We start from the raw sequence: 57,671 nt of genomic DNA, 5'->3' as shown, positions 1-57,671 counted from the left end.
TGGGCAACGACATCCGCTTCGGCATGGGCGCCATCCGCAACGTCGGCGCCAACGCCGTCGACGCCATGGTCGCCGCCCGCGAACGCGAGGGCGCCTTCACCTCCTTCAAGGACTTCCTGATGAAGGTCCCGGCGGTGGTGTGCAACAAGCGCACCATCGAATCCCTCATCAAGGCCGGCGCCTTCGACTCGCTGGGACACCACCGGCGCGCCCTCGCCATGGTCCACGAAGAGGCGATCGACTCCGTCATCACGCTCAAGCGCAACGAGGCCATCGGCCAGTTCGACCTGTTCGCCGGGATCGAGGACACCGAATCGGAGTCCTCGCTCAGCATCGACATCCCGGACCTGCCCGAATGGGAGAAGAAGGACAAGCTCTCCTTCGAGCGGGACATGCTGGGCCTCTACGTCTCGGACCACCCGCTGCAGGGCCTGGAGGGCGTCCTGACCCAGCACGCGGACCAGTCCATCACCTCGATCATCGCCGAGGACGGCCCGCACGACGGCGCCATCATCACCATCGCGGGCATGATCACCTCGCTGAGCCGGCGGATCGCCAAGGCCAGCGGCAACGCCTACGCCCGCGCCGAGATCGAGGACCTCGGCGGCTCGGTGGAGGTGATGTTCTTCGGCCAGGTCTACGGCCCCATCGCGTCCGTCCTGGCCGAGGACCTGATCGTCGTCGTCAAGGGCCGCCTGCAGCGCCGGGACGACGGGGCCATCGCGGTGAACTGCATGGAACTCTCCGTGCCGGACCTCAGCGAGGGCCTGGACGGGCCGCTCGTCATCACCATGCCCACGCATAAGGCCACCGAGGCCGTCGTGAACGAGCTCGGCGAGGTCCTGAAGACCCACCGGGGCAAGTCCGAGGTGCGGCTGCACCTGCACGGCGACTCACGCGTTGAGGTGATGGGCCTGCCGGTGCACCTGCGGGTCAACCCGAGCCCGTCGCTCTACGGCGACCTGAAGGTCCTCCTCGGGCCGACGTGCCTGGACGGGTAGGCGCTCAGATCTCGTAGTCGAGCGGCACCGGCTGGGAGTAGGCGCCGCCGTGGTAGAGCAGCGGCACCGAGGCCCCGCCGACCGCGCCGTCGACCACTTCGACGACCACGACGGCGTTGTTCTCGAACGAGAGGCGCATCTGGATCTTTCCGATCAGCCAGCCGGAGACGTCCTTGAGGACCGGGACCCCGTGGGGTCCCTCCTCCCAGTGGTCGCCCTCGAAGCGGTCCCGGCCGCGGGCGAAGCGGTCGGCCAGGGTCTGGTTCTCCAGGCCCAGCATGTGCACGCCGATGTAGCTGGAATTGGCGACGGCGGGCCAGGAACTGGATGTCCGGGCCATGTTGAAGGTGAAACGGGGCGGCTTGGCCGACAGCGACGCCACCGAGGTGGCCGTGAACCCGTAGGGAGCCCCGTTGTAGCTCGCGGTGATGATGGCGACGCCCGCGGCGTGCCGGCGGAACATTTCCTTGAACGTTCCCTCGAAGGGCTCTTCGGCTGACGACACGGCGGTCCATCTCCCTGCTGTGGTGCGGCTGTTGCTGGTGCCAGCGTATTCCCGCAACGGCCGACGGCGGTATTCGACCGGTCCCCGGGGTGCCGCGCGGCGTCATCCTGGGCCGGCCGGCATGCCGGAGGGGACGGAATCCTGGGTTAAGGTTTGTTGCATGACACAACCCGCGGTGCACCCGCCCGTCGACCCCTCCGGCCACGGCTCCGGCGCCGCGCCTACCGGCGGCACGCCGGGGGATACCGCCGGCGGGACGGGATGGGGCGACGGCGCCGACACCCCCACGCCCCGGCGCCGGCGGGTGCCGTGGCGCGGACTGCTGGTCATCGCCCTGGCCGGCATCCCGGTCGGTCTGCTCTGGTGGGCCCTGGCGCCCACCGGCTTGAACCTGATCAGCCGCGACCCGGCCCTGGCCAGCGGCAGCAACCCCTCCACCTGGCTGCCCCGGGACCTGGTCCTGGCCGGACTGTACCTGGCGGCCGGCTGCGTCGGCGGGATCCTGGCCGCCGGCAGCAAGCCGGCAAGCCTGCCCCCGCTGACCGTCATCGGCGCCGTCGCCGCGGGCGCCGTCGGGGCACTCCTGGCGTGGGGGACCGGCGTCCTGGCCGGCGCGGTCTTCACCCCTGCCCGGGACACCTCGGCCAGCGCCAGCATCGCCTTCTCGCTGCGGGCCTACGCCGTACTGCTGGTCTGGCCCGCGGCCACCGCGCTGTCCATCTTCGTCGCCTCCCTGTTCGGCCACCCGGACCAGGAGCCGTAAAATAGGCGGGTGACTTCCTCTGCCGACCGCCCCGCGTCCCTGGTACCCGCCTCCACCGGCCTCGATTTCCGGACCGTGGACGTCCGCGGCCGGCAGCTGACCCTCGCCGGCCTCCGCGCCGCCGTCCCGCGGGCCCAGCACGGCACCGTGGCCGACGCCGAGGGCAAGGTCCAGGAGATCATCGCCGACGTCCGCGGCCGCGGGCTCGCCGCACTGAGCGACCTCGCGAGTAAGTTCGACGGCGTCGAGCAGACCCACCCGCGGGTGCCTGCCGAGGCCCTGCAGGCCGCGCTGGACGGCCTGGACCCGGAGGTGCGCGCGGCGCTGGAGGAATCCATCCGCCGCGCCCGGCTCTTCGCCGACGCCCAGCGCCCCGCCAACACCGACGTCGCCCTCGGCGACGGCGCGGTGGTCAGCCAGAACTGGGTGCCGGTCTCCCGCGTGGGCCTCTACGTTCCCGGCGGCCTGGCCGTCTACCCCTCCTCGGTGATCATGAACGTGGTCCCGGCGCTGGCCGCCGGCGTGCCCTCGATCGCGCTGGCGTCGCCGCCGCAGAAGGACTTCGGCGGACTTCCGCACCCCACCATCCTCGCCGCCGCCGCGCTGCTGGGCATCGATGAGGTCTACGGGATCGGCGGGGCGCAAGCCATCGCCGCCTTCGCCTTCGGCGTCCCCGCGGACGCCTCCCCGGCAGACGCAGCCGGCACCGCCCTGCCCGGCATCGACCCGGTGGATGTCGTCACCGGCCCGGGAAACATCTTCGTGGCCACCGCCAAGCGCCTGGTCAAGGGCGCGGTCGGGATCGACTCGGAAGCCGGCACCACCGAGATCGCGATCCTGGCCGACGCCACCGCCCGCCCCGAGCTCGTGGCCGCGGACCTGATCAGCCAGGCCGAGCACGACCCCAAGGCCGCCTCGGTCCTGATCACCGACTCCGAGGACCTGGCCGCGGCCGTGCGCCGGGAGCTCGATACCCAGGCCGCCGCCACCGAGCACAGCGCCCGCGTCCGGGAAGCCCTCTCCGGCCCGCAGTCCGGCGTCGTCCTGGTCGAGGACCTGGAGCAGGGGATCGCCGCCTGCGACGCCTACGCCGCCGAGCACCTGGAAATCATGACCGCGGATGCCGCCGCCGTCGCCGCCCGGATCCGCAACGCCGGCGCCATCTTCGTGGGCGACTACAGCCCGGTCAGCCTGGGCGACTACTGCGCCGGGTCCAACCACGTGCTGCCCACCAGCGGCACCGCCGCCTTCTCCTCGGGCCTGAACGTCACCACCTTCCTGCGCGCCATCCAGGTCATCAACTACGACCGGGCCGCGCTGGAGGACGTCAGCCGGCACATCGTCAGCCTCTCGGTGGCCGAGGACCTGCCGGCGCACGGCGAGGCCGTGACCGCGCGGTTCGCCAACCACAACATGTAGTAATTACAGGCTTGTTATTCACCCAGATCTAGTCGTAGACTGAATCCGGAAGCCCCGCCAGCGGTGCTTCCTTCCGGAGTTGCGGCAGGAAAGGAAGAGACGTGTATTGCCCGTTCTGCCGTAATCCTGACTCCCGCGTGGTGGACAGCCGCATCGCCGACGACGGCTCGGCCATCCGCCGCCGCCGCCAGTGCCCCGAGTGCGGCCGCCGCTTCACCACCGTGGAAACCACCAGCCTCACCGTGATCAAGCGGTCCGGCGTGGGCGAGCCGTTCAGCCGGAGCAAGGTCATCAACGGTGTCCGCAAGGCCTGCCAGGGCCGGCCGGTGACCGAGGATGACCTCGCCATGCTGGCGCAGGAGGTCGAGGAGACCATACGCGCCGCCGGCGCCGCCGAGATCGAGGCCCACGAGGTGGGCCTGGCTATCCTGAACCCGCTGCAGCGCCTCGACGAGGTCGCCTACCTGCGGTTCGCCAGCGTCTACCAGGCGTTCGAATCCCTGGAGGACTTCGAGTCCGCGATCGCCCTGCTCCGGCACGAGGCGGAGACCAAGGGCCTCGACGGAAAACCGGCCCAGAAGAGCCCGCTCTAGGCACCCACAGACTCCGGTGGTGGCAGCGGAGGGGAAGCCGCAGCCACCACCGGCTCCACATAGAGAACCGGCCCGCAGTTGGACAACTGCGGGCCGTTCTCTGTTTCCGTGCGGGTCTTATTGCCTGCCCAGGTGAGCCGGTTACTTGGCCAGCTTGTGCGTCAGCGCCACCTCGATGGCCGCGCCCACGATGCCGGCGTCGTTCTTCAGCTCGGCGGGAACGATCGGGGTCCGCAGCGACATGTGCGGCAGGTACTCGTCCGCGCGCTTGGAGATGCCGCCGCCCACGATGAACAGCTCGGGGGAGAAGAGGAACTCCACGTGCGAGAAGTAGCGCTGCAGCAGCACGCTGTATTCGGTCCAGCTCAGGCCGTCGCGTTCGCGGGCGACGGCGGAGGCCTTGCTCTCGGCGTCGAAGCCGTCGATCTCCAGGTGGCCGAGCTCGGCGTTGGGGACCAGCTTGCCGTTGAAGATGAACGCGGACCCGATGCCGGTGCCCAGGGTGATCACCAGGACGGTGCCGTCCACGCCCTTGCCGGCGCCGTAGCGGGCCTCGGCGAGACCGGCGGCGTCGGCGTCGTTGATGACCTCCACCGGGCGGCCCAGCTTGGCGGTGAGCAGTGCATCGATGTCCAGGTTCAGCCACGCGTGGTCGACGTTGGCGGCGGAGTGGACGACGCCGTGCTGGATGATGCCCGGGAAGGTCACGCCGACGGGGCTGTCGGCGTCCGGGGCGTCGGGACGCTTGGACAGCTCGGCCACCACCTGGGCGACGACGTCGGCCACGGCCTCCGGCGTCGAGGGCTGCGGGGTGGGGACCCGGAGCCGGTCGCCCACCAGCTTGCCCTTCTTCAAGTCGACGATGCCGCCCTTGATACCGGTGCCGCCGATATCAATGCCGATCAGCGGGGCGTTCTTCTTCGACTTGTCGTCCTTCTTGGCCAATGTGTGTCCGTTCGTGGCTGGGGGCAGGGGCTGGGGACGCGCGCTGCGCGGCTCGTGCTGAAAGGTGGTGCGGGGGACTGCGGGTCAGGGGAGGGTGAGGACCTCGGCGCCGGAGTCGGTCACCAGCAGCGTGTGTTCGAACTGCGCGGTGCGTTTCCGGTCGCGGGTCACCACGGTCCAGTCGTCGGCCCACATGTCCCACTCGATGGTGCCGAGGGTGAGCATGGGTTCGATGGTAAAGACCATACCCGGCTCGATCACGGTGTTGTAGGCGGGCGCGGCGTCGTAGTGCGGGATGATCAGGCCGGTGTGGAACGCCTCGCCCACGCCGTGGCCGGTGAAGTCGCGCACCACGCCGTAGCCGAAGCGCTTGGCGTAGGAGGCGATGGTCCGGCCGATCACGTTGATCTCCCGGCCCGGTGCCACCGCGCGGATGGCCCGGCGCAGCGACTCCTCGGTCCGTTCCACCAGCAGCCGGGACTCCTCGTCGACGTCGCCCACCAGGAACGTGTAGTTGGTGTCGCCGTGGACTCCGCCGATGAACGCGGTGATGTCGATGTTCAGGATGTCGCCGTCCTGGACCACGGTGCTGTCCGGGATGCCGTGGCAGATGACCTCGTTCAGCGAGGAACACAGCGACTTCGGGAAGCCCCGGTAGCCGAGCGTGGAGGGGTAGGCCTTGTGGTCGAGGAGGAACTCGTGGCCCACCCGGTCCAGTTCGTCCGTGGTGACGCCCGGTTCGATGTGCTTGCCCACCTCGACGATCGCCTGGGCGGCTATTTTCGAGGCGACGCGGATCTTCTCGATGGTCTCCGCAGACTTCACCTCGGACCCGGTGAATTTGGCCGGGGCGGGCTTCCCCACGTACTCCGGACGCGGAATCGACGCGGGCACGGCACGCTGCGGGCTGATCGTGCCCGGGACAAGGGTGCCAATGGGTGCAGTCGAGGTGAGGGAAGGCATAGATTGATTCTATAAGCAGTGGCCCAAGCCGAAAAAAATGCAGCCTCCCGGCACGTGCAGAAGGAGACCCCATGGCCGAGTATTGGTACAACGTCAACACCCACGAGATCGAGGAGGACGCGATGTCGGACTGGAGCCAGCTCATCGGCCCGTACAAGACCCGCGAGGAAGCCGAACACGCCCTCGAGAAGGTCAAGGCACGCAACGAGGCGTGGGACAAGGGCGACGACGACTAAGCAGCCACGACGGGCGCCCTCCGGCGCCCGTCGGCGGCACCGGCCAGGGCCGGGACACCGTTCGCATTACCATCCATCCATATCCGGGTGCCGGCACGACCGGTGCCGCTAGGAGGTTCATCATGGCCGAACTCTCGCCGGAATACGCGGGACAGTGGCGGTTCGACCCAACCCACACGCGGATCGGATTCTCCACCCGGCACGCGATGGTCACCAAGGTCCGCGGGGCCTTCAACGACTTCGACGGCATCATCACCGTCGATGCTGTCAACCCGGAACGCTCCACGGTGGAACTGACCGTCAAGGTGGCGAGCATCGACACCCGCAACGCGGACCGGGACCAGCACCTGCGCACCAACGACTTCTTCGACGCCCCTACCCACCCGGAGATCAGCTTCAAGAGCAGCCGGGTGGACCAGGTGGACGAGGGCCACTTCATCGTCATCGGCGACGTGACCATCCGCGGCGTGACCAAGGAGATCTCCATCCCGCTGGACTTCATCGGCGTCGAGCGGGACCCGATGGGCAACCTCCGCGCAGGCTTCGAGGGATCGCGGCGGATCGACCGCCAGGACTTCGGACTGAAGTGGAACACAGCCCTGGACTCCGGCGGCGTCCTGGTCTCGGACAAAATCACCCTCGAGTTCGAGGTCTCCGCCATCAAGGTTGAGGACGCCTCCTAAGACGGAGCCCGCCTAGAAGGAGTGCTCGGGGCCCGGGAACTGCCCGGAACGGACGTCGTCGCCGTAAGCGCGGGCGGCGTCCGTCAGGGTTGTCCTGAGGTCCGCGTACTGCTTGACGAACTTGGCCATCTTCCCGCCGCGCAGCCCCGCCATGTCCTGCCACACCAGCACCTGCCCCGTGGTGGCGTTGCCGGCGCCGATGCCGATGGTGGGGACGTCGACGGCGGCGTCGACGGCGGCCGCCGTCGCGGCCGGGACCATCTCCATCAGCACGCAGAACGCCCCGGCGTCGGCCAGGGCCACCGCGTCCTCGATCAGGCGCGCGGCGTCGTCGCCCCGTCCCTGCACCCGGTACCCGCCCAGGGCGTGCTCGCTCTGCGGCGTGAAGCCGATGTGGGCCATGACCGGGATGCCGGCCTGGACCATGGCGCGGACGGTGTCCGCGTAGAACGCCCCGCCCTCCATCTTGACCGCGTGCGCCAGCCCCTCCTTGAGGAAGCGCACGCCGGTCGCGACGGCCTGCTCGGCGGAGACCTCGTAGCTGCCGAACGGCAGGTCCGCCACCACCAGGGCGCGGCGGGCGGAGCGGGTCACGGCCCGGCACAGCGGCAGCAGCTCATCGACGGTCACCGGCAGGCTGGTCTCGTTGCCGAAGACGTTATTCGAGGCCGAGTCACCGACCAGCAGCACCTCGATGCCGGCGTCGTCGAAGATCTCCGCGGAGTACTGGTCGTAGGCGGTGAGCATGGCGAAGCGTTCGCCCTTCTCCTTCGCCTGGCGCAGGTGGTGCGTGCGGATCCGGCCGGCGGGCTTCGCGGCGGGCGGCGCAGCCTGCGCGGGGCCGGCGCCGTAGGGGCGGGAAGTTCTGCGGACATGCCGGAATCGGGGCTGGTGCTGGGGGCCATGGAATGAGCGTAGTGCGATACCGGTGGTCCTAGCTACCGGAGGGACCGGCGTGACCTGCTCCGGCGGGCAGTCCGGGACGCCGTCGGGACACTCACGGGTGACCGGACCGGGGTGTTGTGTTAACGCTAGGTTACGCGCCCGGGCCGGGCCAGCATTCGGCGGTAATGATTAGTAGAGTGAACCGTGAGCAGCTGCGGGCGCCGCCGCCGGCCATGGGCCGGGGCGCGTCGAGGCACGGACGAAGACCCGGAAAGAGGCACTATGGACCGCCAGCAAGAGTTTGTCCTGCGGACGATCGAGGAGCGCGACGTGCGTTTCGTGCGTTTGTGGTTCACCGACGTCGTCGGCTCACTCAAGTCCGTGGCGCTGGCGCCCGCCGAAGTCGAGGGCGCCTTCGAGGAGGGCCTGGGCTTCGACGGCTCCTCGATCGAGGGCCTGGCCCGGGTGTTCGAATCCGACATGCTGGCCCAGCCGGACCCCTCCACCTTCCAGATCCTGCCCTGGCGCGGCGAGACCGAGGCGACCTCGCGGATGTTCTGCGACATCCTCACCCCCGACGGCGAGCCGTCCGCCGCGGACCCGCGCAACGTCCTCAAGCGCAACCTGGCCAAGGCCGCGGACATGGGTTTCACCTGCTACACCCACCCGGAGATCGAGTTCTACCTGCTCAAGTCGCAGCAGCCCGGCCCGGACGGCGCCCCGGTTCCCGTGGACGAGGGCGGCTACTTCGACCACGTCCCCGGCGGCGTGGCCCAGGACTTCCGCCGCACCGCGGTGACCATGCTCGAATCCGTGGGCATCTCGGTGGAGTTCAGCCACCACGAGGCCGGCCCCGGCCAGAACGAGATCGACCTGCGCTACGCCGATGCGCTGCAGACCGCGGACAACATCATGACCTTCCGCACCGTAATCAAGGAGGTCGCGCTGCAGCAGGGCACGTACGCCACCTTCATGCCCAAGCCGTTCACCGCGCACCCGGGCTCCGGCATGCACACCCACTTCTCGCTCTTCGAGGGCGACACCAACGCGTTCTATGAGGCCGGGGCGGAATTCCAGCTCTCCGAGACCGCGCGCCAGTTCATCGCCGGCATCCTCAAGCACGCCCCTGAGTTCACCGCCGTCACCAACCAGTTCGTGAACTCGTACAAGCGGCTCTGGGGCGGGGGAGAGGCGCCCAGCTACCTCAGCTGGGGCCACAACAACCGCTCCGCCCTGGTCCGGGTGCCGCTGTACAAGCCGGGCAAGGGCCAGTCCGCGCGGATCGAATACCGCGGCATCGACTCCGCCGCGAACCCGTACCTCGCCTACGCCGTGCTGCTGGGCGCCGGACTGAAGGGCATCGAGGAGAACTACCAGCTGCCGGCCGCCGCCGAGGACGACATCTGGTCGCTGAGCTCGGCCGAGCGCCGCGCCATGGGCCACGACCCGCTGCCGGCCAGCCTGCACGACGCGATCCGGACCATGGAGGACTCGGAGCTGATGCCGCAGATCCTTGGCGAGCAGGTCTTCGAGCACTTCCTGCGCAACAAGCGCGCCGAGTGGCAGGACTACCGGCTCCAGGTCACGCCCTACGAGCTGCAGCGCAACCTGGCGATCCTCTAGGGGCGTGCGGTGAGCCTGGCACGGCGCCTGATCGCCGCGGGGTTTGACGACCTCGACCGCGGCGAACGCTTCCTGGCCGCCCCCGAACTCGAGGGGCTGGACCGGGAGGCGCTGTTCGCCGGGCTCCGGCTCGCCGCCAACCCGGACACCGCCCTGCTGTCCCTGGTCCGGCTGATCGAGAAGAACCCCGACCTGCGCCGGCTCGCGGCGGACCCGGAGCGCAGCGAGCCGCTCTACCGGGTGCTGGGCGCGTCCGAGGCGCTGGGGGAGTTCCTGCTCCGGCACCCTGGGCACCTGGCCGCCTTCGACGCGGCCGTCAGCCCCGAACCGGTCCCGGCGGATCCGGCCGCGCTGCGCACGCGGCTCCTGCAGTCCGTCCGCGCCGACCCAAAGGCCGCGCGCCCCGTCGCGGCCCTGACCGGCCAGGACGGCTACGCCGCGCTCCGGACCGCGTACCGCCGCGGCGTCGTGGACCTGGCCATCAAAGACCTTTGCGCGGCGGACCCGCTGGACTACCTGCCCGCCGTCGGCGCCGAACTCGCGGACCTCGCTGCCGCCGCCATCGAGGCGGCCCTGGCCGTCTCCCGGGCCGAGGCGGCGGAGCAGTTCGGGGCGGAGGACGTCGCCGCCGTCGGACTCGCCGTGATCGGCATGGGCAAGTGCGGCGCCCGCGAACTGAACTACATCTCCGACGTCGACGTCATCTACGTGATCGACGGCGGCCCGCTGGAGGACGCCCGCGCCGCCACGATCGGCACCGCCCTGGCCTCCGGCCTCTCCCGCGCCATCATGTCCACCGGCAAGGAACCCGGCCTCTGGGAGGTCGACGCGAACCTGCGGCCCGAGGGGAAGTCCGGGCCGCTGGTGCGCACCCTGCCCTCGCACGAGAGCTACTATGCCCGCTGGGCCGAGAGCTGGGAGTTCCAGGCGCTGCTGAAGGCCCGGGCCATCGCCGGCGACGCCGACCTCGGCGCCCGCTACGAGGCGGCCGTCGCGCCGCTGATCTGGTCCTCCGCCGGCCGCGAGGGCTTCGTCGAATCCGTCCGGTCGATGCGCCGGCGTGTCACCGAGCACATCCCGGCCGACGAGGAGCAGCGGCAGCTCAAGCTGGGCCGCGGCGGCCTGCGCGACGTGGAGTTCACCGTCCAGCTCCTGCAGCTGGTGCACGGCAAGTCCGACGAGTCGCTGCGTTGCCGGGACACCACCGCCGCGATCGCCGCGCTGTCCGCCGGCGGCTACATCGGCCGTACCGACGCCGCGGAATTCGACCGCGACTACCGCTACCTGCGGCTGCTGGAGCACCGGATCCAGCTCTTCCAGCTGCGCCGCACCCACCTCATGCCGGTCAAGGAGGCCTCGCTGCGGTCCCTGGCCAAGGCGGTCCTGGGCTCCCTCTCCGACGACCGGCCGCACCCGGACGCGCTCCTGGCCGACTGGCGCAAGACCAAACGCTCGGTCCGGGAGCTCCACGAACGGATCTTCTACCGGCCGCTGCTGAACACGGCCGCCGCCCTCAGCACCGAGGAGGCCCGGCTGACCCCGGAGGCCGCGCAGGGCCGGCTCGCGGCGCTGGGCTACCTCGACCCGCCCGGGGCCATGCGGCACATCGAGGCGCTCACCGCCGGGGTGAGCCGCCGCGCCGCGCTGCAGCGCCAGCTGCTCCCGATCCTGCTGGGCTGGCTCGCCGAGGGCGTGGACCCCGACGGCGGCCTGCTGGCCTTCCGCCGCGTCAGCGAAGCCCTGGGCACCACGCACTGGTACCTCGGGCTGCTGCGGGATTCGACGGCGGCGGCCGAGCGGCTCTGCCACGTGCTCTCCAACTCCCGGCTGATCGCGGACCTCCTGGAGGTCTCGCCCGAGTCGGTGGCGTGGCTCGGCTCGGACAAGGACCTGGTGCCGCTCAGCTACGAAGCGCAGTGGCTGGAAATCACCTCCAAGATGTCCCGCCACTCGGACCCGGAGAGCGCCATGCGGCTGATCCGGCTGATCCGCCGCCGGGAGATCCTCCGGATCGCCATCGCGGACAGCGCCGGGCTCCTGGACCAGGACCAGGTGGGCGCCGCCCTGGCGGACACGGACCGGGCCGCGGTCCTCGGCGCCCTGCGCGTGGCCGAGACCGTCGTCGCGGCCCGCGAACCGCTGAAGACCCGGGTGCTGGTAGTGGCCATGGGCCGGCAGGGCGGCCGGGAGATCGGCTACGGCTCGGACGCGGACGTCATGTACGTCCACCGCGGCCTGCCCGGCGTCCCCGAGGAGGAGGCGCAGCAACAGGCAGCCCGGATCGTCGGCAAGCTCTCCAGCCTGCTGACCCAGCCCCTGAAGCCCGCGGTTTTGGCCGAGCGCGTCCTCATGGTCGACGCCGACCTGCGCCCCGAGGGCAAGAACGGGCCGATGGTCCGGTCGCTGGAGTCCTACGCGGAGTATTACCGGCGCTGGTCCCTGGTCTGGGAGGCGCAGGCCCTGCTCCGGGCCCGCCCGATGGCCGGCGACGACGACCTCGCCGCGGACTTCATCGCCCTGATCGACTCGATCCGCTACCCCGAGTCCCTCGCCGAGCAGGACGTCCGGGAGGTCCGCCGGATCAAGGCCCGGGTGGAGTCCGAGCGGCTGCCCCGCGGCGCTGACCCCGCCCGGCACCTGAAGCTGGGCCGCGGCGGCCTCAGCGACGTCGAATGGCTGGCCCAGCTGCTGCAGCTGCGGCACGCCGGAAGGCACCCGGAGCTGCGGACCACCTCCACCGTGCAGGCCCTCGAAGCGGCCGCGGAACTGGAACTGCTCGAGGCCGGGGAAGTGGTGCTGCTGCTCCGCGCCTGGCGGCTGGCCAGCAGGATCCGCTCCGCCAACGTGATCTGGACCGGCCGCGCCTCGGACCTCCTGCCCTCCTCCCGCCGCGACCTCGAAGCCGTGGCCCGCTGGTGCGGCTACGGCCAGGGCAACGCCGCCGCGCTCGAGGAGGACTACCTCCGGCTCAGCCGGCGTGCCCGGGCCGTCTTCGAGCGCGTTTTTTACGGCCAGTAGCGCCCCTTCAGCCCCATCCGGCGCCCTCCCGTGCCGCCGGAGGCCAAATGCGGGTAGCCTCGAGGGGTACTTTGCCGGTCCCACGGGCCGTCACCCGCACTTACCTAGGGGTTGTTCTACCTTGCCCAGACTCCAGCAGGCCGGGACCTCCCGGCCGCGGACGGCCACCCTCCTCGGGGCGTTGCTCGCGTTCGCCGCACTGATCCTCGGAGCCCCCGGCGCTGCCGCGGCGCCCGCCCCCGCTGCTCCCGCGGTCGCCCCCGCGGCTCCCGCCGCCCCCGTCGCCGCGCAGCCGGGAACCGCGCCGTCGAGCGTGTCCGGGAAGACCTACGTCATCGGGACGGACACCACGTTCGCCCCGTTCGAGTTCCGCGATGCCGGCGGCGACCTCACCGGCATCGACATGGACATCATCCGGACGATCGCCAAGAACCAGGGCTTCTCCGTCGAGATCAAGTCCCTCGGCTTCAACGCCGCGCTGCAGGCGCTCTCCTCCAATCAGGTGGACGGCGTCATCGCCGGCATGTCCATCACGGAGCCGCGCAAGCAGATCTACGACTTCTCCGACCCCTACTTCGAATCCGGCGTCCAGATGGCGGTGGCCAAGAACAACACCGACATCAAGGGCTACGAGGACCTCAAGGGCAAGACCGTCACCGCCAAGACCGGCAGCGAGGGCGAGACCTTCGCCAAGTCGATCGCCGGCAAGTACGGCTTCACGGTCAAGTCGCTGGACCAGTCCGCCACCATGTACGAACTGGTGAAGTCCGGCAACGCCGTCGCCGTCTTCGACGACTACCCGGTGCTGGCGTACGGCATCAGCCAGAACAACGGGCTGAAGTCCGTCACCGAGAAGGAAAAGGGCGGCTCCTACGGCTTCGCGGTCAACAAGGGTCGGAACCCGGAACTGCTCAAGGCCTTCAACACCGGCCTCGCCGACCTGAAGTCCAGCGGTGAGTACCACAAGATCCTCGACAAGTACCTCAAGGATCCGACCCAGGCCACCTCCTCCAGCTTCTGGGACCTGCTCGCCAACAGCTTCCCGGCGCTGATGAAGGGACTCGGTAACACCGTCCTGGTCACCGCGATCTCCTTCGCCCTGGCCATGCTGATCGGCCTGTTCATGGGCTTCTTCAAGATCTCCACCTCGATCATCCTGCGCGGCATCGCCACAACGTTCGTCAACATCTTCCGCGGCACCCCGCTGCTGGTTTGGGCGTTCTTCTTCTACTTCGGCATCCCGCAGCTCACCGGCCAGCCCATCGACATCTGGGTCGCCGCCGTCCTGACCCTGAGCCTGAACTCGGCCGCCTACATCACCGAGATCGTCCGCGGCTCCATACAGTCCGTTGACCCCGGCCAGCTGGAAGCCAGCCGCAGCCTGGGCCTCGGCTACGCCAAGTCCATGCAGAAGGTGGTGGTCCCGCAGGCGTTCAAGATCATGACCCCGTCGCTGATCAACCAGCTGATCATCATGCTCAAGGACAGCTCCCTGCTGCTCGCCATCGGCTTCGCCGAACTGCTCTACCAGGGCCAGCAGATCTACGCCGGCAACTTCCGGATCACCGAAACCCTGCTGATCGTCGCGGTGCTCTACTTCGTCGTCATCATGCTCCTGACCAGGCTGGCCAACTTCGCGGATAAGAGGTTCAACAAATGACCACGGCAGCAACCCCCGCCAGCAAGATCTCGGTCCGGGAACTGAAGAAATCCTTCGGCAGCAACGAGGTCCTCAAGGGCATCAACGCCGAGGTGGCCGAGGGCGAGGTGGTCTGCGTGATCGGCCCCTCCGGCTCCGGCAAGTCCACCTTCCTGCGCTGCCTGAACAAGCTCGAGGACATCACCGCCGGCCACGTCACCGTGGACGGCTTCGACGTCACCGACCCGAAGGTGGACATCAACGAGGTCCGCCGGCACATCGGCATGGTCTTCCAGCACTTCAACCTGTTCCCGCACATGTCCGTGATCGAGAACATCATGCTGGCACCCGTCGAATCGAAGAAGCAGACCAAGGACGAGGCCCGCGCCAACGGCCTGAAGCTGCTGGAGCGGGTCGGGCTCGCGGAGAAGGCCGACGCCCGGCCGGCCTCGCTGTCCGGCGGCCAGAAGCAGCGCGTCGCGATCGCCCGCGCCCTGGCGATGAATCCGGACATCATGCTCTTCGACGAGGCCACCTCCGCGCTGGACCCGGAAATGGTCGGCGAGGTGCTGCAGGTCATCAAGGACCTCGCCGCCGAGGGCATGACCATGGTCCTGGTCACCCACGAGATGGGCTTCGCCCGCGAGGTGGCGGACCGGGTGCTGTTCATGGCCGACGGCGTCATCTGCGAGCAGGGCGAGCCGGAGGCCCTCTTCGGCAACCCGCAGCAGCAGCGGACCCGGGACTTCCTCTCCAAGGTGCTCTAGGACCGTGGCACGGCCCCCGGCGGCCCCGCACGTCTGGCTGATCCCTTTGAAGGACCTCGACGACGACGCCCGCGCCGTCAAGCTCGGGGAACTGGCCGGCGTCGGACTCGGCGCCGGCCAGGACCGGTTCGTCGGCGAGCCGCTGCGGATGGCCCTGGTGGGCCTGGCGGAGGAGTCACGGCACCCGTACGTGCTGGACGTCGACGGCGCCGCGGTGGGCGCCGCGACCCTGCAGTCCGGCGCCGCCCGCTCCGCCGGCTGGGCCGACGACGATTCGGCCTGGCTGCTGCGCGGCTTCGCCATCGACCGGCGCGCCCAGGGCCGCGGCTACGGCACAGCCGCGGCCACGGGAGCGGTCCGGGAGGCCGCCAGGCTCACCGCTGCCCTCGGCGGGACCCAGCGCGGCGTCGTCCTCTCGGTCAACGAGGCCAACCCGGCCGGGCAGGCGGCCTACCGCAAGGCCGGCTTCGAGGACCGCGGGCAGTACCTCGGCGGCAACGCCGGGCCGCAGCGCATCATGTACCGCGGATTCTGACGGCTCCGCCTTAGACTGGCGGCCATGACCGCCAACCCCGTCACCGACCCGCGTCCGGAGCCGGCACCAACCGCCGATGAGCGCACCACCCTCACCGGCTTCCTCACCTGGCACCGCAAGACACTCGAGCTCAAGTGCGCCGGCCTTTCCCCGGCGGACCTGGCCCGGGCCGCGGTGCCGCCCTCCACCCTGTCCCTCCTGGGCCTGGTGCGGCACCTGGCCTACGTCGAGCATCATTGGTTCCGGGGCATGCTGGCCGGCGAGAGTGTCCCGGCCCCCTTCGGGTCGGACGAGGACCCGGACCACGAATTCAACGGCGTGGAACCCACCGCCGAGGCCGTCGGCGAGGCCTGGGCGGCCTGGCGCACGGCCGTGGACTTTACGGACGCCTTCGTCGCCGCGGCGCCGGACCTGGACGTCACCGGCAGGGACCACCGCCGCGGCGACGTCTCACTCCGCTGGGTCCTGGTGCACATGATCGAGGAGTACGCCCGCCACAACGGCCACGCGGACCTGCTCAGGGAACAGATCGACGGCGCCACCGGCGAGTAGCCGCGCATCCACGGGGAAGCCCTTGACGAGGAAGCCTTAGAAGGAACGGCCCCCGCCACAAGGCGGGGGCCGTTCCTGGTACTACCTGCGTTATATGTCAGAGACTAGACGCCGTAGTAGAGCTCGAACTCGTACGGGTTCGGGCGCAGCGAGAGCGGACGGATCTCGTTCTCGTACTTGTACTCGATCCAGGTGTCGATCAGGTCCTGGGTGAAGACGCCGCCGGCCTGCAGGAACTCGTTGTCCTCGGCCAGGGCCTCCAGGGCCTCCTCGAGGGTGCCCGGTGCCTTGGGAATGTCCTTAGCTTCCTCGGCGGGGAGCTCGTAGAGGTCCTTGTCGATCGGAGCCGGCGGTTCGATCCGGTTGCGGATGCCGTCGATGCCGGCCATCAGCTGAGCGGCGAACGCCAGGTACGGGTTGGAGGAGGGGTCCGGAGCGCGGAACTCGATGCGCTTGGCCTTCGGGTTGGAACCCGTGATCGGGATACGAATACCGGCGGAGCGGTTGCCCTGCGAGTAGACCATGTTGACCGGGGCCTCGAAGCCCTTGACCAGGCGGCGGTACGAGTTCACCGTCGGGTTGGTGAAGGCCAGGACGGCGGAGGAGTGCTTGAGCAGGCCGCCGATGTACCAGCGGGCGGTGTCGGACAGGCCGGCGTAGCCCTTCTCGTCGTAGAACAGCGGCTCGCCACCGTTCCACAGCGACTGGTGGCAGTGCATGCCCGAGCCGTTGTCACCGAAGACCGGCTTCGGCATGAAGGTCACGGACTTGCCCCAGGCGTCGGCGGTGTTCTTGATGACGTACTTGAACTTCTGCAGGTCATCGGCCGCGTGGGTCAGGGTGGTGAACTTGTAGTTGATCTCGGCCTGACCGGCGGAACCAACCTCGTGGTGGCTGCGCTCGACTTCAAGGCCGGCCTCGTCCAGTGCCACGCACATGGCGTCGCGCAGGTCGGCCTGCTTGTCGGTGGGGGAGACCGGGAAGTAACCGCCCTTGACGGGGGTCTTGTAGCCCAGGTTGCCGCCCTCTTCCTCGCGGCCGGTGTTCCAGTGGGCTTCCTCGGAGTCGATCTTGTAGAAGCTGCCCTGCGGGGAGGACTGGTACTGGACGTTGTCGAAGACGAAGAACTCGGCCTCGGGGGCGAAGAATGCGGTGTCGGCGATGCCGGTGGAGGCCAGGTAGGCCTCGGCCTTTTCGGCCACGCCGCGCGGGTCGCGGTGGTACGGGTCGCCGGTGCGCGGGTTGACGATGGAGAAGTTCAGCGCGAGGGTCTTCTCGATGCGGAAGGTGTCGACGAATGCCGTCGTGACGTCCGGGATGAGCTGCATGTCCGACTCGGCGATGCCCTGGAAGCCGCGGATCGACGAACCGTCGAAGAGCTGGCCGTTGACGAAGAAGTCCGCGTCGACGCTCTTGGCCGGGACGTTGAAGTGCTGCTGCACGCCGGGGAGGTCGGTGAAGCGGATATCGACGAATTTGATGTCTTCGTCCTTGATGAACTTGAGGACTTCGTCCGCAGTCTTGAACATCTATGCTCCTTACGCATATGAAGGGTCGGGCCCCAGGGGCCGTACGGGCCAGCGCAGTCCGACGCCGGGGACAGCGCACTGCCGTCCCCGCTCAGGATCCCGCTAACAACTGTTACCACCCTAGGGAGTGGGAGTTTCCCCGCGGTGTCAGCTTTGTTTCGCGCAGGTTACAAACCGCGCTGACCCTCCAAACCTAGCCGGTGTCCACACTGTGGCCTATCCATGTCCGCGATTCGAACCGTTTGAGTCCACACTGCGAACGCTCCAGCGGCCTGCCGGCGCCCGGTAAACTTGGCAGGTGGTAGATCGTAAAGACCTTGGCTCCTGGCTCAGTGGACCGGACACCTCCGGCATTTCCAAGTACCCGGGGGAGCGGCTGGGCCTGCCCGAATCCGGCCCCGGCTCGATGGCCCGGGCCGGCCGCCGGATCATCGCCATCTGCATCGACTGGGGCATCGCCCTGCTGATCAGCAACTTCGCCTTCGCCGGCAACTCCTGGGCCACCCTCGCCGTGTTCGCGGTGGAGCAGGCCCTGCTGGTGGGAACCCTGGGTTACAGCATCGGCCACCGGGTCGTGAACATCCACGTCGTCCGGCTCGGCGGCGGCCCGGCCGGACCGCTGGCCGGTGCGGTCCGCGCGCTCCTGCTCTGCCTGGTGATCCCCGCCGTCATCTTCGACCCGGACCACCGCGGCCTGCACGACAAGGCCGTCAACACCATCCTGATCCGCCGCTGACGCAGGCGGCGCAGCGGTACACCGCTGAACCGCCGTCGTCGTCCTCCCTGCTGTGCTGCATGGCTTCCACTCGTCCGTTGCGCCCGGGCTCGTCGTTTCCAATCCGCGAGCCCGCACTAAACCCGCGAGCCGAATCCTCGAACCGCCATTAGCGCCAGCCCCCACCGGCCGCGAACCGACCCTTAAAGCAGGACGCCCCGGTTCCTGGCCGATGGCCTGGAACCGGGGCGTCCGGTGAGCTGCGGTGCTTAGCGGCCGCGTGCTGCCTTGCGGTCCGGGCGCGCCTTGTACGGATCGATGCCCTTGGGGATCGGCAGGCGGTTGCCGAGCGAGGAGATGCGCTTCGAGACGGTGCTGACCTCGGTCTTGGTGAGCTCGTTCTTCATCTTGCCCATCTTGCGTGCGACCTGGCTGATGGGGGTCTGGCCCTCGCCGCGGCCGCTTTCAATCACGTGGATGGTGACGTTCGGGAGGATGCGGGCCAGGCGCTTGCGTTCGCCGTCGATCAGCGGCTTGACGCGGTGGCTGGGGCCCTCGCTGACCAGCACGACGCCGGGCCGGCCGATGGCGCGGAAGACGGCGTCCTGGGTGCGGGGGTTGACGGCCACGGGCTGGTCTTCGGTGATCCAGCCGCGGCGGAGGGTCCCCAGCGCCGCGCCGGAGGCACCGGGCTGGTTCTCGATCTGGGCAAAGGCGGCGCGCTCGGCGCGGCGGGACAGCACCAGGGTGGCGGCGAGGACACCGAGCACGATGCCGATGATCAGGCCCGTGATCCAGTTCTCCAACAGGAAACCAACCAACAGGGCAACCGCGACGGTGCCGAGGAACGCCAGCAGGATCAGCCACGTGACCATCGGGTCGTGGCGCCGGGTCATCTGGAAGACGTCCTTGATCTGCTTCAGCCGGCTCGGCTTCTTGACCTTGGCTTCCTTGGGCTTACGGGAGAAAAGGCCACGCTTCGGCGCATCGGCTGAAGAGGTGGACGTGCTGGAGTCGGAGGAATTCGCCATAATGCCTTAATTCTACGTGATGCACGGCTCAGGGCCGGACGCCGGATCTCTCCGGCGCCGGCCCTGAGCTGGCAGTGCGGTGCGGGTGATTCAGGAGTGTGCCGCGAGCAGCGAGCTGGCTTCCTGGCGGGTGCTTCCGGAGCTCTCGATGTGCGCGAGTTCGGCCGGGATTTCCCAGCCCTTCTTGCGCATCGCGGTGGCCCAGAGGCGGCCGGCACGGTAGGAGGAACGGACCAGCGGGCCGGACATGACGCCCAGGAAGCCGATCTCGTCCGCTTCCTGCTGCAGCTCCACGAACTCCTGCGGCTTGACCCAGCGGTCCACCGGCAGGTGGCGCTCGGACGGGCGCAGGTACTGGGTGATGGTGATCAGGTCGCAGCCGGCCTCGTGCAGGTCGCGGAGCGCTTCGGAGATCTCCTCGCGGGTCTCGCCCATGCCCAGGATCAGGTTGGACTTGGTGACCATGCCCAGGTTGCGGCCCTGGGTGATGACGTCGAGGGAGCGCTCGTAGCGGAAGGCCGGGCGGATCCGCTTGAAGATCCGGGGCACGGTCTCGACGTTGTGCGCGAAGACCTCGGGCTTGGAGTCGCAGATCGCCGCGATGTGCTCGGGCTTGCCGGAGAAGTCCGGGATCAGGAGCTCGACGCCGGTGCCGGGGTTCAGCTCGTGGATCTTGCGGACCGTTTCGGCGTAGAGCCAGACGCCCTCGTCGGCGAGGTCGTCGCGGGCCACGCCGGTCACGGTGGCGTAGCGCAGCTGCATGGACTGGACCGATCGGGCCACCTTGGTGGGTTCGAACATGTCCACGGGGGAGGGCTTGCCGGTGTCGATCTGGCAGAAGTCACAGCGCCGGGTGCACTCGGAGCCGCCGATGAGGAAGGTGGCTTCCTTGTCTTCCCAGCACTCGAAGATGTTGGGGCAGCCGGCCTCTTCACAGACGGTGTGGAGGCCTTCCTTCTTTACGAGGTTCTTGAGCTGGACGAACTCCGGGCCCATCTGGACCTTGGCCTTGATCCATTCCGGCTTGCGTTCCACCGGGGTGGCCGCGTTGCGCTGCTCAATACGCAGCAGCTTGCGTCCTTCTGGTGCCAGGGTCACAGCAGGGCTCCTTCATGGGTAGCGACGAGGGCTTCTTCATTCTTGCGCAGTTCTTCGATGATCCGCGACACGAGGTCTGCGGGGGTGACGTCCCGGCCGGTTTCCTGTGCGATCGTCGTGACGCCGGCGTCGGTGATGCCGCAGGCGATGATCTGGCCGTACGGGGCCAGATCGTTGTTGCAGTTGATGGCAAAGCCGTGCATGGTGACGCCCTCGTGGACGCGGATGCCGATCGCCGCGATCTTGCGGGCGGGACCCTTCTCGTCCGCGTCGATCCAGACGCCGGCGCGTCCCTCGATCCGGACTGCGTCGATGCCGTAGTCGGCCAGTACGGCGATCATCACGGACTCCAGGCGCTCGACGTAATCGCGGATGCCGGCGGGGTTCTTCAGCTTGATGATCGGGTAGCCCACCAGCTGGCCCGGGCCGTGCCAGGTAAGCTTGCCGCCGCGGTCCACGGGCACCACCGGGGTGCCGTCGAAGGGACGTTCGTGGTCTTCGGTGCGCTTGCCTGCGGTATACACGGCAGCGTGTTCAAGCAGCAGGACGGTGCTGGGCGCCGTGCCGGCGAGGACCTTCGCGTGGAGTTCGCGCTGGATCTCCCAGCCGCGGGTGTAGTCGATGAAGTCCGGGGCAAGACCCAGCTGTTGGAACTCAAGAGTCATGGAATCCAGCTTAGACCTCGCCCCGTGCGCCAACCGATTCTGTGGTCAAACTCTCACGCCTGTGGATAACTTCTGCGGCGTCTCAGAAAAACGCGTATCCATGGGCTATGGACGAATCTGCGCACACGCATCACGGGGAGCCCGGGCGCCCCGACATCGAGGGCTACCGGGTGGGCCGGATGCTGGGACGCGGCAGCACCGCCGTCGTCTGGCTCGCCACGGAGCAGGCCACCGGCGCTAGCGTGGCGCTCAAGTGTTTCGACCCTGGCCCGTCAGGGGCAGCCGGTGGGACGGAGCCTGGTCCCGAGATGGAGGAGGCGGTCCGCCGGGAGGTGCGCATCCTCTCGGTGGTGGAGCACGGCCATCTCGTGGCGGTGCGGGATGTGGTGCGCTTCCGGGCCGGCGACGACGGCGGGACCGGGCTGGCGCTGGTGCTCGACTACTCGCCGGGCGGCTCGCTCGCGGAGCTGATCGCGGCGCGGGGCAGCCTAGGGCCGGGGAGACCGTCACCATCCTCACCCCGGTGGCGCAGGCCCTGAGCTACCTGCACGGCAGGGGCTTCACCCACGGGGACGTCTCACCCGGGAACGTGCTCTTCACGGCGCACGGCAAGCCGCTGCTCTCGGACCTGGGCGTCGGGCGGATGATCGCCGACGCGGCCGACGCGCACCCGGCCGGGACCGGCGGTTTCCAGGACCCGAGCCCGGTGGATCCCTTCCGTGCCGGGCTGCAGCCGGAGGCCGATGTCTACTCCGTCGCGGCGCTCGGCTGGTATTGCCTCACCGGTACCCCGCCACCGCCGGAGCCGCAGCGTGCCCCGCTGCCGTTGCTGGTGCCGGGCGTTCCGGCCGCCCTAACCGCTGCCCTGGAGTCGGGCCTGCGGCTGGACCGCCGGCTTCGCCCCTCCGCGGCCGACTTCGCGGCGGCCGTGTACCGGTCGGCGACGGCGGCCCCTGTGGACCTGACCGTCTCGGCCCATCCCACGGTTCTTCCGGGGCTCCTGACGCGCCGCTCCGGCCCGGCTACGCCCCGGGAGCGGCGGGCGGCCCGGCGTTCCGCCGCGGTCCTGGCGCTGCTGCGCGGGGCCGCCGCCGCGCGGGAACGGCTCAGACCGCGTGGTCCTGGGGATGGGGCAGAGCTCAGACCAGGGACCCGTGATGTCCCGGCGCGGCTCCGGACCGGAGTCCCCGGTGAGCGGACGCGGCGGGCGGAGGTGTGGTCACAGCGGAGCCCGGCTGTACCCGCGGAGAAGATCAGGGGGACGACAAGGCGGACCCGGCACCGGGCCGTGAGCCGACGGGGCGCACTTCGCCGGGCCATCCTCATGGCACTCGTGGCGGTGGCCGCCGCGGCCGGACTGGTGTTCCTGCCGGCGTTGGGCGACCCGGAGGCTTCGTTGAGGCAGGCGGTACAGGCGACGGCTCCCGCGGCCGCCACCGGAGACGCAGCACCGGACGGGAACCGGGATGGCATCCCAGCCGATGTGGCGCCTCTGCTCTCCGCCGCCCGGCCCGAGGAGGCGGTGCAGGGTCTGGCCCGGCTGCGCGGCATGGCACTGCGGACCGGAAACCATGCCCTGCTGGCGCGGGTCACTGAGCCAGGGTCACCCGCCGCGGCGGCCGACGCCCGGGTTGCCGCCCAGCTCGTCGAGGACGGGCACGTCCTCGACGGGTTCGAGCAGCGGCTGCTGGAGGTGCGGGCCAGGCCCCTTGGCAGCACGTGGACGGGCGGCGCCGGTGCCGTCCCGGACGACGGCGCCCTGGTCCAGCTGGCGGTTACGGTAGCGACTCCGGCCTATCGGGAGCTGGACCGGGACGGTGCGCTCGTGGCGGAGGCTGCAGCAGCCGGAGACCAGCGGCTGATCCTGGTGATGACCGCCGTCGACGGGAGGTGGCGGATCCGGGAGATCCTGCCTGCCGTCTAAGCACGCCCGCGCGCCGGCGCGGAGCCGATGTCCGGCGAGACCGGCGGCGGCTATCCCGCGGCCGGGCTACTGCCCGGCGGCGACCCAGGCGGCCGCCTCGCGCACGGTGGGATGCTGCCATTCGAATCCGGCGGCTGCCAGCGCGGCCGGCTCCATCCGCTGGCTCGACAGCAACAGTTCGTTCGCCAGCCGGCCCAGCGCCAGCCGCAACACCGGCGCCGGTGCCGGCAGCAGGGCGGGACGGTGCAGGGCATCGGCCAGCGACCGGATCAACCCCGACACGTCGGAGGCCTCCGGGGCGCAGAGGTTGACCGGGCCCTCCAGCGGGGCGGTCAGTAGGTACTCGAAGGCCCCGGCGACGTCGGGCAGCGTGACCCACGGCCAGTACTGCCGGCCATTCCCCAGCGGGCCGCCCAGGCCGGCGCGCAGCAACGGGAGCAGCTTGCCCAGGGCACCGCCCTTGCGGCTGAGCACCACGCCGGTGCGCGGCGTGACCACCCGCACCCCGGCCGGCGCCTGGTGGGCGGCGGCCTCCCACTCGGTGCAGATGTCGGCGAGGACGCCCTGGCCGGCGGGGAGTCCTCGCGCAGGAGGGCTGATCCGGCGTCGCCGTAGAAACCGGAGGCAGACTGGCTCAGGAAGACCGGCGGCGGAGTTGCGGAGCGCCGCATCGCGGCCACCAGTGTGTTGGTGGGCTCCAGCCGGGAGGACTTCAGCTCGGCGATCCGGCGGCTGGTCCACGGACGGTCGCCAATGCCGGCGCCGGAGAGGTTGATGATGGCGTCCACGCCGCGGAGTGCGGAGTCCTCCAGCTTGCCGCTGGAAGGGTCCCACTCGATTTCCGCGGCTGTCGCGGCGGGCCGCCGGACCAGGCTGACGACGTCGTGGCCGCTGGTGCGCAGCCGGGTGGTGAGGGCAGTTCCGATCAGCCCGGAGGCGCCGGCGACGAGGATTCTCATGGTTCATCTCACCATGCCCGGCGCGGCAGGGAAACCTCCCCGGGGTGCGGCGCGCCGTTGACTATGATCGAACGATGACCTCTTCGAGTTACCTCCGTTTCCCGCACCTGCACGGCGATCTGGTCACCTTCGTGGCCGAGGACGACGTCTGGGTGGCCCCGCTCGAGGGCGGCCGCGCCTGGCGTGTTTCCTCGCTGCAGTTGCCGGCCCGCAACCCGCGGTTCAGCCCCGACGGGCGGCGCCTGGTGTGGACCGTGGTGCAGGGAACGGCGCCCGAGGTGGTGACGGCCGACGTCGACGGCGGCGGCTACCGCCAGCTGAGCTACTTCGGCCACAGCTCCACCCGGGTCAAGGGCTTCACGCCCGAGGGCAACGTCGTCGTCACCAGCGCCTTCCGCCAGGGAGACAGCCGCCTCACCCACGCCTACAGCCTGCCCCTGGAGGGCGGCTCCGCCGAGGAACTCCCGTACGGTCCGGTCGAGTCCCTGGCCTACGGCACCGTCGTCGGCGACGAGCGTCCCCTCGTGCTCGCCAGCGTGCTTTCCCGCGAACCGGCCTGGTGGAAGCGCTACCGCGGCGGCACCGCCGGCAAGCTCTGGATCGACGCCGACGGCAACGGCGAATTTGAACGCCTGGTCCCGGACCTCGACGGCAACCTCACCGACCCACTCTGGGTCGGCGGCCGCATCGCGTTCCTCTCCGACCACGAGGGCTACGGCAACCTCTACTCGGTGCTCCCGGACGGTTCGGACCTGCGCCGCCACACGGACCACGAGGACTTCTACGTCCGGCACGCCACCACCGACGGCGAGCGGGTCATCTTCGAGTCCGCCGGTGAGCTCTGGCTTCTGAGCAGCCTCGACGCGGACGCCGTCAAGCTGAACATCACCCTCGGCTCCGCCGCGCAGGGCCGCCGCTCCACGCCGCTGAAGGTTTCCCGCCACCTCGGCGAGGTCATCCCGGACCGCACCGGCGACTCCAGCGCCGTCGAGTCCCACGGCACGCTGCACTGGCTGCGGCACAAGGACGGCCCCTCCCGCATTCTCGAGGCCACGCCGGGGGTCCGGGCGCGGCTGCCGCGCCCCTTCGGCGATGGCAGGATCGCGTACATCGCGGACCACGACGGCGTCGAGGCGCTCTACCTGCGCCCGATCGCCGCGCCACTCTCGGTAAGTAATGCGGGAAGTAGCGCCGGGAACCGCGGAACCACGGCACCGGCCGCCGCACCCGCCACCCCCAACCATTCCGACGACGACGCCTCCCCGGCGCTGCCCCGCCCCGTCTCGGCCGCCGCGCTCACCCGCGCCGGGTCCGAGGCGGCGGGCCGCGACGCTGCAGATCGGGTCCAGGCGGCAGCGCCGCAGGCCGATGACGCCGCTGCCGCCACCGCGGACGCGGCCGGCGGCACCGCCGGGGCTGAAATCGCCGCCGAGGCCCGGACCGGTTCGTCCGCCGGCACTACCCGCATCGATTTCCCGCGGCCCAGCCGGCCCAGCGCCCTGGAGGCCAGCCCGGACGGCAACTGGCTGGCCGTTGGAACCTCCTTCGGCGACATCTACCTCGCGGATACCCGCACCGGCGAGCTGACCCTGCTCACCAGCATCGGCGAGGGCACCATCGAGGGCTTCACCTGGTCCCCGGACTCCGCGTGGCTGGGCTGGGCCGAACCGGTCACCTCCTTCGGCGCCCGCACCCGGCTGCGCCTCGCGCCGGTGCCGGGCTCCACTGCGAAAGACGGCGCCGGCAAAGACGGCGGCGAAAAGGACGCCCAGGCGATCATCGACGTCACCGACGGCCGTTTCCGGGACGACTCCCCGGTGTTCACCCCGGACGGTAAGTTCCTGGCCTTCCTCTCCAACCGCAGCTTCGACCCGGTCTACGACGGTCACTCCTTCGACCTCTCCTTCCCGAGCCCGATCAAGCCGTACCTGGTGGCCCTCGCCGCGGAGACGCCGTCGCCGTTCGGCCCCAGCGTCGCCCTGGCCGAGGCGGTAGCCGCCGACGGCGCCGCGGACTCCTCCGGCACGACGGCCGGCAAGGCCGCCAAGACGTCCGACGCCGACAGCTCGGACACGGTCCCGGCGGTCACCGTCGACCCGGAGGGCCTGGCGCACCGCGTCATCAGCGTCCCCGTGCCGCAGGGCAACTACTCCCACCTCAGCGCCGCCACCGGCGCCCTGCTCTGGCTGGACCATGAGCTGGCAGGCGTGACCGGCGACGGCCGCGCCAGCCTCGAGGACAAGAACGCGGCCCCCAGCCTGGTCCGGTTCGACCTGGCCAAGCGCCGCTGCACCACCATCGTCGAGGCCCTCGACAGCTACCGGCTCACCGGCGACGGCGAGAAGGTGGTCCTGATCCAGGACAAGCAGGTCCGCGTCAGCCCGGCCCGCACCAAGGCCGACGAGGAGTCCGGCCAGCTGGTCAAGGTGGACCTGAACCGAATCCGGGTGCGCCTGGACCCGGTAAGTGTCTGGGGCCAGGCGTTCGACGAGTCCTGGCGGTTGCAGCGCGACTTCTTCTGGACCGAGGACATGGCGGGCCAGGACTGGGACTCCGTCCACGCCCGGTACCGCCCGATCGTGGACCGCCTCGGCTCCCACGATGACCTCGTGGACCTGCTCTGGGAGATGAACGGCGAGCTCGGCACCTCCCACGCCTACGTCCGGCCCGCGCTGGTGACCGAGAACGGCAGCAACGCGCAGGGCCGGCTCGGCGCCGACTTCGCCGCCACGGACGAGGGCTGGGAGATCACCCGGATCCTCGCCGGGGAGTCCTCCGACCCGCTGGCCACCTCGCCGCTGACCCGGCCCGGCGTCGACGCCCGCCCTGGCGACGTCCTGCTGGCCGTCGACGGCATCGAACTGAACCCGGAACTCTCACCCTCGATGCAGCTGGCCGGAGCCGCAGGACGCGCCGTCGAACTGACGCTGCGCAACGGCCCCCGCCACGGCCAACGCGCCGGGGAGCAGCGCCGCGTCGCCGTCGTCCCCGTCAAGGACGAGGAGCGGCTGCGCTACCAGGAATGGGTCGCCGGCAACCGGCGCACGGTCCGCGAGGCCTCGCAGGGGACCTTCGGCTACCTGCACATCCCGGACATGATGGCCAACGGCTGGGCGCAACTGCACCGCGACCTGGACACCGAGACCGCCCTGGACGGCCTGATCGTGGACGTCCGGCGCAACCGCGGCGGCCACACCTCCCAGCTCGTGGCCGAACTCATCGGCCGCAAGGTCACCGGCTGGAGCATGCCCCGCGGCGAACGCCCCCGGACCTACCCGCACCACGCACCGCGCGGGCCGGTGATCATCCTCGCCGACGAGTTTGCCGGGTCCGACGGCGACATCATCACCCAGGTCTCCAAGCTCCGCGGCATCGGCCCGGTCATCGGCACCCGGACCTGGGGCGGCGTCGTCGGCATCGACAACCGGTTCTCGCTGGCCGACGGCACCGGCGTCACCCAGCCGCGCTACGCCAACTGGTTCGCCGGGGGAGTCGGCTGGGGCGTCGAGAACTACGGCGTGGACCCGGACATCGAGGTGACGTTCCCGCCGCACGCGTACGCCGCCGGCAGCGACCCGCAGCTCGAATACGGCATCGGCGCGCTCAAGGAAATGATCCAGGAGCTGCCCACGGACCGGCCGCCGCTGCGCGAGGGCTACCGGAACGTCCGCCCGGCCCCGCTGCCGCCCCGCCGGCAGGGCTAGCACCGGAAGGGCTAACGCGGCCGGGCCTGGCACGCAGAGGCCGGCAGGTCACACGGACGGAAAAGGCCCCCGCCCACCGGGAAACCGGAGGGCGGGGGCCTTCGCGCTGCGCTTCTGGCTACGCGGCCAGGGTGGCGTCCAGGGTGATGGTGATCCCGGTCAGCGCGGCGGAGACGGGGCAGCCGGTCTTGGCTTCCTCGGCGATGCGCTGGAAGTCTTCCTCGGACAGGCCCGGGACCTTGGCGTTCAGGGTCAGGTGGCTGCCGGTGATGCCGGTGCCTGGCTCGAAGGTTACATCGGCCTTGGTGTTGACCTCGTCCGGGGTGTGGCCGGCCTGCGCGAGGGCGTGGCTGAAGGCCATCGAGAAGCAGGCGGAGTGCGCGGCGGCGATCAGTTCCTCGGGGCTGGTCTTGCCCTCGGCGGACTCGGCGCGGGCCTTCCAGGTGACGTCGAAGGTGCCGAGCCCGGAGGTGTCCAGGCTGGTGTTCCCTGCCCCGGTCATCAGGTCGCCGTTCCATACAGTGTGTGCGGTGCGTGTCGTTGCCATATCCACTCCTCAGCGTCGTTGATCCAGGAATCCGGCGTCCGGACCCTGCCGCTCTCCATCCTAGGGTTAACGACGGCGGCGGCGCACCCGGGTGGGTGCGCCGCCGCCGTCGTTGCGGGGGATTACTGCCAGATGGTGGCGATGGCGATGTTCAGCAGCGCCAGGCCGCCGACAGCGTGGGCCAGGCCCTTGCCGACGGGCTGGTCCTTCTTGTACCGGCGGCGGCCGATGAAGGCCAGGACCGCGACGACGAGCGCCACGACGAACTTGATGCCCAGCTTGGCGTAGTTGACGTCCATGTCCAGGGCCGGGATCAGGCCCATCATGGCGATGCCGGTGATCAGCTGAAGCACGGCGCCGTCGAACTGGCGGGGGTGGACGGTGGGCTTCTTCATCTGGCCGATCCAGATGCCGACGATCATGGTGGCGCCGATGATGTGGAGGAAGACCAGGATGTCGAACAAAATTTTCATGGCTTCAGTCTAACCAGAGAATTCTACGGTCCGTAGTAAGACGGCGACGGCGGCGCGGTCCGCCGGTGATTTCCCACCGCGGTCCGCACCGCCGTCGCCGTTGGTACTATGTGGCCCCCGGAACCGGGGACCCCCTGCCGCTAGAGGCCCAGGTCGGCCTCGAAGGCGCCTTCCTCAAGGCGTGCCTTCAGCGTCTGCAGGAAGCGTCCCGCGTCCGCGCCGTCCACCAGGCGGTGGTCGTAGGTCAGCGAGAGGTACATCATCGAGCGGATCGCGATCGAGTCGTCGCCGTTCTCGTCCGAGACCACCACGGCGCGCTTGACGATCGCGCCGGTGCCCAGGATGGCGACCTGGGGCTGGTTGATGATCGGGGTGTCGAAGAGGGCGCCCACGGAACCGATGTTGGTGATGCTGAAGGTTCCACCGGAGAGCTCATCCGGGCCGATCTTGCCGTTGCGGGTGCGGTCGGCGACGTCGGCGATCTTGCCGGAGAGGCCGGCGAGGTTCAGGTTGCCGGCGTCGGAGATGACCGGAACCAGCAGGCCCTTGTCGGTGTCCACCGCGATCGCCAGGTGCTCGGCGTTGTGGTAGGTGATCTCCTGCTTGTCCTCGTCGTAGGAGGCGTTCAGCTTCGGGTGCTGCTTCAGGGCCTCGGCGACAGCCTTGGCGATGAAGGGCAGGAAGGTCAGCTTGGAGCCGTTCTGCGCCTGGAAGGAGTTCTTGGCGCGGGCACGCAGCTTGGCGACCTTGGTCATGTCGACCTCGTGCACCTGGGTGAGCTGGGTGGAGACGTCCAGGGATTCGCGCATGCGGCGGGCGATGACCTGGCGGATGCGCGGGGCTTTCTGGACGGTGCCGCGCAGCGAGGAGGCGTCGGCGGTGGGCGCCGCGGACGGGGCCTTCGCAGCGGCCGGGGCGGCGGCGGCCGGGGCGGCCTTCGCCTCGGCGGCGGCCAGGACGTCCTGCTTGCGGATGCGGCCGCCGACGCCGGTGCCGGTCAGCGAGGAGATTTCGACGCCGTGCTGGTTGGCCAGCTTGCGGACCAGGGGGGTGACGTAGCCGGACTCGTTCGAGGAGGCGGCGGGCGCCTCCTGCTTGGCGGGGGCGGCGGGAGCCGGAGCGGCGGCCGGGGCGGGAGCCTTCGGGGCCTCCTGCTTCGGGGCGGCGGGAGCCGGGGCAGCGGCCGGAGCCGGAGCCTCCTGCTTCGGAGCTTCCTGCTTCGGGGCTTCCTGCTTCGGGGCCTCGGGGGCCGGAGCGGCGGCCGGGGCAGCGGCGCCGGAACCGATGACGGCCAGGACGGAGCCGACCTCGGCGGTCTCGTCCTCGGCGACGCGGATTTCCTGCAGGGTGCCGGCAACGGGGGAGGGGATCTCGGTGTCGACCTTGTCGGTGGAGACCTCGAGCAGCGGCTCGTCGACCTCGACCGAGTCGCCGACGCTCTTGAGCCAGCGGGTGACGGTGCCTTCGGTGACGCTCTCGCCCAGGGCCGGGAGGGTGACTTCGTGGCCTTCCCCGGCGGGTGCGGCGGCCGGGGCCTCGGCAGCGGCCGGGGTCTCGTCTTCAGGGGCCGGAGCCTCGGTGCCGGACGGGGTCTCGGCGGGGGCTTCCTCGGCCGGGGCGGCTTCCGCGGGAGCGGCCGGGGCGGCGTCATCGGAGCCGGAGCCGTCGCCGATGCGCACCAGCGGGGCGCCGACCTCGGCGGTCTCGTCTTCGGCCACGAGGATTTCCTCGATCACGCCGGCGATCGGAGAGGGGATCTCGGTGTCTACTTTGTCGGTGGAGACTTCGAGCAGGGGCTCGTCCACCTCTACCCGGTCACCTACCTGCTTGAGCCAGCGGGTGACGGTTCCTTCGGTGACGCTCTCACCGAGGGCGGGCAAGTTAACGGATTCAGACATGTCGTCCCCGTTCTCCTTATTGATCTTTAGTGCGGATGATTGCTGCCTGGTTCGAGCTTAGTGCACCCGGTTTTTCTGGCCGGGTGCACTAAGCGCGGTGGTCTTGCGGTGCTGCGGAGGGGTGTTAGCCGTGCAGCGGCTTGCCGGCGAGGGCCAGGTGGGCTTCGCCCAGGGCCTCGTTCTGGGTCGGGTGGGCGTGCACCAGCTGGGCCACGTCCTCCGGGTAGGCTTCCCAGTTCACGATCAGCTGGGCCTCGCCGATCTGCTCGCCCATGCGGGAGCCGATCATGTGGACGCCGACGACGGGGCCGTCCTTCTGGCGGACCAGCTTGACCAGGCCGGAGGTGCCCAGGATGGAGCTCTTGCCGTTGCCGGCCAGGTTGTATTCCTGGGTCTCGATCTGGTCATCGCCGAACTTGGCCTTGGCAGCCTTCTCGGTGTAGCCGACGGTCGCGATCTCCGGCTCGGAGTAGGTGACCTTGGGGATGTTGACGTCTTCGACGACGACCGGCTTGAGGCCGGCGATTTCCTCGGCGACGAAAATGCCCTGCTGGTAACCGCGGTGGGCCAGCTGGACGCCGGGGACGATGTCGCCGACGGCGTAGATGTTGCCGACGCCGGTGTGCAGGCGCTCGTTGGTGATCACGAAGCCGCGGTCGATGGTGAGGCCGGCCTCTTCGTAGCCGAGGTTGGCGGTCACCGGGCCGCGGCCGACGGCCACGAGCATCAGGTCCGCTTCGAAGGTCTGGCCGTCCACCAGGGTGACCTTGACGCCGTCGTTGTTCTGCTCGACGCCCTGGAAGAAGGTGCCGGTGGAGAACTTGATGCCGCGCTTCTTGAAGGCGCGCTCGAAGTTCTTGACGATCGTGGCGTCCTCGTTCGGGACGAGGGAGGGCAGGCCCTCGATGATGGTGACGTCGACGCCGAAGGACTTCCAAACCGAAGCGAACTCGACGCCGATGACGCCGCCGCCGAGGATGATGGCGCTCTTCGGGATGAAGTCCATGGTCAGCGCCTCGTCCGAGGTGATGACCTTGCCGCCGATCTCGAGGCCCGGCAGGGTGCGGGAGTAAGAGCCGGTGGCCAGGACGATGTTCTTGCCCTTGTACGCGGTGCCGTTGACCACGACGGTGTCGGTGCCCTGGAGCTTGCCTTCGCCCTCAATGACCGTGATGGCCTTCTTGGACTTGATCAGACCCTGGAGGCCCTTGTACTTGCCGGCGATGATGCCGTCCTTGTACGAGTTGACCGTGGAGATGTCGATGCTGTCCAGGCTCACGTTGACGCCGTACTTGGCGGAGTCACGGGCGTGGTCGGCCAGTTCGGCGGAGTGCAGCAGGGCCTTGGTGGGGATGCAGCCGTTGTGCAGGCAGGTGCCGCCGAGCTTGCCCTTTTCGATGAGGCCGACGGTGAGGCCGAGCTGGACGGCGCGGAGGGCGGTGGCGTAGCCGCCGCTGCCGCCGCCGAGTACCAGGATGTCGAATTCTTGCGCAGTTGCCTGATCGGCCACTAAAACGCTCCCTCGCGTAAACGATGACGCGAGAGTACGCATCATCTGGTCTTGGAATCTGTCTGCCGTGATTATGCCAGCAGGCGGCTTCCCTTTCGTGTGGAATTGCTTCCATGAAGCTGAATGCTTTGAAACTACGGTTCACCTTAGCGAACCACTAATCCATGCTCCACCTTGCCGTGGCGTTTGTGGAGCGCTTGTGTCCAGTCTCACGCGGGCCTGTGGCCGGGGTATCAGCCCCGGCCACAGGCCCGTGGAGGAGGGCCTACTTGGCGGCGAGGACGTCCTCGACGTAGGCCACCAAGGTGCGGACGGTGCAGCCGGTGCCCTGCTTGTGGTTGTAGCCGTACGGGCTGCCGTTGTTGAAGGACGGACCGGCGATGTCGATGTGGGCCCAGGGGATCTGTTCCCCGTCCTTGCCCTTGCCGACGAATTCCTTCAGGAACACGGCGGCGGTCATCATGCCGCCGTGGCGTTCGCCGATGTTGGCGATGTCCGCCACCTGGGAGTCCAGGCTGGGGCGCAGTTCCTCGGGCAGCGGCATCGGCCAGACCAGCTCGCCGGCGCGGTCCGCGGCGGCCTTCAGGGCGCCGGTGACGGACTCGGAGCCCATGACGCCGGCGGTGCGGTTGCCCAGGGCGATCAGCTGCGCGCCGGTGAGGGTGGCGACGTCGATGATCACGTCCGGGTGCTCCTCGCTGGCAGCGACGATGCCGTCGGCCATGACAAGGCGGCCCTCGGCGTCGGTGTTCAGCACCTCGACGGTCTTGCCGCCGAAGATGGTGAGCACGTCGGCGGGGCGCTGGGCCGCGCCGGAGGGCATGTTCTCGGCGATGCAGAGCCAGGCGGTCGCCTTGACCGGCAGGCCCATCTCGGCCAGGGCCAGGACGGTGTTAAGGACGACTGCGGCGCCCGCCATGTCCGACTTCATCTCACCCATGCCCAGGTGCGGCTTGAGCGAGATGCCGCCGGTGTCGAAGGTGATGCCCTTGCCCACCAGGGCGACCTTGGCGGTGGCCTTGGCCGGCGCGTACTCGACCTTGACCAGGCGCGGCTGGCGGGTGGAGCCCTTGCCGACCCCCAGGATGCCGCCGAAGCCGTCCTTTTCGAGGCGCTTCTCGTCCCAGACGGTCACCTTGACCGGCAGGCCCTTGGCCAGGTCCTTGGCGGCCTCGGCGAAAGTCTCCGGGTAGAGGTGGCTCGGCGGCTGGTTGACCAGGGTGCGGGTGGCGTTGACGGCCTTGCCGATCAGCGCGGCGCGGTCCAGGGCCGGCTGCAGGAGGCCCTTGGTGGCGGCCAGGTCGGTGAGGATGCGCACGTTGCGGACCGGCTCCTTGAGCCCGTCCTTGGAGGAGCGGTGTTCGGTGTAGGCGTAGGCACCCATGGCCGCACCCTCGGCGATCGCGGCGACGGCGGCGGCGTCCGGGGCGGGCAGGGCCAGGGTCACGGTGCCCATGCCGGCCAGCTGCCGGATGGCCGAGCCGGCGGCGCGGCGCAGGGCCTCCTCGCCCAGGGCGGTGCCGGGCGTGACCTTGCCGACGCCGGCGAGTACCAGTACCGGGGCTCCGGCCTCGGGCAGGCCGGGCAGGCGGTGGGCCTGGTCTGCGGCACCGGTGACGCCGAGGGCGGCCAGCGACTCGGCGAGAGCCTCGGCGGCCTTGGCGGTCAACGGGTTCTCCAGCAGGACGGGGCCGTCGGTGCCCTGTCCGACGCCCAGGACGAGGGCATCGGAGGGGGACTTCTTCACGTCTCCGGCGACGGCGCTCAGTTTGACTTCGGTATTCTTGACCACCAGGAAAGTCCTCAATTCTCTGTGCTTCTTAAGCAGGGACTGCATGTTTGGCGCCCTGCCATGGAACCCGGGCCACCGGGAACGACGTACGTCCCGCCGGCATCGCTCGGGCCGGCCCGCAGGCCAGCTTCGATCGTAGTCTCTCGCCGCGGCCGGAACCGCATTTTCTGAGACGTGGCCCACAGTGGGGGCAGGAATTAGCCCGGCGGCCGGGGCGTTGGACCTGACAAAGGACAAATGCCGCGGCGACTCGGGCACTGCGCCCAAGGCCCTGCAGCCCCGCCGGGGCGCCGGCAGTGCCCGGCAGACGGCCCCGATGTGGCCGCATGGAGGAAAGGAATACGTGATGGAACGGATAACAGGTTCCCTGCTTGATCCGGCAACGCTGTACGTCCGTGACGACGCGCTGTTCCACAGCCCCGAACTGAGGGGCCTTGACCTGCTGATGGGCTTCACCGGGTTCGCCGACGCCGGCCACGTGGTCCGGCAGATCACCACGGAATTGGTCGACAACCTGGACGCGGAGCTGGTGGCGGAGTTCGACGCCGACCAGCTGATGGACTACCGGTCCCGCCGCCCGCAGATCAGCTTCGTCGAGGACCACCTGCAGGACTACCAGGCGCCGCGCCTCTCGCTGTACCGGCTGAGGGACGGGCTGGGCAAACCCTTCCTCCTCCTCGCCGGTTTCGAACCGGACCTGGAGTGGGAGCGGTTCGCACGCGCCGTCGTCGGCATCGTGGAGGAACTCGACGTCAACCTCACCGCCTGGATTCACTCCATCCCGATGCCGGTGCCGCACACCCGCCCGGTCGGCGTCACTGTTCACGGCAACCGCCCCGACCTGATCGAGGGCATCTCCGTCTGGAAGCCCACCGTTGAGGTTCCCGCGGCCATCGGCCACATCCTGGAGCTGCGCCTCGAGGCGGCCCACCGGGACGTGGCCGGCTACGTCATCCACGTCCCGCACTACCTGGCCGAGGCCGAATACCCGAACGCCGCAGTCGCTGGCCTGGAATACCTCGGCGCCGCGACCGCGCTGATGCTCCCCACCGACCGGCTCCGCGAGGCGGGCCGGGAGGTCGGCCGCCAGATCGCCGAACAGATCGAGGCCTCCGAGGACGTGCAGCAGGTGGTGTCCCGGCTCGAGACCCGGTATGACGAGAAAGCCGAGGGCACGGTCCGCCGCTCGCTACTGGCCGACGAGAACGATCAGCTGCCCAACGCCGATGACCTCGGCGCCGCGGTGGAGGCCTACCTGGCCCGTAAAGAACCCGGCGAATAAATAATCTTTATCCGTCGCGGGGGCATAATGGGGGAGTGACGTACCCCCGTGCCTGGCTCATCTGGATCATCGGGGTTTTCGCCTACCTCGTCGCTGTGAGCCAGCGCACCTCCTTCGGGGTTGTTGGCCTCGAAGCCACCGCCCGCTTCCACGCCAGCGCGGCCGAGATCTCCTTCTTCACCGTCCTGCAACTGCTGGTCTATGCGGCGTTGCAGATTCCCGTGGGCATCCTGGTGGACCGTTTCGGCTCCCGGGCCATGCTCGCCGGCGGCGCCCTGCTGATGGGCCTGGGCCAGCTCCAGCTCGCCTTCGCCGACAGTATCCCCGGCGGCGTGCTGGGGCGCGTCCTGGTGGGTGCGGGCGATGCGATGACGTTCGTCTCGGTGATCCGGCTCATCCCGCTCTGGTTCGCCGCCTCACGGGTTCCGCTGCTGACCCAGCTCACCGGCATGTCCGGCCAGCTCGGCCAGCTCTTTTCCGTCGTGCCCTTCGCCCTGATCCTGCATTCCGCCGGCTGGACGCCCGCGTTCCTGACCCTCGCGGGCATGTCGGGGCTCGCCCTGGTCCTGACCGTGGTGCTGCTCCAGGACCTGCCGCCCGGGCACCCGGCGCCGGCCCCGGCCCAGGGGTTGCGCGCCACGGGGGTATCGCTCGGCGACGCCTGGCGGCAGCCGGGGACCCGGCTGGGCCTCTGGAGCCACTTCACCGTGCAGTTCAGCGGCACCGTCTTCGCGATGACGTGGGGCTACCCCTTCCTGATTTCCGCGCAGGGGCTGAACGCCGCGACGGTGTCCGCGCTGATGGCCCTCTATGTCGCGGCCGCGATCGTGGCCGGTCCGTTGATGGGGAGCTTCGTCGCCCGGCACCCGCTGCGCCGTTCCACCATGGTGCTGCTGATCTCGGGGGCCACCGCCGCCGCGTGGGCCGCGGTCCTGCTGCAGCCCGGCCGTTCGCCGCTGTGGCTGCTGTCCGTCCTGGTGGTGGTGCTGGCCATCGGCGGCCCGGGCTCCATGATCGGCTTCGACTTCGCCCGCACCTTCAACCCGGCCCACAGGATCGGAACGGCCACCGGCATCGTGAACGTGGGCGGCTTCATCGCCGCGCTGCTGGCCATCTTCCTGATCGGCCTGGCCCTCGACTTCCAGCACGGGGCCGGGCTCTCGCCCGGCGGCCTCTACAGCCTGGACGCCTTCCGGGTGGCCCTCTGCGTGCATTTCGTCCTGCTGGGCGGCGGCGCGACGGCCATCCTCATCATCCGCCGCAAGGTCCGTCGGCAGATGGCCGCGCAGGGCGTGGTGGTCCCGCCGCTGCGGGACGCGATCGCCCGGCAGCGGCGCGTCGTGGCGGAACGACGGCGCGACGGCGGCACCGTCCGCTAGCTCCGCGGGCGCTGATCCCTTGCTGCTTATCCACATAGCGGCTCTGACCGGCTGACCGCGTGCGGTGCCCAGGGCGAAGCTGACGGCATGACAGCTCCCGATCACCTGACAATTTCCGGTCCCGCCGACGTCCTCGGCTTCATCCCGCACTCACTGGGCTATTGGCCGGCCAGCAGCGTGGTGGCTATGACCATGCAGGGAAAGCGCCTCGGCGCCACCCTCAGGGTAGACCTCCCCGGCCCCGGCCGATTCGACCGGGCACACCTGCGGGCCTTCGCACGGTCCGTCGCGGGCTACCTTGTGGCGGACCGCGACGCCGACGGCTCTCTCGTGGCCCTCTTCACCGCACCGCCACCCGGGGACGACGGCTCCGAACCGGACACCGTCACTCACCCGGCCCCGTCGCAGCAGTCCCTGGACCGGCTGCTCCGGGAACTGGAGACCGCGCTGGCCTCCGCAGGGCTTCCGGTCCGGGACGCCTGGATCGTGGGGGAGCGGTACTGGAGGAACGCCCACTGCTCGGACCCGGGCTGCTGCGCACCACCGGGCCGGCCCATCGCGGAGATCCGGGACAGCGTCCTCAGCGCCGAGATGGTGTTCCGCGGCAGCCGGGTAGGTGCGGCACCGGGAACCGCCGCTTCTGCCGGGGCGCCTGGATTGTCCGGGCCGGCGGGAAAGGGAGGTTACGGGAACCACGGGCGGCCGGGCCGTGACCCGGCCGGGGTGCTCGCGGCTGAGCGGCGGTTCCTCGACGGGTTCGGCACGCGCTGGCGGGACCGGCGGCAGTTCGAGGCGGTCCTCGACGTCTGGGAACACGTCCTTGACGGACCGGCGGCAACACCTGATCGAGGTCCCGTGCCGAGCACGGCTGCGGACCAGGCCGCCGGGATGGCAAATGACCTGGCCGGCTACCTTCGGGCCACCCTGTGCGTGGCGGCCTGGCGGGATGCGGTGCTGGTCCTGGCCGCGGCCGGACGTCGGGCGGCCGTGGCCGGAGCGGAGGACTTCGGGCTGCTGGACGACGGTCCGGGCGCCGACCCCGTGCTGCCGGAAGGGATGACCCGGCCCGGAAACGCCGCGGCGGGGAGTCCCGGAACGGTCGCGCGGACCCTCCCGCCCCCGCCGGGGTACGGGGAGGTCCTCCTCGGATTGGAGCCCGTCACGCCGGACTGGCGGCGGCTCGCCGGGCTGGACCATTTGCTGGAACTTCTCTCCACCTTCGGCGCCGGGGAGCCCCGGGCCGCGGCCCTCACCGCGCGTGGCTGGATCGAGTGGTGCCGGGGCCGGGGCTCCTACGCCGCGGCGCTGTACGGCGCGGCCGCGGCCGAGTACCCGGGGTACCGGCTCGCGGAGCTCCTGGGAGAGCTGGCCCGGCGCGGAACCCTCTGCGGCTGGGCGGCCAGGAAGGAGTCCGCCTGGCAGAAATTTGATCCGGACGCGGCCTAGCCCTGACGCCGGCAGGGCCCCTGATTCGGAAAAGCATGAGACAATGGAGGCCGAGACCCGGTTGGGTCCGTGTATCTGGTGTGTGTAGCGAACCTTGGAAACAGGGAACATTACGGTCGCTCCGGCAGTTCTACCTAGTGGCTCTGCTGGTCCTGATTTCACCTGATGGAAAACACGGACTTGACAGGGTCATAGTGGTGTTGCCCGTATGGCGATTCCACAGACCACCGCTAGAAAGGTTTTCTGTGACCCCGTCTTCCCAGAAGAAGGACCCCGCCGACCAGGCCGTCTTGTCCCCCGAGGAGAAGAAGGCGGCGGCGAACGCCAAGCGCGCCGCCACCCGTGCAGCGAACAAGGCTGCCAAGGATGCGGCCGCCGCCGCGGGTGACGACTCCGCCGCCGACGCCAAGCCTGCTCCCAAGAAGCGCGGCCCCAAGCCGGGCGCAAAGGCCGCCGCCGAGGCCGCCAACAAGTCCCAGGATGAGGACGTTGACGAAGTTGAGGTCGATGAGGACCTCGACGACGTCGCGCCCGACGCCACCGAACTGACCGAAGAGGGCGAGGAGGCGGCCGGCAAGACCGCCGCCGCTCCCACCGGGTCCGGCTTCGTCTACTCCGACGCAGACGACGACGACGCCCCGGTCCAGCAGGTCATGTCCGCCGGCGCCACCGCCGACCCCGTCAAGGACTACCTCAAACAGATCGGTAAGGTCGCCCTGCTGAACGCCGAGCAGGAAGTGGATCTCGCCCTCCGCATCGAGGCCGGCCTGTTCGCCGAGGAGAAGCTCGCAGCGGACGACGGATCCATGGATCCGAAGCTCAAGCGCGAACTCGAATACATCATCCACGACGGCAAGCGCGCCAAGAACCACCTGCTGGAGGCCAACCTCCGCCTCGTGGTCTCCCTGGCCAAGCGCTACACCGGCCGCGGCATGCTGTTCCTGGACCTGATCCAGGAAGGCAACCTGGGCCTCATCCGCGCGGTCGAGAAGTTTGACTACACCAAGGGCTTCAAGTTCTCCACCTACGCCACCTGGTGGATCCGCCAGGCCATAACCCGCGCCATGGCGGACCAGGCCCGCACCATCCGTATCCCGGTACACATGGTCGAGGTCATCAACAAGCTAGCCCGCGTACAGCGCCAGATGCTGCAGGACCTGGGCCGCGAACCCACGCCGGAAGAGCTGGCCCTCGAGCTGGACATGACGCCTGAAAAGGTCGTTGAGGTCCAGAAGTACGGCCGCGAACCCATCTCGCTGCACACCCCGCTGGGTGAGGACGGCGACTCCGAGTTCGGCGACCTGATCGAGGACTCCGAGGCCGTCGTTCCCGCCGACGCGGTGAGCTTCACCTTGCTGCAGGAACAGCTGCACTCGGTGCTGGACACCCTTTCCGAGCGCGAGGCCGGCGTCGTCGCCATGCGCTTCGGCCTGACCGACGGCCAGCCGAAGACTTTAGACGAAATCGGCAAGGTCTACGGCGTGACCCGCGAACGCATCCGCCAGATCGAATCCAAGACCATGTCCAAGCTGCGCCACCCGTCGCGGTCGCAGGTCCTCCGGGACTACCTGGACTAAGTCCCCGGCATCACCGCCGGCACTGCCGGCACACCACAGCGGGGCCGTGTCCTGTCTTGCCCATCAGGGCCGGGCGGGACGCGGCCCCGCTGTCGTATGCTCCGCTGTCGTATGGACCCGGGCGCCCCGGCCTCCAGGGCGCCGCTGGCCCCCAGCAGGGGTGCCGGTCCATCAGCGCTCCCGGGCTACAAGCGCCTCCGGGTTAAACGACGAAGGGCCCCTCCGCAATGGAGGGGCCCTTCGGAGTGGAGGTCTTAGTCGACCGGAACCGGTTCCTTTTCGTTGAGGCGGCCCGACTCGTCGTGCCAGTCGGAGCTGAGCGGGCGAAGGTTCGGTTCAACGGCGCGTGCGTGGTGGGCGCAGAAGAGAAGCTCACCGCCGGAGGCTCCGAGGACAACGCGGACATATGCCTGAGCTCCGCAACGGTCACACCGGTCAGCGGTAGTGAGTGTGCGGTCCGCAACTGCTGTGGTCATGTTCGGCCTCCTTAGTAGATCGATACGTCTATATAACCAGCATTCGCTCCCAATCCATGGCACGGATGGGCCACTTTCGCTGTGCGCGTATCACGTCCCCGTAACGGCGTGCGCCGGGCCACATTCCGGCGGGGAGTGGCAACCGGAAGAGCGGCCCGCGGCGGACTACCCTAGGAAGAGCGTATTTTTCGCGTTTCACCGAAGGAGTTCCCCACCCGTGGCACCAAGTTCTGATTACACCGCCCGGCACCTTTCCGTGCTGGAGGGCCTGGAGGCCGTCCGCAAACGCCCCGGCATGTACATCGGATCCACGGACTCGCGCGGCCTGATGCACTGCCTCTGGGAGATCATCGACAACTCCGTCGACGAGGCCCTGGCCGGCTTCGGCCACGACATCAAGATCATCCTGCACGCGGACAACTCGGTGGAGATCCACGACGACGGCCGCGGCATCCCGATCGACGTCGAACCCAAGACCGGCCTCACCGGCGTCGAGGTCGTCTTCACCAAGCTGCACGCCGGCGGCAAGTTCGGCGGCGGTTCGTACACCGCCTCCGGCGGCCTGCACGGTGTCGGCGCCTCCGTGGTCAACGCCCTCTCCTCCCGCCTGGACGTCGAAGTGGACCGCGGCGGCAAGACCTACAAGATGTCCTTCCGCCGCGGCGAACCGGGCCGCTTCAAGGACCCCGGCACCCGCCCCGACCCGGCCGCCGTCTTCGAGCCCTTCGTCGACGGCTCCGTGCTCGACGTCGTCGGCAAGGCCAAGCGCGGCGTCACAGGCACCCGCATCCGCTACTGGGCGGACCGTCAGATCTTCACCCCGGACGCGAAGTTCTCCTACGAGGACCTCACCGCCCGCGCCCGGCAGACCTCCTTCCTGGTGCCCGGCCTCAAACTCACCGTGCGCGACGAGCGGAAGGTTCCGGGCACGCCCGGGGAAGCCGGCCCGCACGAGGAGGTCTTCCACCACGACGGCGGCATCTCCGAATTCGTCGAATTCCTCGCGGCCGACCCTGCCGTCACCGACGTCTGGCGGCTGCACGGCGCCGGCAAGTTCAAGGAAACCGTCCCCGTCCTGGACGAGCGCGGCCACAGCCAGCTCGCCGAGGTCGAACGCGACTGCGAGGTGGACGTGGCCCTGCGCTGGGGCATCGGCTACGACAGCACGGTCCGCAGCTTCGTCAACATCATTTCCACCCCCAAGGGCGGCACCCACCAGTCCGGCTTCGAGCAGGCCCTGGTGAAGACCTTCCGCAAGGCCGTCGAGGCCAACGCCCGCAAGCTCAAGGCCGGCAACGACAAGCTGGAGAAGGACGACATCTTCGCCGGGCTCACCGCCGTGCTCACGGTCCGCCTGGCCGAGCCGCAGTTCGAAGGCCAGACCAAGGAAATCCTCGGCACCTCCGCGGTCCGGGCGATCGTCGCGAAGGTGGTGGAGCGGGAAATCAACGCCAAGCTCACCTCCGCAAACCGCAACGACAAGGCCCAGTCGGCGCTGCTGCTGGAAAAGGTCGTCAGCGAGATGAAGTCCCGCATCTCGGCCCGCGTCCACAAGGAAACCCAGCGGCGGAAGAACGCCTTGGAAACCTCCTCGATGCCGACCAAGCTCGCGGACTGCCGCACGGACGACGTCGAACGTTCCGAACTGTTCATCGTCGAGGGCGACTCCGCGCTCGGCACGGCGAAGCTGGCCCGTTCCTCGGACTTCCAGGCGCTGCTGCCGATCCGCGGCAAGATCCTCAACGTCCAGAAGGCCTCGGTGGGGGACATGCTCTCCAACGCCGAATGCGCCGCGCTGATCCAGGTGGTGGGTGCAGGCTCCGGCCGCAGCTTCGACATCTCGGCCGCGCGGTACGGCAAGGTCATTCTGATGACCGACGCCGACGTCGACGGCGCGCACATCCGCACGCTGCTGCTGACGCTGTTCTTCCGCTACATGCGGCCCATGATCGACGAGGGCCGCGTCTTCGCCGCCGTGCCGCCGCTGCACCGGGTGGAGGTCATCAGCGCCGGTCAGAAGGCCAACGAGATGATCTACACCTACTCGGAGGCCGAGCTGCACCAGTTGCTGGGCCGCCTCGCGAAGGAAGGCAAGCGTTACAAGGAACCCATCCAGCGCTACAAGGGCCTGGGCGAGATGGATGCCGAGCAGCTCGCTGAGACCACGATGGACCCGCGGCACCGGACGCTGCGGAAGGTCCGGGTGGAGAACGCCCGACAGGCCGAGGAGATCTTTGACCTGCTGATGGGCTCCGACGTCGCCCCGCGCAAGGACTTCATCATCGCCGGCGCCGCCAGCCTGGACCGGGAACGCATCGACGCCTAAGGCGCAAGGGTGGAAGCGCCGCCGTCACCCGCTCAGCCGAGCAGGCCGGGCACAATTAGGAGCGCCGTCGGCGCCGCGAGGAGCAGGATGCAGGCGGCCAGCACCGCGTAGCGCAGCCCCTGCGGGAGCGGTGGCTGGGGCGAGAGCAGCCGGCTGACCCGGGTCGCCGTCGTCACCATGGCCCCCGCGCCGCCGGTGGCCCCGGGCTGGGTGCTGTCCGCCACTGAACTGCCGAACGCCATCCTCGCCGCCGGGGCCGCGCCGGGTCCGGTGCCCGTGGCTGAGCCGCTGGCCACGATGGCGATCGCCTTGATCAGCGTTGCCTTGCTCTCGGTCTTGAGTGCGACGTCGTCGGCCAGCATCTCGATCAGGGAGTTGACCGCCTCCTGGGCCAGCCGGGTGGTGGGCAGCCAGGGCAGGGCCTGGCGCCAGGCCGCGAAGGCCCAGAGGAGCAGGTGGTGCCGCTGGCTGAGGTGGGCGTTCTCGTGGCTCAGGACGGCCCGGAGCTCGTCGGGTTCCAGTGCCGCCATCAGCCCGTCGGAGAGGACGGTCACGGAGCGGGCCCCGCCCGGCAGGCAGTAGGCCACCGGGGAGTCGTGGCTGATCACCATGGTGCGGGCTGCCTCCGCCGAGGGGGAGGCCAGCAGGGCCAGGAGCTCACGGTGCCGCCGCCGCTGCCGTTGGATCTTGTAGTAGGTCAGCAGCAGCGTGAAGACCAGGTGCGCGCTCAGCAGCGCGGCCGCGGACAGCGCGAAGATGTGCCAGAAGCCCAGCTCGGTGGTGGGTTCGTTACGGAAGACCATGCCGGCGAGGCCACGAAGGCCGGCAATCAGGTTGTCGCCGATGGGTTCCAGCCCGTAGACCAGCATCGCGCCGATCATGGACAGGCCACCGGCGAGGGCGATCGCCTGCCAGAGCAGCATCGCCGTCGAGGGGGAGCGGGCCGGCCACTGGGCGCGCGAAAGGAGGATAGGCACCGGCCAGGCCAGCGCTATCGCCAGGACCGCCAGAAAATATGAGGTCCAGAACACCGCTGTTAGCTGTGGTCCAGCAGTTTGCGCAGGGTCTCGGCCTCGGTGGGGGAGACGGAGCCGATGAAGCGGGCCAGCACGGCCTCACGGTCCGGGGCGGAGCCGAGGACCTCGTGCATCAGTTCGGCGGTGTGGTCCGCGCGGCTGGACACGGCCTGGTAGCGGTGCGGGCGGGTGCCGCGTTCGCGCTCCACCAGGCCCTTGCGCTCCAGCCGGGAGAGCACGGTCAGGACCGTGGTGACGGCCAGGTCCTTGCCCTCGTGGCCCTCGGTACCGCCGGGGGCGCGGGTGCTTGTGGCCAGCAGGTCGCGCAGGGTGTTGGCCGTCGCGGCCTCCTGTCCTGCCCAGAGCAGGTCCATGACTGCCCGTTCCAGTTCCCCAAGACTTGCCATTGCCTGTGTCCTTCTAAGATGCCTCCCGGCCGGCGGCTGCCGCGGGAGGACGTTAATTACTACAGCTTTCAATTTACCGTTTTTTCGGCCGACTTTCTACATGCAGTAGAACAGTGCCCCGGCGTGTCACCGCGGGCCCTGGTGGCGATCCGTTGCGGCCCGGGGTGAGCCGTGCCACGCTGGGTGCGTACGGTCCGGCCAATGTTCTACACTCTGTAGAAGTAGCAATTCTACGAACTGTAGAAAACTCTCGGGAACCTAACCAAAGGGACTGCCATGGACGCCTTGGAAATTGCACGCTGGCAATTCGGGATCACCACCGTCTATCACTTCATGATGGTGCCGCTGACGATCGGCCTGGGCCTGGTGGTGGCGGTGATCCAGACCCTCTGGTACCGCACCGGCAAGCCCGAATACCTCCGCATGACCAAGTTCTGGGGCAAGCTGTTCCTGATCAACTTCATCATGGGCGTCGCCACCGGCATCGTGCAGGAATTCCAGTTCGGCATGGCCTGGAGCGAATACAGCCGCTTCGTCGGGGACGTCTTCGGCGCCCCGCTGGCCCTCGAGGCGCTGCTGGCGTTCTTCGTCGAGTCAACCTTCCTGGGCCTCTGGATCTTCGGCTGGAAGCAGCTCAAGCGCGGCGTGCACCTGGCCTGCCTCTGGATCGCCGTCATCGGCTCCGCGCTCTCGGCCTACTTCATCATCGTCGCCAACAGCTGGATGCAGCACCCGGTAGGCGTCGAAATGATCAACGGCCGCCCCGTCATGACCGACGCCTGGGCCGTGTTCACCAACAACACCGCCCTCGTGGCCGTGCCCCACACGCTCTTCGGCGCCCTCGCCGTCGCCGGCGCGTTCCTGCTCGGCATCGCCTGGTACCACCTGTGGCGCCGCCGGTATGACGGCATCGATACGGTCGGTGCCGACGGCCGGGTCATCCCCGGCGAGTCCTCCGTGCCGGGCCGGGACCGTGCCGACCACGCCGTCTGGATCCGCTCGCTGCGGATCGGCGCCGTCGTCGCCATGATCTCCTTCGCCGGCACCGCAGTCACCGGCGACCTGCAGGGCAAGCTGATGTTCGTCCAGCAGCCCATGAAGATGGCCGCCGCGGAGGCCGCCTGCCACGACGGGACCGGTTTCTCCATCCTGAGCATCGGCAACGTCGGCTCCAAGAACTGCGACGACGTCGTCGCCGTCATCGAGGTGCCGGGCCTGCTCTCCTTCCTGGCCAAGGGCGATTTCAGCACCGAGGTCAAGGGCGTCAACAGCCTGCTGGAACAGTACAAGGCCGACTACGGCACCCACCTGCCGGACAGCCCCATCTACGGCGACCGCGCCGGCAAGGAAATCCAGTACGTCCCCGTCATGGAGGTCACCTACTGGGGCTTCCGGATGATGATCGGCTTCGGCGGCCTCGCCGCTGCCGCTGCCGCCGCCGCGCTCTGGGCCACCCGCAAGGGCACCGTCCCGGCCTCCTGCGGCCTGATGCGCCTGGCCGTCTTCGGCATCCTCGCCCCCTTCGGTGCCAACGCCGCCGGCTGGATCTTCACCGAGATGGGCCGCCAGCCCTTCGTCGTCGCCCCCAACCCGGATGCCAGCGGCATCGACCAGGTCTTCATGTTCACCGCCGCCGCCGTCTCCCCTGGGGTGTCCGCCGGGGAACTGATCACCTCGCTGGTGGTCCTGACCGCCGTCTACGCCCTCCTGCTGGTGGTGGAGGTAAAGCTGCTGGTCAAATACGTCCGCGGTGGCGTGGTCTCCGCCATGCCGGAGCTCGCGCACGTCCCGGCGGATGAGAACGAGGACAAGACGCCTCCGGGCGGCACCCCCGGAACGCCGGGCGCCGACGACGTCCTGGCCTTCGCCTACTGAGCGCCCCGCCCACCACGTACCCGACCCGATACTGACAGAGGACACCCAGCATGGAACTGCTCCCCACGATCTGGTTCATCGCCATTGCGGTGCTGTGGACCGGCTACCTCTTCCTCGAAGGCTTCGACCTGGGCGTCGGCATGCTGATGAAGCTCTTCGCCCGGAACAACACCGAGCGCCGCGTCCTCCTGAACACCATCGGCCCGGTATGGGACGGCAACGAGGTTTGGCTGCTGACCGCGGGCGGGGCCACCTTCGCGGCCTTCCCGCTCTGGTACGCCTCGCTCTTCTCCGCCCTCTACCTGCCGCTGCTGCTGGTGCTGGTGGCATTGATCTTCCGGGCCGTGGCCTTCGAGTACCGCGGCAAGGTCGACACCCCGCAGTGGCGCGCCCGCTGGGACTGGGCGATCGCCCTCGGCTCCCTGGTGGCCGCCTTCGGCGTCGGCGCCGCACTGGGCCTGACCACCACCGGCCTGCCGGTGAACGCCAACGGTGACCGCGTGGGCGGCCCCTTCGCCTGGTTCAACGCCTACGCCGTGCTCGGCGGGCTCGCCGTCGTCGGCTTCTCCCTGGTCCACGCGCTGGCGTTCCTGGCGTTGAAGACCGACGGCGAGGTCCGGCACCGGGCGCGGCAGTGGTTCGTCCGACTGCTGCCGGTACTGCTCCTGCCCATCGCCGGCTGGGCGATCGTCATGCAGTTCCAGGGCGGCAAGGCCTGGACCATCGCCGCCGTCGTGGCGGCCGTCGTTGCGGCCGCCGCAGCCTGGAACTTCGCCCGCGGCGGCGCCGAGGGCAAGGCATTCCTATCCCTGGGCGTGTTCCTGGTCCTCGGCACAGCCTCGGTATTCGGCGCCGCGTTCCCGGTGGTGCTGCCCTCCACCCTGGATCCGGCCTTCAACCTGACCATCTCCAACGCCTCCTCCTCGGGCTACACGCTGGGCCTGATGACGATCGTCGCCTGCGTCGGCCTGCCGCTGGTGCTCGCCTACCAGGCGTGGACCTACTGGGTGTTCCGGCGCCGGGTCAGCAGCGCCCACATCCCGGAGGCGCACAGCTTCCTGCCCGCCATCGCCTCCCGGGCCCTGGCGTCCAAGGACTAGGCGCCGATGAGACCGCAGTTCCCCTCCGGCCCCGCCACCCGTTCCGCGCTCTACCTGCTGGGGCTCCTTGCCGCCCTGAAGGCACTGTCCCTGGTGCTGATGGGCCAGGCGGTCGCCGCCATGCTGACGGGACTGGCCGGCCACCAGGAGGCGTGGGCCGAACAGCTGGGCTGGGGTCTGGCGGGCGTGGTGCTACGGGCACTCACCACATGGGGCCAGGCCGTCGCCGCGCGCCGTGCCGTGCTGGGGGTCAAGGAGGAACTGCGCTCGCAGCTGCTGGAGCGGGCCCTGCAGACGGGGACCCGGTCCGCCGGGCCGTCCGACGGCGGACTGGCGGTGCTCGCCACGCGGGGACTGGACGCGCTGGATAACTACTACACGCAGTTCCTGCCGGCGCTGGTCAACTGCGCGGCCATCCCGCTGCTGCTGGGCGCCCGGATCCTCTTCGCCGACTGGGTCAGCGCGGTGGTGATCGTCCTGACCGTGCCCCTGGTGCCGCTGTTCATGATCCTGATCGGCCGGTACACGGAGGAGCGGGTCCGGGAGGCACAGTCCACGCTGGCCCGGCTCTCCGGCCACATGCTGGAACTGGCCAAGGGCCTGCCCGTGCTGGTGGGCCTGGGCCGGGCCAGCGCCCAGCGCAAGGCCCTGGAGGACATCTCCGAGGAATACCGGACCCGGACCATGGGCACCTTGCGCACCGCGTTCCTTTCCGCCCTGGCGCTGGAACTCATCGCCACCCTGTCCGTGGCCGTGGTGGCGGTGTTCATCGGCGTTCGCCTGGTCCACGGGGAGATGGGCCTCGAGGCCGGCCTGCTGGCCCTGATCCTCGCCCCCGACTGCTACCTCCCGCTGCGCGAACTCGGCACCGCGCACCACGCCAGCGACGAGAGCCGTGCCGCGCTCGCCGACACCACCGAAGTGCTGGACGCTCCCCGGCCGGAGCCGCTGCTGCCGGCGGCCAGTACTCCGGCTCGCGCTGCCGCTGTGCCTCCCGACGTCGCCGTCAGCGGGCTGCGGGTCCGTTACCCGGGCCGGGAGGGCGACGCCGTTGGGCCGCTGGACTTCACCGCGCCCGCGGGACGCATCACGGCCCTCGATGGCCCCAGCGGCGCCGGTAAGAGCACCATCCTTGGCGTGCTGGCGGGCACCATCGGCGCCGACGCCGGCACGGTGCTGGAAGGCCGAGTGTCCGGATATGCGGCCGCCGACGTGGCGTGGGTGCCGCAGCACCCGGTCATGGTGGCCCATACGGCCCTCGACGAGGTGCTGCTGTACCTGGGCGGCGCGGACACGACTCCGGACGACGGGTCCCGCGAGGCCGAGTCTGAGGCTGGGGCGCGGCGCTGCCTGGCCGCCTGCGCGGCGGAACACCTGGCCGCGAAACACCCCGCCGAGCTGAGTCCCGGCGAGTTGCGCCGGGTGGCCGTGGCCCGCGGCCTGGCGCGGATCGCCGCCGGAGCCACAGTCCTGCTGCTGGACGAACCGACGGCGCACCTGGACCGGACCTCGGCCGACGCCGTCAGCGCCGCCCTCACCGGGTTGCGCGGCCGGGCCACCGTGCTGCTGGTGGCCCACGACCGGCAGACCCGCGAACTGGCGGATACCGTGGTGCGGATCGGCGCGCCAGCGGCCGACGGCGTTACGGCCGGCCGCGCGTCCTACGGAGCGGCCAACGGCGGTGCTGTAACGGCAGCGGCATCGGACGACCTCGCACTGGCCGGCCCCGCCGCCGCGGCCGTAGCCAGCCCAGCCGCTGTCGACCACCTCGCCGCGCGAGCCGACCTGCCTGCCACGGGCCGCCCGGAATCCTCCGACAGCCCCAACCCGGACGCCGCCGATCAAACGGAAAACCCCTGGGCCTCCGAAGAGACCCCCGGCGCCGTCGCCCGGCTGGGGAGGCTGCTGGCGCCCGTGGCCGGACGGTTCACCGCCGCCGGCGTCGTGGGGGTGCTGGCCGCCCTGTTCGCCGTCGCCCTCGCCGGACTCTCCGGCTGGCTCATCATCCGCGCCAGCGAGCAGCCGCCTATCCTCTACCTGCTGACCGCGATCGTGGGGGTGCGCTTCTTCGGCGTGGGCCGGGCCGCGCTGCGCTACGCCGAACGGCTGCTGCTCCACGACGCCGTCTTCACCGCCCTGACCCGGCTCCGGGGCGAGCTCTGGGAGTCGCTCAGCCGCCGTGCCCTGTCCCTGCGCCGCCTGCTGCAGGGTGGCAACGTCCTGGGCGCCGTCGTCGACGACGTCGATACCGTCCGGGACCTGCTGCCGCGCGTGGTCCTGCCGCCGCTGACCGCCATCGCCGTCGCGGCGGCCGCCCTCACCGGGGTAGGGCTCTTGCTTCCGGAGGCACTCCCGGCGGTGGCCGCCGCCGCCATCGCCGGCCTGGTGGCCGCACCGGCGCTGGCCCTCTATGCCGACCGCAGGTCCGCCAGCGCCGAGCAGCGCCTGCGCTCGGGCGTGCTGCGCCGGGTGGCCGCCGCCCTGGACGCGCGCGCCGAACTCCACGCCAACGGCGTCGGCGGTCCCGTGCTGGCCGCCATCCGGCGCGACGACCGCGCCGCCACGGACGCGGTCCGGCGCTCCGCCGTGGCCGAGGGGCTGGGACACGCCCTGACGGTCCTGGCCTGCGGATCCGCCGCGTTGGGCTGTGCCCTGCTGGCCGCCCCGCAGGCCCTCGCCGGGTCTGCCCAGCCGGCCGTGGTGGCGGTGGTGGTGCTGCTCCAACTGGCGCTGATCGAACCCTATGCGGCAATGACGACGGCGGTCCGGCAGTACCCCGCGCTCCGCACCGTGCTGCGGCGGATCGGGGAGTCGGGCGTCCTGGACGCGGACCGGGGCGCGTCCGGCGCCGGTGGTCCCGACGGCGGCCTGATTGCGCTGGCGCCGCGGCAGGACGGCCGTCCCGGCCTGTCGGCGGTGGACCTGGCCGCGGCCTGGCCGGGCGGCCCGGCGGTGTTCGAGGGCCTGACCGCGACGGCGGAGCCCGGCCGCTGGCTTGCCGTCACGGGCGGATCCGGCTCCGGGAAGTCCACGCTGCTGGCCGTCCTGCTCGGGTTCCTCCCGGCCGCCGACGGCGAACTGAGGCTGACCGGCCGTGCCGCCTGGTGCCCGCAGGAGGCCCACCTGTTCGACTCGACCATCCGCGGCAACCTGATGCTGGGTTTGCCCCCGGAAACCCGCTCCGGCGACGGCGCGGCCGAGGGTGCGCCCGACGGTGCGTCTGACAGCGCGGAGGTTGAGCGCCGCCTGATGGGCGCGGTGGCCGCCGTAGGCCTGACACCGCTGCTGGCCCGCCTGGACCGCGGACTGGACACCCCCGTCGGCCCGGGCGGTGCCTTCCTCAGCGGCGGCGAACGCCAGCGCCTGGCCGTGGCCCGCACCCTGCTGACCGGGGCGGACATCATCCTGCTCGACGAGCCCACCGCCCACCTGGACGCGGAGTCCGGCCGCGCCCTGCTGGCCGAACTGCGCCGCGGGCTGGCAGACCGGACGGTTGTCCTGGTTACCCACAATCCGGACGACGTCGATCCCGCCGACGCGCGGCTGGACCTGGACGACAACGCCGCGGTGCGCGAACCGGCCGGTGTGAGCGGCCGGGCATGACGCCAGTCGCCCGGCCGGGCCGGGTGCTCAGCCCGACGAGGCGACTGCGAAGAGCCCGGCCACTCCGGCCAGGTACAGCACCAGCACCACCAGCGAGTCCACGCCCATGCCCAGCACCCGGCGCGCCGGCCGGAATAGCAGCCCCAGCATGTAGACCAGCGTCAGCAGGATGGCCAGCGCCGTCAGATAGATGTCCGAGGCGTGGGCCTGGGGGAGGACCGGGGTACCCGAGATCAGGACGGCCACCAGGAACAGCACCGGCAGGAAGGCGTTGCCGCCGAAGATGTCACTGACCGCCAGCTGGAAGTCGCCCTCCCGGACCGAGGCCAGGCCGGTGGAGATTTCCGGCAGGGAGGTGGCCAGGGCCAGGAACGTCGCGCCGAAGAGGACACCGGACAGGCCGATCTGGCCGGCGATCGCGTCGCCGCTGCGTTCCAGCAGCACACCGGATCCCAGCGTGGCGGCCGCCGCGACCAGAAAGATGCCCAGCGCCTTGCCGGTGCCGGTCTTCTTCCGGGACGACCCGGCGTCGGACGGTCCCGATTTCTGCGCCGACGCCTGCGCCGATGCCTTCGCGTGGCCCTTGGGCGCGGACTGCCCGTCGGGGGCCTGGCCCTGGGCGTGCCAGGGGAGTGACTTCTGCGACCGCTGCACCAGGAGCAGGCCCAGCAGCCAGATCACGGCGATCAGCACCGCGGCCGGGGTGAGCCGGAACAGGACCAGCCCCGGAGGCATCTGGCTCCCCGCGATGACAACGCCCAGCACACCCACCACCGTGATGGCCTCGATGACCAGGGTCAACGACGCCGCCCGGTAACTCAGCGGCTTGCCGCCTTTCGTCCCGACGACGTCGAGGATGACGAGGACCACCGTCTGGATGGCGATGCCGCCCAGGATGTTGCCCACCGCCACGCCCACGTTCCCGGCCAGTGCGGCGCTGACGGTAATGGCGATCTCCGGCAAGTTCGTGGCCAGTGCCAACAGGATCAACCCGCCCAGGGCCGAGCCCAGCCGGAACCGGGCATCGAGCACATCCGTCTGCTTGGACAACTGGATGCCGGCAACCCAGATCACGGCGGCGGCCCCGGCGAAGATCAGGGCCAGGGCCCACAGCGGCAACGACTCCATCACATGCTCCCTTCCCGGCCGGACGCATGTCCGGCCACAGCTCCCACGGGCTGACGCCGCGCAGATGGTCAGGGTACTTACTCTATGACCCGACCCTCCGACGGGTGCCGGAGACCCCTGGAGCCGGACCCGAGGGGTCGGATAGCCTGACCCGATGATGAGCCATGACGACAGCGACGACGTCGACGCCCGCCAGGCCCTGGACGGCCGGCTGTCCTGGCGCCCCGCGGGGCCCGGGGACCTGGACGCCTGGGCGGCGCTGATCGCCCGGACCGCCGCCGTCGAACACCCCGTCTGGTATGAACGCCGCGAGGACCTGGCGCAGATCCTGTCCTCCCGGCAGAACCCCGCCGCCGCGAACACCATCCTTGGTTTCGACGTGCAGGGAACCGCTCGCGCCTACGGCCGGCTGACCAAGAACAACGACGGCGACAAAGCCCTCGGGTTCGGCTGCGTGGATCCCGACTGGCAGGGCAGCGGTGTGGGCGGCAGCGTCCTGGCCTGGCTGGAGGAGCGGACCCGGCAACGCTTTGCCGACGACGCCGACACCGACGCCGACGTGGCGTCCCGGACGCCCGGCCGGGCCGGTCCCAGGCTGAGGCTCCACTCCGAGGAGGCGCACCACCGCCAGGCCTGGCTCTTCGAACGGCACGGCTACCGGGTGGTCCGCTACTACAACGAGATGCACCGCCCCCTGACGGACCCGCTGCCCGGGTACCGCCTCGACGGCGGGCTCGAGCTGGCCGACTTCGGTCCCGCGCTGCACGAGGAGGTGCGGCAGGCCCACAACGACGCCTTCCGCGACCACTGGGGCAGCGAACCGCGCGACGAGGAAGCCTGGGGCTTCGTCGTGAACGACCCGTTGGCCCGGCCGGACCTGAGCTGCGTCGTCCTGGACACCGCCAACGGCCGGGTCGCGGGCTACCAGCTGGCCAGCCACGACCCGGACATCGCCGTCGAACGCGGCTCCACCGAGGGCTACACGGACCTGCTCGGGGTCCGCCGGGAGTACCGCGGCCGGGGCGTCGCCCGGGCGCTGCTGGCCGAGGCGATGCGCCGCTTCGCCGCGGCGGGCATGGACAAGGCCTCCCTCGACGTCGACTCCGAAAACCCCACCGGCGCCCTGGCGCTCTACACCGCGCTGGGATACCGGACCGTCAACCGCAGCATGGCCTGGGACAAGGAGCTCTGAGCCCCGAGGATACGGCGGCGCGCAGGTGGCCCGGCGGGCGCCGATAGACTCGGCAGCATGGCTGACGATTCCAAGAAGCTGTCCCTGGCCGGTTCCGTTTCCCTCGGGACGGGGTTGATGGTGGGAGCGGGGATCTTCGCCCTGGTTGGCCAGGTGGCCGGACTGGCCGGGGGACTTGTGCCGTTGGCTTTCCTCGCAGGGGCGATCGTCGTCGCCTTCAGCTCCTACTCCTACGTGAAGTATTCCGGGGCCAATCCGTCGTCCGGCGGCATCGCCATGCTGCTCAAGGGCGCCTACGGACCCGGCATCATCGCCGGATCCTTCTCCCTGTTCATGTACGTCTCCATGGTCGTTGCGGAGAGCCTCCTGGCCCGGACCTTCGGCACCTACATCCTCCGGCCCTTCGGGCTGGAGGGATCGGCGCTGCTGGTGCCGGTACTGGGTGTGGCGGCGATTGCCGCCTCCGCCCTGGTCAACATGTTCGGCAACACCTTGGTGGAACGGTCCGCGACCGTCACGGCCGCAGCCAAGATCATCGGGATCGCAGCGCTCGCCGTCGCGGGCCTGCTGGCGTCGGGCTGGTCGGCAGTGGGTCCGGCCCTGACCGGCGGTTCGGGCGAACCGCCGCAGCATGGGATCGTCGGGTTCCTGGCCGGGACAACCCTCTGCATCCTCGCTTACAAAGGCTTCACCACGATCACCAACCAGGGCGGTGACATCACGGAGCCGAAAAAGAACATCGGCAGGTCCATCATCATTTCGTTGGCGTTGTGCACCGTCATCTACCTGTTGCTCACCGTATCCGTCACCGGCAGCCTCAACGTCCCGGAGATCATCAAGGCCAGGGACTATGCACTGGCACGGGCGGCGGAGCCACTCTTTGGCACATGGGGCGTTGGCCTGACGATCGCCCTGGCCGTCATTGCCACCCTCTCCGGCCTGCTTGCCAGTCTCTATTCAGTGTCCCGGCTGTACGCCATGCTGCAAGGCATGCGCCAGGCACCAACACTGCCGGACAGCATCAAACACCAGCCGCTGCTGATCACGGCCGGTTTGGCGATCCTGGCCACTGCATTTTTCGACTTGAGCCAGATTGCGTCGCTGGGCGCACTGCTCTATATCAGCATGGACATCGCTGTACACCTCGGAGTGATCCGGCACCTCCACCGGGACATTGACGCCGGCAGGTGGATCCCCGTCGTTGCGATCGTCCTGGACGTGGTGGTCCTGGGCGCGTTTGTCATCGTCAAGGCCGGGCAGGATCTGCTGACGCTCGGCGTCGCGGCAGCCATGGCCGCGGCGATTTTCGGGGCTCAATGGTGGGCGGTCAAGCGCCGGGACGGCAGCGGGCCCACCGCCGGGCGTGAGAGCACGACGGCGTGATGGCACGCATCAGGGCTGCCTTCCGCGCCCGTCTGTGGCCGCTGCCTGTCCTGGCGGTGATCCTGGCCGTGGCGCTGGGAATCGGTCTTCCCGCCCTCGATGAGGCACTGGACCGAGGCGTCCCCACTCCACTCCAGGTCTATCTGTTCAGCGGTGGACCGGACGCCGCACGGGCCGTGCTGCAGGCCATCTCCGGTTCCCTGATCACCGTCACCTCCCTGACGTTCTCCCTGACCGTCGTGACCCTCCAGCTGGCCAGCAGCCAGTTTTCGCCCCGGTTGCTCCGGACCTTCACCAGCGACGGCTTCGTTCACCGGACGTTGGCGCTGTTCCTCGGCACGTTCTCCTACTCGCTCACCGTCCTCCGGAGCGTGCGGAGCGATACCTCCGGCCAGACCGAGTTCGTCCCCGCCATTGCCGTCACGGTGGCGTTCCTCCTGGCCCTGGCCAGCGTCGTGGGCCTCGTGCTGTTCCTTGCCCACCTGACCCGCGAGATCAGGGTCGAGACCATGATGAAGAATGTGCATGCGGAAACGGCTGCCACCATCGAGCGGCTGATCCCGCGGGACCCGGCCCCGCAACCGGATTTCGCCGCACCGCCCGGCGGACAGCGGATATCCGCCGTCGCCTCGGGGTTCCTTAACTCGGTCGACAGTTCACGGCTGGTCGATGCCGCGCGCGACGCCGGCGCCGTGATCCGCATCGATGCCTGGCCGGGGAGTCGCTGATCTCCGGCGTGCCCTTCGCCACCGTCTGGCCGGGGCAGCGGGGCCCCTTTACGGACACCGAACTCCGGGACCTCGCCAAACGCGTCGGGAAGACCGTGGATATCGGCTTCGAACGAACCAACGAGCAGGACCCCGCCTTCGGTTTCCGCCAACTCGCCGACGTCGCGGCCCGCGCCCTCTCGCCCGGAACCAATGACCCGACGACGGCTGTCCACGTCATCGGCCATCTCTCCAGCCTGCTGTGCCTCCTGGCGACGCGGGAACTCCGCGACGAGAACGCGACGGACACCGACGGCGTCGTCCGCGCCATCCTCACGAAGCCCGGGTTCGAGCATTTCCTGTCCCTGGCCATCTCGCAGAGCCGCCACTACGGAATGCAGGACGCGCAGGTTGGCCTGCGGCTGCTGGCGCTGGTCGAAGAAGTCAGCTGGTGTGACCGCGCCGGGTCCAGGACCGAAGCCCTGCGAAGCCAGCTCGCGGACCTGCAGGCCGGCATAGAAAAGCACGACTTCGCGGGGACCGAGGAGGTGGCTCTGAGGCAACGGTTGGAGCGCGTCCGCACCGCGCTCGGCGTCCCGCGTCCCTGACGGGGACAACCTGCGCGAAAAGTTGCTCCTGGCCCTGAAAAAGGTGGGATCGCCCGGCTGGGCGGCCTCCGAGTCACAATGCCATAACTCCGCCCTCACCCCGCCATGCCAAGGATTACGGCGGACAATGGGCGCCACAGACCGCGCCGCGACGCACGCTTTTCAGCTCTTAGCGAACGTCGCGTTGTTAGTGTGAATGAGTCGAAACGGGGGCCACCATGTCCGGTCAGGGCGTGGTGGGGCCGCACAGCGTCGGGGAGTGTCTTCGGACTTGGGAACCCGGCGGTGTCGGCCCGCGTGGGGCGCGGCAACGAGCCGTGGGCTTCACTGCCGCGGGCCGTCGACCATGAGCCACCGCCAACGAAGCAACCACACGCGCCACTGCCGTCCGCATCGGCGGGCCGGGGCGCGTAGACAGGTCAAAAGTGAGCGAATCAGTCGCAGTCAGTGCCAGGAACGTCTACAAGGTGTTTGGCAAGAAATCCGCAGAAGCGGTGCGCCGTCTGCAAGCGGGCAAGTCCCGGGACGACGTGGCGGGCCTGGGAACGGCCGCCGTGGTGGATGCCTCCTTCGAGGTCAAGGCCGGCGAAATCTTTGTCGTGATGGGACTGTCGGGATCGGGAAAATCGACGCTGATCCGCATGATCAACGGGCTGCTACCCGCCTCCGCGGGCTCCGTGGTGGTGGACGGAACCGACATCTCCAAGTTGTCCGGGGCAGCCCTCCGCCAGGTGCGGCAAAAAAAGATCTCCATGGTCTTCCAGCACTTCGCCCTGATGCCGCACCGGACCATCCTTGAGAATGCCGCCTACGGCCTGGAAGTCCAGGGCGTCAGCAAGACGGACCGGCACGCGAAGGCCACCCACGTCCTCGACCTGGTGGGCCTGAAGGGCTGGGAGGACAAGTACCCGTCCCAGCTGTCCGGCGGTATGCAGCAGCGGGTGGGACTGGCCAGGGCGCTGTGCGCCGAAACGGACATCCTGCTTATGGATGAGGCCTTCTCCGCGCTCGACCCGCTGATCCGCAGGGAGATGCAGGAGCAGTTGCTGGGTCTGCAGGCGGACCTGGGCAAGACCATCATTTTCATCACCCACGACCTCAACGAGGCCATGTTCCTGGGCGACCGGGTAGCGGTGATGCGCGATGGGCAGATCGTCCAGATCGGCACCCCCGATGACATTTTGACGCACCCGGCGAATGATTACGTGGCGCACTTCGTCAAGGACGTGGACCGCACCCGTGTCCTGACCGCCGGCTCGGTGATGGAGCCCGCGCGCGCCGTCGTCAATCTCACCGGTGGCCCACGCAATGCCCTGCGCACCATGCGCGACCTGCAGACGTCCGCCGCGTTTGTCGTCGACCGCCGGCGTGCCTTCCACGGCGTCGTGCGGGACCGGGACGTGATGAAGCTGGTGGAAGACCAGCACCCGGAACTTTCGTCCGTCGTCCGGAACTCCCAGGACTTCGTGTCGCCGGAGACGGCCCTGGCCGACCTGTTCGGCCGGGCCGTGGAGAGTCCGGTGCCGTTGGCCGTGGTCGACGACGGCGGCAGGCTGGTCGGGGCGATCCCCGCGTAACGCTGCTGGCCGCGCTGGGCAACGTGCCGTCGACCACCACGGGGATCCCGCTCGTTGAGACCACCCCGGCGCCGATCCCGGAACAAATCATCACCGCAACACTCGACTCGACCTCGGCCGACGCACCATCAACCCTCGGAGGGGAAAAGTAGCCATGGATTCAACGCTCTTCAGAATACCGTTCGGATCCTGGGTCGAAGCCGGGCTCGAATGGATCATCACATCCTTCGGCGGGTTCTTCGCCGTCCTCCGGTCAATCTTCCTGGCGTTCTTCGACGGCGTCAGCTGGCTGCTCACGGCCCCGCCGTTCTGGGTGGTCATCCTCGTCCTGTGCGCCATCGCCTTTTTCGCCCGGAGCTGGAAGCTCGCCGCCGGATCCGCGCTGGGTTTCCTCGTGATCTACGGGGTGGGCCAGTGGGAGAACGCCATGGCCTCGCTCGCGCTCGTGCTCGTGGCCAGCGCCGTTGCTATCGCGGTCAGTGTCCCGCTCGGGATCCTGACCGCCCGGTCGGGGGCCGCATCGGCGACGGTGAAACCCATCCTCGACTTCATGCAGACCATGCCGGCCTTCGTCTATCTGATCCCAGCCCTGCTGTTGTTCCGGGTCGGCGTTGTCC

Annotated in this window: 45 protein-coding genes and 3 pseudogenes (2 of these 48 cut by a window edge); 29 read left to right on the top strand and 19 right to left on the bottom strand. The window is 69.7% G+C overall.

Going from position 1 to position 57,671, the window contains the following annotated elements:
• Nucleotides 1–1,001, top strand: the 3' portion of a protein-coding gene (gene dnaE / locus ACRQ5B_RS16085; protein WP_432395614.1) for a DNA polymerase III subunit alpha. 2,557 nt of this gene lie to the left of the window's left edge; 1,001 of the gene's 3,558 nt are visible here — the last part of the coding sequence; its start codon lies off the left edge, out of view; it ends in the stop codon at nt 999–1,001.
• A 4-nt stretch (nt 1,002–1,005) separates the two neighbouring features.
• Here dnaE and ACRQ5B_RS16080 read toward each other — a convergent pair whose 3' ends face one another.
• On the bottom strand, nt 1,006–1,464 hold the full coding sequence (locus ACRQ5B_RS16080) for a flavin reductase family protein (RefSeq protein WP_290258259.1): 459 nt from the start codon (nt 1,462–1,464) through the stop codon (nt 1,006–1,008).
• A 202-nt stretch (nt 1,465–1,666) separates the two neighbouring features.
• Here ACRQ5B_RS16080 and ACRQ5B_RS16075 point away from each other — a divergent pair, with 202 nt between their 5' ends.
• The 3 genes from ACRQ5B_RS16075 to nrdR all read left to right on the top strand — a co-directional run bounded on the left by ACRQ5B_RS16075 (nt 1,667) and on the right by nrdR (nt 4,281).
• Nucleotides 1,667–2,269 (top strand): hypothetical protein, encoded by a 603-nt coding sequence (locus tag ACRQ5B_RS16075; protein ID WP_432395611.1) that lies wholly within the window; start codon nt 1,667–1,669, stop codon nt 2,267–2,269.
• 9 nt (nt 2,270–2,278) lie between these two features.
• Entirely contained in the window at nt 2,279–3,688 is a 1,410-nt protein-coding gene (gene hisD / locus ACRQ5B_RS16070) for a histidinol dehydrogenase (RefSeq protein ID WP_432395608.1), read from the top strand.
• 101 nt (nt 3,689–3,789) lie between these two features.
• The gene (gene nrdR, locus ACRQ5B_RS16065) at nt 3,790–4,281 is read left to right on the top strand and encodes a transcriptional regulator NrdR (RefSeq protein ID WP_412882705.1); all 492 of its coding nucleotides are present in this window, start codon (nt 3,790–3,792) and stop codon (nt 4,279–4,281) included.
• Between the two features lie 141 nt (nt 4,282–4,422).
• Here the strand turns inward: nrdR and ppgK are convergent, their stop codons facing one another.
• Entirely contained in the window at nt 4,423–5,226 is an 804-nt protein-coding gene (ppgK, locus tag ACRQ5B_RS16060) for a polyphosphate--glucose phosphotransferase (RefSeq protein WP_377972990.1), read from the bottom strand.
• An 84-nt stretch (nt 5,227–5,310) separates the two neighbouring features.
• On the bottom strand, nt 5,311–6,189 hold the full coding sequence (gene map, locus ACRQ5B_RS16055; protein WP_432395603.1) for a type I methionyl aminopeptidase: 879 nt from the start codon (nt 6,187–6,189) through the stop codon (nt 5,311–5,313).
• A gap of 71 nt (nt 6,190–6,260) precedes the next feature.
• On the opposite strand from map, the gene ACRQ5B_RS16050 reads away from it, so the two are divergent.
• Together ACRQ5B_RS16050 and ACRQ5B_RS16045 are read left to right on the top strand one after the other, a co-directional pair.
• Nucleotides 6,261–6,425, top strand: coding sequence for an SPOR domain-containing protein (locus ACRQ5B_RS16050; protein WP_290258167.1), 165 nt, complete (start codon nt 6,261–6,263; stop codon nt 6,423–6,425).
• Nucleotides 6,426–6,547: 122 nt separating this feature from the next.
• Nucleotides 6,548–7,108, top strand: coding sequence for a YceI family protein (locus ACRQ5B_RS16045; RefSeq protein WP_432395600.1), 561 nt, complete (start codon nt 6,548–6,550; stop codon nt 7,106–7,108).
• Nucleotides 7,109–7,120: 12 nt separating this feature from the next.
• Here the strand turns inward: ACRQ5B_RS16045 and panB are convergent.
• A pseudogene (gene panB / locus ACRQ5B_RS16040) lies at nt 7,121–8,013 on the bottom strand (3-methyl-2-oxobutanoate hydroxymethyltransferase).
• A gap of 262 nt (nt 8,014–8,275) precedes the next feature.
• On the opposite strand from panB, the gene glnA (ACRQ5B_RS16035) reads away from it, so the two are divergent.
• From glnA (ACRQ5B_RS16035) to ACRQ5B_RS16010, 6 genes are all read left to right on the top strand, one after another.
• Nucleotides 8,276–9,616: a type I glutamate--ammonia ligase gene (glnA, locus tag ACRQ5B_RS16035; protein ID WP_432395597.1), complete on the top strand. Its 1,341-nt coding sequence runs from the start codon at nt 8,276–8,278 to the stop codon at nt 9,614–9,616.
• 9 nt (nt 9,617–9,625) lie between these two features.
• Nucleotides 9,626–12,634, top strand: a complete 3,009-nt coding sequence (locus tag ACRQ5B_RS16030) for a bifunctional [glutamine synthetase] adenylyltransferase/[glutamine synthetase]-adenylyl-L-tyrosine phosphorylase (RefSeq protein WP_432395594.1) — start codon at nt 9,626–9,628, stop codon at nt 12,632–12,634.
• A gap of 121 nt (nt 12,635–12,755) precedes the next feature.
• A complete protein-coding gene (locus ACRQ5B_RS16025) occupies nt 12,756–14,294 on the top strand; it encodes an amino acid ABC transporter substrate-binding protein/permease (protein ID WP_432395591.1) in 1,539 nt (512 codons plus the stop codon).
• Nucleotides 14,291–15,040 (top strand): amino acid ABC transporter ATP-binding protein, encoded by a 750-nt coding sequence (locus tag ACRQ5B_RS16020; RefSeq protein ID WP_412882712.1) that lies wholly within the window; start codon nt 14,291–14,293, stop codon nt 15,038–15,040. Before ACRQ5B_RS16025 ends, ACRQ5B_RS16020 begins: the two co-directional genes overlap by 4 nt.
• A gap of 4 nt (nt 15,041–15,044) precedes the next feature.
• Nucleotides 15,045–15,575 (top strand): GNAT family N-acetyltransferase, encoded by a 531-nt coding sequence (locus tag ACRQ5B_RS16015; protein ID WP_432395587.1) that lies wholly within the window; start codon nt 15,045–15,047, stop codon nt 15,573–15,575.
• A gap of 24 nt (nt 15,576–15,599) precedes the next feature.
• A complete protein-coding gene (locus ACRQ5B_RS16010; RefSeq protein WP_432395584.1) occupies nt 15,600–16,127 on the top strand; it encodes a DinB family protein in 528 nt (175 codons plus the stop codon).
• Between the two features lie 104 nt (nt 16,128–16,231).
• Here the strand turns inward: ACRQ5B_RS16010 and glnA (ACRQ5B_RS16005) are convergent, their stop codons facing one another.
• Entirely contained in the window at nt 16,232–17,656 is a 1,425-nt protein-coding gene (glnA, locus tag ACRQ5B_RS16005) for a type I glutamate--ammonia ligase (RefSeq protein ID WP_412882715.1), read from the bottom strand.
• A gap of 298 nt (nt 17,657–17,954) precedes the next feature.
• Here glnA (ACRQ5B_RS16005) and ACRQ5B_RS16000 point away from each other — a divergent pair, with 298 nt between their 5' ends.
• Nucleotides 17,955–18,392, top strand: a complete 438-nt coding sequence (locus tag ACRQ5B_RS16000) for an RDD family protein (protein WP_364137804.1) — start codon at nt 17,955–17,957, stop codon at nt 18,390–18,392.
• Between the two features lie 248 nt (nt 18,393–18,640).
• Here ACRQ5B_RS16000 and ACRQ5B_RS15995 read toward each other — a convergent pair whose 3' ends face one another.
• From ACRQ5B_RS15995 to lipB, 3 genes are all read right to left on the bottom strand, one after another.
• Entirely contained in the window at nt 18,641–19,402 is a 762-nt protein-coding gene (locus tag ACRQ5B_RS15995; protein WP_432395581.1) for a DUF4191 domain-containing protein, read from the bottom strand.
• A gap of 90 nt (nt 19,403–19,492) precedes the next feature.
• Entirely contained in the window at nt 19,493–20,500 is a 1,008-nt protein-coding gene (lipA, locus tag ACRQ5B_RS15990) for a lipoyl synthase (RefSeq protein WP_377972982.1), read from the bottom strand.
• Complete coding sequence (gene lipB, locus ACRQ5B_RS15985) at nt 20,497–21,165, bottom strand: lipoyl(octanoyl) transferase LipB (protein WP_412882717.1); 669 nt, start codon at nt 21,163–21,165, stop codon at nt 20,497–20,499. Before lipB ends, lipA begins: the two co-directional genes overlap by 4 nt.
• A gap of 107 nt (nt 21,166–21,272) precedes the next feature.
• Between lipB and ACRQ5B_RS15980 the strand changes: the two genes are divergently transcribed.
• On the top strand, nt 21,273–21,704 hold the full coding sequence (locus tag ACRQ5B_RS15980; protein WP_432395577.1) for a protein kinase domain-containing protein: 432 nt from the start codon (nt 21,273–21,275) through the stop codon (nt 21,702–21,704).
• Nucleotides 21,689–23,089, top strand: a complete 1,401-nt coding sequence (locus tag ACRQ5B_RS15975) for a protein kinase domain-containing protein (protein WP_432395574.1) — start codon at nt 21,689–21,691, stop codon at nt 23,087–23,089. Before ACRQ5B_RS15980 ends, ACRQ5B_RS15975 begins: the two co-directional genes overlap by 16 nt.
• A gap of 66 nt (nt 23,090–23,155) precedes the next feature.
• Here ACRQ5B_RS15975 and ACRQ5B_RS15970 read toward each other — a convergent pair whose 3' ends face one another.
• Together ACRQ5B_RS15970 and ACRQ5B_RS15965 are read right to left on the bottom strand one after the other, a co-directional pair.
• Nucleotides 23,156–23,587 (bottom strand): DUF1731 domain-containing protein, encoded by a 432-nt coding sequence (locus ACRQ5B_RS15970; RefSeq protein ID WP_432395571.1) that lies wholly within the window; start codon nt 23,585–23,587, stop codon nt 23,156–23,158.
• A 134-nt stretch (nt 23,588–23,721) separates the two neighbouring features.
• Nucleotides 23,722–24,048: pseudogene (locus tag ACRQ5B_RS15965) on the bottom strand (NAD-dependent epimerase/dehydratase family protein); the annotation flags it as partial.
• Between the two features lie 74 nt (nt 24,049–24,122).
• Here ACRQ5B_RS15965 and ACRQ5B_RS15960 point away from each other — a divergent pair.
• A complete protein-coding gene (locus tag ACRQ5B_RS15960; RefSeq protein ID WP_432395568.1) occupies nt 24,123–27,752 on the top strand; it encodes a S41 family peptidase in 3,630 nt (1,209 codons plus the stop codon).
• A gap of 118 nt (nt 27,753–27,870) precedes the next feature.
• Here the strand turns inward: ACRQ5B_RS15960 and ACRQ5B_RS15955 are convergent, their stop codons facing one another.
• From ACRQ5B_RS15955 to ACRQ5B_RS15935, 5 genes are all read right to left on the bottom strand, one after another.
• Nucleotides 27,871–28,299 carry an OsmC family protein gene (locus ACRQ5B_RS15955; protein WP_432395565.1) on the bottom strand — a complete coding sequence of 143 codons (429 nt, stop codon included), beginning with the start codon at nt 28,297–28,299 and terminating at the stop codon, nt 27,871–27,873.
• A 122-nt stretch (nt 28,300–28,421) separates the two neighbouring features.
• A complete protein-coding gene (locus ACRQ5B_RS15950; RefSeq protein ID WP_432395563.1) occupies nt 28,422–28,772 on the bottom strand; it encodes a hypothetical protein in 351 nt (116 codons plus the stop codon).
• 140 nt (nt 28,773–28,912) lie between these two features.
• Nucleotides 28,913–30,670 carry a 2-oxoglutarate dehydrogenase, E2 component, dihydrolipoamide succinyltransferase gene (gene sucB, locus ACRQ5B_RS15945; RefSeq protein WP_432395560.1) on the bottom strand — a complete coding sequence of 586 codons (1,758 nt, stop codon included), beginning with the start codon at nt 30,668–30,670 and terminating at the stop codon, nt 28,913–28,915.
• A gap of 124 nt (nt 30,671–30,794) precedes the next feature.
• Nucleotides 30,795–32,180 (bottom strand): dihydrolipoyl dehydrogenase, encoded by a 1,386-nt coding sequence (gene lpdA / locus ACRQ5B_RS15940; protein WP_432395558.1) that lies wholly within the window; start codon nt 32,178–32,180, stop codon nt 30,795–30,797.
• 265 nt (nt 32,181–32,445) lie between these two features.
• A complete protein-coding gene (locus ACRQ5B_RS15935) occupies nt 32,446–33,972 on the bottom strand; it encodes a leucyl aminopeptidase (protein ID WP_432398788.1) in 1,527 nt (508 codons plus the stop codon).
• Nucleotides 33,973–34,315: 343 nt separating this feature from the next.
• Here ACRQ5B_RS15935 and ACRQ5B_RS15930 point away from each other — a divergent pair, with 343 nt between their 5' ends.
• The 4 genes from ACRQ5B_RS15930 (at nt 34,316) to ACRQ5B_RS15915 (ending at nt 39,656) form a co-directional block, all read left to right on the top strand.
• On the top strand, nt 34,316–35,254 hold the full coding sequence (locus tag ACRQ5B_RS15930) for a proteasome assembly chaperone family protein (RefSeq protein ID WP_432395556.1): 939 nt from the start codon (nt 34,316–34,318) through the stop codon (nt 35,252–35,254).
• Between the two features lie 35 nt (nt 35,255–35,289).
• Complete coding sequence (locus ACRQ5B_RS15925; protein ID WP_432395553.1) at nt 35,290–36,633, top strand: MFS transporter; 1,344 nt, start codon at nt 35,290–35,292, stop codon at nt 36,631–36,633.
• 87 nt (nt 36,634–36,720) lie between these two features.
• The gene (locus tag ACRQ5B_RS15920) at nt 36,721–38,079 is read left to right on the top strand and encodes a DUF4192 family protein (RefSeq protein WP_432395550.1); all 1,359 of its coding nucleotides are present in this window, start codon (nt 36,721–36,723) and stop codon (nt 38,077–38,079) included.
• 245 nt (nt 38,080–38,324) lie between these two features.
• Nucleotides 38,325–39,656 (top strand): RNA polymerase sigma factor, encoded by a 1,332-nt coding sequence (locus ACRQ5B_RS15915; protein ID WP_432395547.1) that lies wholly within the window; start codon nt 38,325–38,327, stop codon nt 39,654–39,656.
• Nucleotides 39,657–39,910: 254 nt separating this feature from the next.
• On the opposite strand, the gene ACRQ5B_RS15910 is transcribed toward ACRQ5B_RS15915, so the two are convergent.
• Entirely contained in the window at nt 39,911–40,132 is a 222-nt protein-coding gene (locus ACRQ5B_RS15910) for a DUF7455 domain-containing protein (protein ID WP_377972972.1), read from the bottom strand.
• A gap of 217 nt (nt 40,133–40,349) precedes the next feature.
• Between ACRQ5B_RS15910 and ACRQ5B_RS15905 the strand changes: the two genes are divergently transcribed.
• Complete coding sequence (locus ACRQ5B_RS15905; protein WP_432395544.1) at nt 40,350–42,458, top strand: DNA gyrase/topoisomerase IV subunit B; 2,109 nt, start codon at nt 40,350–40,352, stop codon at nt 42,456–42,458.
• Between the two features lie 32 nt (nt 42,459–42,490).
• Here the strand turns inward: ACRQ5B_RS15905 and ACRQ5B_RS15900 are convergent, their stop codons facing one another.
• Nucleotides 42,491–43,489, bottom strand: a complete 999-nt coding sequence (locus ACRQ5B_RS15900; protein ID WP_432395541.1) for a M56 family metallopeptidase — start codon at nt 43,487–43,489, stop codon at nt 42,491–42,493.
• Nucleotides 43,490–43,494: 5 nt separating this feature from the next.
• Entirely contained in the window at nt 43,495–43,881 is a 387-nt protein-coding gene (locus ACRQ5B_RS15895) for a BlaI/MecI/CopY family transcriptional regulator (RefSeq protein ID WP_412882729.1), read from the bottom strand.
• Between the two features lie 276 nt (nt 43,882–44,157).
• Here ACRQ5B_RS15895 and ACRQ5B_RS15890 point away from each other — a divergent pair, with 276 nt between their 5' ends.
• The 3 genes from ACRQ5B_RS15890 to cydD are packed head-to-tail and all read left to right on the top strand — an operon-like array spanning nt 44,158 to nt 50,459.
• Nucleotides 44,158–45,756 carry a cytochrome ubiquinol oxidase subunit I gene (locus ACRQ5B_RS15890; RefSeq protein ID WP_432395537.1) on the top strand — a complete coding sequence of 533 codons (1,599 nt, stop codon included), beginning with the start codon at nt 44,158–44,160 and terminating at the stop codon, nt 45,754–45,756.
• A gap of 50 nt (nt 45,757–45,806) precedes the next feature.
• Nucleotides 45,807–46,856, top strand: a complete 1,050-nt coding sequence (cydB, locus tag ACRQ5B_RS15885) for a cytochrome d ubiquinol oxidase subunit II (protein ID WP_432395534.1) — start codon at nt 45,807–45,809, stop codon at nt 46,854–46,856.
• Between the two features lie 6 nt (nt 46,857–46,862).
• On the top strand, nt 46,863–50,459 hold the full coding sequence (gene cydD, locus ACRQ5B_RS15880) for a thiol reductant ABC exporter subunit CydD (RefSeq protein WP_432395531.1): 3,597 nt from the start codon (nt 46,863–46,865) through the stop codon (nt 50,457–50,459).
• A 27-nt stretch (nt 50,460–50,486) separates the two neighbouring features.
• Here the strand turns inward: cydD and ACRQ5B_RS15875 are convergent, their stop codons facing one another.
• Nucleotides 50,487–51,587, bottom strand: a complete 1,101-nt coding sequence (locus ACRQ5B_RS15875) for a sodium:calcium antiporter (protein WP_432395528.1) — start codon at nt 51,585–51,587, stop codon at nt 50,487–50,489.
• Nucleotides 51,588–51,741: 154 nt separating this feature from the next.
• Here ACRQ5B_RS15875 and ACRQ5B_RS15870 point away from each other — a divergent pair, with 154 nt between their 5' ends.
• The 5 genes and pseudogenes from ACRQ5B_RS15870 to ACRQ5B_RS15850 form a co-directional block, all read left to right on the top strand.
• Nucleotides 51,742–52,779 (top strand): GNAT family N-acetyltransferase, encoded by a 1,038-nt coding sequence (locus ACRQ5B_RS15870; RefSeq protein ID WP_432395525.1) that lies wholly within the window; start codon nt 51,742–51,744, stop codon nt 52,777–52,779.
• Nucleotides 52,780–52,836: 57 nt separating this feature from the next.
• A complete protein-coding gene (locus ACRQ5B_RS15865; protein ID WP_432395522.1) occupies nt 52,837–54,162 on the top strand; it encodes an APC family permease in 1,326 nt (441 codons plus the stop codon).
• A pseudogene (locus tag ACRQ5B_RS15860) lies at nt 54,162–55,477 on the top strand (DUF2254 domain-containing protein). The gene ACRQ5B_RS15865 and the pseudogene ACRQ5B_RS15860 overlap by 1 nt, the downstream one beginning before the upstream one ends.
• A gap of 425 nt (nt 55,478–55,902) precedes the next feature.
• Nucleotides 55,903–57,054, top strand: coding sequence for a quaternary amine ABC transporter ATP-binding protein (locus tag ACRQ5B_RS15855; RefSeq protein WP_432395519.1), 1,152 nt, complete (start codon nt 55,903–55,905; stop codon nt 57,052–57,054).
• Nucleotides 57,055–57,208: 154 nt separating this feature from the next.
• Nucleotides 57,209–57,671 carry the 5' portion of an ABC transporter permease gene (locus ACRQ5B_RS15850; RefSeq protein ID WP_432395517.1) on the top strand. The gene runs 383 nt beyond the window's last position, so the window shows 463 of its 846 coding nt (coding positions 1–463); its start codon is at nt 57,209–57,211; the stop codon falls past the right edge of the window.

Source organism: Pseudarthrobacter sp. L19 (assembly GCF_050859435.1).
In the GTDB taxonomy this organism is placed as follows: domain Bacteria; phylum Actinomycetota; class Actinomycetes; order Actinomycetales; family Micrococcaceae; genus Arthrobacter.
This window is presented reverse-complemented; position numbering and strand designations above follow the sequence as displayed.

Bases quoted from the DNA above. Each gene is read 5' to 3' on its own strand.
- sucB (WP_432395560.1), bottom strand. From the start codon at position 30,670: ATGTCTGAATCCGTTAACTTGCCCGCCCTCGGTGAGAGCGTCACCGAA.
- glnA (WP_432395597.1), top strand. From the start codon at position 8,276: ATGGACCGCCAGCAAGAGTTTGTCCTGCGGACGATCGAGGAGCGCGAC.
- ACRQ5B_RS16075 (WP_432395611.1), top strand. From the start codon at position 1,667: ATGACACAACCCGCGGTGCACCCGCCCGTCGACCCCTCCGGCCACGGC.
- ACRQ5B_RS16020 (WP_412882712.1), top strand. From the start codon at position 14,291: ATGACCACGGCAGCAACCCCCGCCAGCAAGATCTCGGTCCGGGAACTG.
- ACRQ5B_RS15870 (WP_432395525.1), top strand. From the start codon at position 51,742: ATGATGAGCCATGACGACAGCGACGACGTCGACGCCCGCCAGGCCCTG.
- map (WP_432395603.1), bottom strand. From the start codon at position 6,189: ATGCCTTCCCTCACCTCGACTGCACCCATTGGCACCCTTGTCCCGGGC.
- cydD (WP_432395531.1), top strand. From the start codon at position 46,863: ATGAGACCGCAGTTCCCCTCCGGCCCCGCCACCCGTTCCGCGCTCTAC.
- ACRQ5B_RS16050 (WP_290258167.1), top strand. From the start codon at position 6,261: ATGGCCGAGTATTGGTACAACGTCAACACCCACGAGATCGAGGAGGAC.
- ACRQ5B_RS15865 (WP_432395522.1), top strand. From the start codon at position 52,837: ATGGCTGACGATTCCAAGAAGCTGTCCCTGGCCGGTTCCGTTTCCCTC.
- ACRQ5B_RS16045 (WP_432395600.1), top strand. From the start codon at position 6,548: ATGGCCGAACTCTCGCCGGAATACGCGGGACAGTGGCGGTTCGACCCA.
- ACRQ5B_RS15890 (WP_432395537.1), top strand. From the start codon at position 44,158: ATGGACGCCTTGGAAATTGCACGCTGGCAATTCGGGATCACCACCGTC.
- ACRQ5B_RS15950 (WP_432395563.1), bottom strand. From the start codon at position 28,772: ATGAAAATTTTGTTCGACATCCTGGTCTTCCTCCACATCATCGGCGCC.
- ACRQ5B_RS15980 (WP_432395577.1), top strand. From the start codon at position 21,273: ATGGACGAATCTGCGCACACGCATCACGGGGAGCCCGGGCGCCCCGAC.
- ACRQ5B_RS15920 (WP_432395550.1), top strand. From the start codon at position 36,721: ATGACAGCTCCCGATCACCTGACAATTTCCGGTCCCGCCGACGTCCTC.
- glnA (WP_412882715.1), bottom strand. From the start codon at position 17,656: ATGTTCAAGACTGCGGACGAAGTCCTCAAGTTCATCAAGGACGAAGAC.
- ACRQ5B_RS16080 (WP_290258259.1), bottom strand. From the start codon at position 1,464: ATGTTCCGCCGGCACGCCGCGGGCGTCGCCATCATCACCGCGAGCTAC.
- lipB (WP_412882717.1), bottom strand. From the start codon at position 21,165: ATGACTCTTGAGTTCCAACAGCTGGGTCTTGCCCCGGACTTCATCGAC.
- cydB (WP_432395534.1), top strand. From the start codon at position 45,807: ATGGAACTGCTCCCCACGATCTGGTTCATCGCCATTGCGGTGCTGTGG.
- ACRQ5B_RS15875 (WP_432395528.1), bottom strand. From the start codon at position 51,587: ATGGAGTCGTTGCCGCTGTGGGCCCTGGCCCTGATCTTCGCCGGGGCC.
- ACRQ5B_RS15995 (WP_432395581.1), bottom strand. From the start codon at position 19,402: ATGGCGAATTCCTCCGACTCCAGCACGTCCACCTCTTCAGCCGATGCG.
- ACRQ5B_RS16010 (WP_432395584.1), top strand. From the start codon at position 15,600: ATGACCGCCAACCCCGTCACCGACCCGCGTCCGGAGCCGGCACCAACC.
- ACRQ5B_RS15960 (WP_432395568.1), top strand. From the start codon at position 24,123: ATGACCTCTTCGAGTTACCTCCGTTTCCCGCACCTGCACGGCGATCTG.
- ACRQ5B_RS15910 (WP_377972972.1), bottom strand. From the start codon at position 40,132: ATGACCACAGCAGTTGCGGACCGCACACTCACTACCGCTGACCGGTGT.
- ACRQ5B_RS15955 (WP_432395565.1), bottom strand. From the start codon at position 28,299: ATGGCAACGACACGCACCGCACACACTGTATGGAACGGCGACCTGATG.
- ACRQ5B_RS15895 (WP_412882729.1), bottom strand. From the start codon at position 43,881: ATGGCAAGTCTTGGGGAACTGGAACGGGCAGTCATGGACCTGCTCTGG.